56 protein-coding genes, 2 tRNA genes and 2 riboswitches (2 of these 60 only partly in view) are annotated in these 55,828 nt (G+C 71.0%); of the genes, 13 read left to right on the top strand and 45 right to left on the bottom strand.

The window, feature by feature from the left end:
* Both BJ959_RS11095 and BJ959_RS11090 read right to left on the bottom strand, forming a co-directional pair.
* Positions 1-204, bottom strand: partial view of an NAD(P)-dependent alcohol dehydrogenase gene (locus BJ959_RS11095; protein WP_153981897.1) — the start only. 804 nt of this gene lie to the left of the window's left edge; only the first 204 of its 1,008 coding nucleotides appear in the window; the start codon lies at positions 202-204; its stop codon lies off the left edge, out of view.
* A gap of 56 nt (positions 205-260) precedes the next feature.
* Entirely contained in the window at positions 261-686 is a 426-nt protein-coding gene (locus BJ959_RS11090; protein WP_153981896.1) for a hypothetical protein, read from the bottom strand.
* A gap of 299 nt (positions 687-985) precedes the next feature.
* Here BJ959_RS11090 and BJ959_RS11085 point away from each other — a divergent pair, with 299 nt between their 5' ends.
* Positions 986-1,255 (top strand): hypothetical protein, encoded by a 270-nt coding sequence (locus BJ959_RS11085; protein ID WP_153981895.1) that lies wholly within the window; start codon positions 986-988, stop codon positions 1,253-1,255.
* 33 nt (positions 1,256-1,288) lie between these two features.
* Here BJ959_RS11085 and BJ959_RS11080 read toward each other — a convergent pair whose 3' ends face one another.
* The 3 genes from BJ959_RS11080 to BJ959_RS11070 form a co-directional block, all read right to left on the bottom strand.
* On the bottom strand, positions 1,289-2,026 hold the full coding sequence (locus BJ959_RS11080) for a hypothetical protein (protein ID WP_153981894.1): 738 nt from the start codon (positions 2,024-2,026) through the stop codon (positions 1,289-1,291).
* A gap of 77 nt (positions 2,027-2,103) precedes the next feature.
* Positions 2,104-3,126 carry a glucose-6-phosphate dehydrogenase (coenzyme-F420) gene (fgd, locus tag BJ959_RS11075; protein WP_153981893.1) on the bottom strand — a complete coding sequence of 341 codons (1,023 nt, stop codon included), beginning with the start codon at positions 3,124-3,126 and terminating at the stop codon, positions 2,104-2,106.
* Between the two features lie 36 nt (positions 3,127-3,162).
* The gene (locus tag BJ959_RS11070; protein ID WP_153981892.1) at positions 3,163-3,570 is read right to left on the bottom strand and encodes a DUF4259 domain-containing protein; all 408 of its coding nucleotides are present in this window, start codon (positions 3,568-3,570) and stop codon (positions 3,163-3,165) included.
* Positions 3,571-3,670: 100 nt separating this feature from the next.
* Here BJ959_RS11070 and BJ959_RS11065 point away from each other — a divergent pair, with 100 nt between their 5' ends.
* A complete protein-coding gene (locus BJ959_RS11065; protein WP_153981891.1) occupies positions 3,671-4,360 on the top strand; it encodes a GAP family protein in 690 nt (229 codons plus the stop codon).
* 48 nt (positions 4,361-4,408) lie between these two features.
* Here BJ959_RS11065 and coaD read toward each other — a convergent pair whose 3' ends face one another.
* Genes coaD through BJ959_RS11050 form a run of 3 tightly spaced genes read right to left on the bottom strand, consistent with a single transcriptional unit; the run spans position 4,409 to position 7,830 of the window.
* Positions 4,409-4,900: a pantetheine-phosphate adenylyltransferase gene (coaD, locus tag BJ959_RS11060; RefSeq protein ID WP_153981890.1), complete on the bottom strand. Its 492-nt coding sequence runs from the start codon at positions 4,898-4,900 to the stop codon at positions 4,409-4,411.
* A gap of 23 nt (positions 4,901-4,923) precedes the next feature.
* Positions 4,924-5,616 carry an endonuclease/exonuclease/phosphatase family protein gene (locus tag BJ959_RS11055; protein WP_153981889.1) on the bottom strand — a complete coding sequence of 231 codons (693 nt, stop codon included), beginning with the start codon at positions 5,614-5,616 and terminating at the stop codon, positions 4,924-4,926.
* A 54-nt stretch (positions 5,617-5,670) separates the two neighbouring features.
* Complete coding sequence (locus BJ959_RS11050) at positions 5,671-7,830, bottom strand: ATP-dependent DNA helicase RecG (protein WP_424960741.1); 2,160 nt, start codon at positions 7,828-7,830, stop codon at positions 5,671-5,673.
* Between the two features lie 460 nt (positions 7,831-8,290).
* On the opposite strand from BJ959_RS11050, the gene rsmD reads away from it, so the two are divergent.
* Positions 8,291-8,884: a 16S rRNA (guanine(966)-N(2))-methyltransferase RsmD gene (gene rsmD, locus BJ959_RS11045; protein WP_153981887.1), complete on the top strand. Its 594-nt coding sequence runs from the start codon at positions 8,291-8,293 to the stop codon at positions 8,882-8,884.
* Here the strand turns inward: rsmD and thiL are convergent.
* On the bottom strand, positions 8,881-9,951 hold the full coding sequence (gene thiL, locus BJ959_RS11040) for a thiamine-phosphate kinase (protein ID WP_153981886.1): 1,071 nt from the start codon (positions 9,949-9,951) through the stop codon (positions 8,881-8,883). The genes rsmD and thiL overlap by 4 nt on opposite strands.
* A 45-nt stretch (positions 9,952-9,996) precedes the next feature.
* Between thiL and BJ959_RS11035 the strand changes: the two genes are divergently transcribed.
* Genes BJ959_RS11035 through BJ959_RS11025 form a run of 3 tightly spaced genes read left to right on the top strand, consistent with a single transcriptional unit; the run spans position 9,997 to position 11,585 of the window.
* Positions 9,997-10,506: a hypothetical protein gene (locus BJ959_RS11035; protein WP_153981885.1), complete on the top strand. Its 510-nt coding sequence runs from the start codon at positions 9,997-9,999 to the stop codon at positions 10,504-10,506.
* Positions 10,507-10,555: 49 nt separating this feature from the next.
* Complete coding sequence (locus BJ959_RS11030) at positions 10,556-11,005, top strand: hypothetical protein (protein WP_153981884.1); 450 nt, start codon at positions 10,556-10,558, stop codon at positions 11,003-11,005.
* 55 nt (positions 11,006-11,060) lie between these two features.
* Entirely contained in the window at positions 11,061-11,585 is a 525-nt protein-coding gene (locus BJ959_RS11025) for a DUF3515 family protein (RefSeq protein ID WP_153981883.1), read from the top strand.
* A gap of 80 nt (positions 11,586-11,665) precedes the next feature.
* Here the strand turns inward: BJ959_RS11025 and BJ959_RS11020 are convergent, their stop codons facing one another.
* From BJ959_RS11020 to BJ959_RS10955, 14 genes are all read right to left on the bottom strand, one after another.
* Positions 11,666-12,814 (bottom strand): D-alanine--D-alanine ligase family protein, encoded by a 1,149-nt coding sequence (locus BJ959_RS11020; RefSeq protein ID WP_153981882.1) that lies wholly within the window; start codon positions 12,812-12,814, stop codon positions 11,666-11,668.
* 32 nt (positions 12,815-12,846) lie between these two features.
* Complete coding sequence (locus tag BJ959_RS11015) at positions 12,847-14,421, bottom strand: Mur ligase family protein (protein WP_153981881.1); 1,575 nt, start codon at positions 14,419-14,421, stop codon at positions 12,847-12,849.
* On the bottom strand, positions 14,418-15,167 hold the full coding sequence (locus BJ959_RS11010; RefSeq protein WP_165878978.1) for an alpha/beta fold hydrolase: 750 nt from the start codon (positions 15,165-15,167) through the stop codon (positions 14,418-14,420). The genes BJ959_RS11015 and BJ959_RS11010 overlap by 4 nt, the downstream gene beginning before the upstream one ends.
* Positions 15,168-15,246: 79 nt before the next feature.
* Positions 15,247-16,275 (bottom strand): NAD(P)H-dependent glycerol-3-phosphate dehydrogenase, encoded by a 1,029-nt coding sequence (locus BJ959_RS11005; RefSeq protein WP_207949097.1) that lies wholly within the window; start codon positions 16,273-16,275, stop codon positions 15,247-15,249.
* Between the two features lie 32 nt (positions 16,276-16,307).
* Complete coding sequence (locus tag BJ959_RS11000; RefSeq protein WP_341799868.1) at positions 16,308-17,093, bottom strand: lysophospholipid acyltransferase family protein; 786 nt, start codon at positions 17,091-17,093, stop codon at positions 16,308-16,310.
* Between the two features lie 38 nt (positions 17,094-17,131).
* A complete protein-coding gene (gene murA / locus BJ959_RS10995) occupies positions 17,132-18,496 on the bottom strand; it encodes a UDP-N-acetylglucosamine 1-carboxyvinyltransferase (RefSeq protein WP_153981878.1) in 1,365 nt (454 codons plus the stop codon).
* A 35-nt stretch (positions 18,497-18,531) separates the two neighbouring features.
* Positions 18,532-19,128, bottom strand: coding sequence for a 3-isopropylmalate dehydratase small subunit (gene leuD / locus BJ959_RS10990; RefSeq protein ID WP_153981877.1), 597 nt, complete (start codon positions 19,126-19,128; stop codon positions 18,532-18,534).
* Positions 19,129-19,130: 2 nt separating this feature from the next.
* Complete coding sequence (gene leuC / locus BJ959_RS10985; RefSeq protein WP_153981876.1) at positions 19,131-20,615, bottom strand: 3-isopropylmalate dehydratase large subunit; 1,485 nt, start codon at positions 20,613-20,615, stop codon at positions 19,131-19,133.
* A 137-nt stretch (positions 20,616-20,752) separates the two neighbouring features.
* On the bottom strand, positions 20,753-21,454 hold the full coding sequence (locus BJ959_RS10980; RefSeq protein ID WP_153981875.1) for a TIGR00730 family Rossman fold protein: 702 nt from the start codon (positions 21,452-21,454) through the stop codon (positions 20,753-20,755).
* A complete protein-coding gene (locus BJ959_RS10975; protein WP_153981874.1) occupies positions 21,451-22,566 on the bottom strand; it encodes a TerC/Alx family metal homeostasis membrane protein in 1,116 nt (371 codons plus the stop codon). Before BJ959_RS10975 ends, BJ959_RS10980 begins: the two co-directional genes overlap by 4 nt.
* A gap of 63 nt (positions 22,567-22,629) precedes the next feature.
* The gene (locus tag BJ959_RS10970; protein WP_153981873.1) at positions 22,630-23,016 is read right to left on the bottom strand and encodes a hypothetical protein; all 387 of its coding nucleotides are present in this window, start codon (positions 23,014-23,016) and stop codon (positions 22,630-22,632) included.
* 145 nt (positions 23,017-23,161) lie between these two features.
* Positions 23,162-23,237, bottom strand: a tRNA-Glu gene (locus BJ959_RS10965).
* Positions 23,238-23,310: 73 nt separating this feature from the next.
* Entirely contained in the window at positions 23,311-24,258 is a 948-nt protein-coding gene (locus tag BJ959_RS10960; protein ID WP_153981872.1) for a diacylglycerol/lipid kinase family protein, read from the bottom strand.
* Positions 24,259-24,298: 40 nt separating this feature from the next.
* Positions 24,299-24,580: a metal-sensitive transcriptional regulator gene (locus BJ959_RS10955; RefSeq protein ID WP_153981871.1), complete on the bottom strand. Its 282-nt coding sequence runs from the start codon at positions 24,578-24,580 to the stop codon at positions 24,299-24,301.
* A gap of 81 nt (positions 24,581-24,661) precedes the next feature.
* Between BJ959_RS10955 and BJ959_RS10950 the strand changes: the two genes are divergently transcribed.
* Complete coding sequence (locus BJ959_RS10950) at positions 24,662-25,309, top strand: MBL fold metallo-hydrolase (protein ID WP_153981870.1); 648 nt, start codon at positions 24,662-24,664, stop codon at positions 25,307-25,309.
* On the opposite strand, the gene BJ959_RS10945 is transcribed toward BJ959_RS10950, so the two are convergent.
* Both BJ959_RS10945 and BJ959_RS10940 read right to left on the bottom strand, forming a co-directional pair.
* Entirely contained in the window at positions 25,306-26,304 is a 999-nt protein-coding gene (locus tag BJ959_RS10945) for a hypothetical protein (RefSeq protein WP_207949076.1), read from the bottom strand. The genes BJ959_RS10950 and BJ959_RS10945 overlap by 4 nt on opposite strands.
* The gene (locus BJ959_RS10940; protein ID WP_153981869.1) at positions 26,304-26,999 is read right to left on the bottom strand and encodes a MerR family transcriptional regulator; all 696 of its coding nucleotides are present in this window, start codon (positions 26,997-26,999) and stop codon (positions 26,304-26,306) included. The genes BJ959_RS10945 and BJ959_RS10940 overlap by 1 nt, the downstream gene beginning before the upstream one ends.
* 71 nt (positions 27,000-27,070) lie before the next feature.
* Between BJ959_RS10940 and BJ959_RS10935 the strand changes: the two genes are divergently transcribed.
* Complete coding sequence (locus tag BJ959_RS10935; protein WP_153981868.1) at positions 27,071-28,186, top strand: glycerate kinase; 1,116 nt, start codon at positions 27,071-27,073, stop codon at positions 28,184-28,186.
* 102 nt (positions 28,187-28,288) lie between these two features.
* Here BJ959_RS10935 and BJ959_RS10930 read toward each other — a convergent pair whose 3' ends face one another.
* The 3 genes from BJ959_RS10930 to BJ959_RS10920 form a co-directional block, all read right to left on the bottom strand.
* Positions 28,289-29,224 (bottom strand): Ppx/GppA phosphatase family protein, encoded by a 936-nt coding sequence (locus BJ959_RS10930; protein ID WP_153981867.1) that lies wholly within the window; start codon positions 29,222-29,224, stop codon positions 28,289-28,291.
* A 68-nt stretch (positions 29,225-29,292) separates the two neighbouring features.
* Positions 29,293-29,364 (bottom strand) — tRNA-Gln (locus BJ959_RS10925).
* Between the two features lie 65 nt (positions 29,365-29,429).
* Positions 29,430-30,101: a hypothetical protein gene (locus BJ959_RS10920; RefSeq protein ID WP_153981866.1), complete on the bottom strand. Its 672-nt coding sequence runs from the start codon at positions 30,099-30,101 to the stop codon at positions 29,430-29,432.
* Between the two features lie 17 nt (positions 30,102-30,118).
* On the opposite strand from BJ959_RS10920, the gene BJ959_RS10915 reads away from it, so the two are divergent.
* Complete coding sequence (locus tag BJ959_RS10915) at positions 30,119-31,072, top strand: cytochrome b/b6 domain-containing protein (RefSeq protein WP_153981865.1); 954 nt, start codon at positions 30,119-30,121, stop codon at positions 31,070-31,072.
* On the opposite strand, the gene gltX is transcribed toward BJ959_RS10915, so the two are convergent.
* The 7 genes from gltX to BJ959_RS10880 form a co-directional block, all read right to left on the bottom strand.
* Positions 31,069-32,568 carry a glutamate--tRNA ligase gene (gene gltX, locus BJ959_RS10910; protein WP_165878973.1) on the bottom strand — a complete coding sequence of 500 codons (1,500 nt, stop codon included), beginning with the start codon at positions 32,566-32,568 and terminating at the stop codon, positions 31,069-31,071. The two genes, BJ959_RS10915 and gltX, sit on opposite strands and share 4 nt — an antisense overlap.
* A gap of 113 nt (positions 32,569-32,681) precedes the next feature.
* Complete coding sequence (locus tag BJ959_RS10905) at positions 32,682-34,094, bottom strand: fibronectin type III domain-containing protein (RefSeq protein ID WP_153981863.1); 1,413 nt, start codon at positions 34,092-34,094, stop codon at positions 32,682-32,684.
* Between the two features lie 147 nt (positions 34,095-34,241).
* Entirely contained in the window at positions 34,242-35,531 is a 1,290-nt protein-coding gene (locus tag BJ959_RS10900; protein WP_153981862.1) for an MFS transporter, read from the bottom strand.
* Between the two features lie 26 nt (positions 35,532-35,557).
* Positions 35,558-36,337 (bottom strand): fumarylacetoacetate hydrolase family protein, encoded by a 780-nt coding sequence (locus BJ959_RS10895; protein ID WP_153981861.1) that lies wholly within the window; start codon positions 36,335-36,337, stop codon positions 35,558-35,560.
* Between the two features lie 63 nt (positions 36,338-36,400).
* Positions 36,401-36,904: a hypothetical protein gene (locus BJ959_RS10890; RefSeq protein WP_153981860.1), complete on the bottom strand. Its 504-nt coding sequence runs from the start codon at positions 36,902-36,904 to the stop codon at positions 36,401-36,403.
* Positions 36,905-36,968: 64 nt separating this feature from the next.
* Positions 36,969-38,876 carry a translational GTPase TypA gene (gene typA, locus BJ959_RS10885; protein WP_153981859.1) on the bottom strand — a complete coding sequence of 636 codons (1,908 nt, stop codon included), beginning with the start codon at positions 38,874-38,876 and terminating at the stop codon, positions 36,969-36,971.
* 3 nt (positions 38,877-38,879) lie between these two features.
* A complete protein-coding gene (locus tag BJ959_RS10880; protein WP_153981858.1) occupies positions 38,880-40,553 on the bottom strand; it encodes a dipeptide ABC transporter ATP-binding protein in 1,674 nt (557 codons plus the stop codon).
* A 110-nt stretch (positions 40,554-40,663) separates the two neighbouring features.
* Here BJ959_RS10880 and BJ959_RS10875 point away from each other — a divergent pair, with 110 nt between their 5' ends.
* The gene (locus BJ959_RS10875) at positions 40,664-41,269 is read left to right on the top strand and encodes a PH domain-containing protein (RefSeq protein WP_153981857.1); all 606 of its coding nucleotides are present in this window, start codon (positions 40,664-40,666) and stop codon (positions 41,267-41,269) included.
* A 15-nt stretch (positions 41,270-41,284) separates the two neighbouring features.
* On the opposite strand, the gene BJ959_RS10870 is transcribed toward BJ959_RS10875, so the two are convergent.
* The 3 genes from BJ959_RS10870 to BJ959_RS10860 all read right to left on the bottom strand — a co-directional run bounded on the left by BJ959_RS10870 (position 41,285) and on the right by BJ959_RS10860 (position 45,821).
* Entirely contained in the window at positions 41,285-42,346 is a 1,062-nt protein-coding gene (locus BJ959_RS10870) for an ABC transporter permease (RefSeq protein ID WP_153981856.1), read from the bottom strand.
* Positions 42,346-43,893 (bottom strand): ABC transporter permease, encoded by a 1,548-nt coding sequence (locus tag BJ959_RS10865; protein ID WP_153981855.1) that lies wholly within the window; start codon positions 43,891-43,893, stop codon positions 42,346-42,348. The genes BJ959_RS10870 and BJ959_RS10865 overlap by 1 nt, the downstream gene beginning before the upstream one ends.
* Positions 43,894-44,021: 128 nt before the next feature.
* On the bottom strand, positions 44,022-45,821 hold the full coding sequence (locus tag BJ959_RS10860) for an ABC transporter family substrate-binding protein (RefSeq protein ID WP_207949075.1): 1,800 nt from the start codon (positions 45,819-45,821) through the stop codon (positions 44,022-44,024).
* Between the two features lie 362 nt (positions 45,822-46,183).
* On the opposite strand from BJ959_RS10860, the gene BJ959_RS10855 reads away from it, so the two are divergent.
* Positions 46,184-46,981: a CPBP family intramembrane glutamic endopeptidase gene (locus BJ959_RS10855; RefSeq protein WP_341799866.1), complete on the top strand. Its 798-nt coding sequence runs from the start codon at positions 46,184-46,186 to the stop codon at positions 46,979-46,981.
* A gap of 192 nt (positions 46,982-47,173) precedes the next feature.
* On the opposite strand, the gene gcvP is transcribed toward BJ959_RS10855, so the two are convergent.
* The 5 genes from gcvP to BJ959_RS10830 form a co-directional block, all read right to left on the bottom strand.
* Entirely contained in the window at positions 47,174-50,074 is a 2,901-nt protein-coding gene (gene gcvP, locus BJ959_RS10850; protein ID WP_153981854.1) for an aminomethyl-transferring glycine dehydrogenase, read from the bottom strand.
* Positions 50,075-50,089: 15 nt separating this feature from the next.
* Positions 50,090-50,464, bottom strand: a complete 375-nt coding sequence (gene gcvH / locus BJ959_RS10845; protein ID WP_153981853.1) for a glycine cleavage system protein GcvH — start codon at positions 50,462-50,464, stop codon at positions 50,090-50,092.
* Between the two features lie 2 nt (positions 50,465-50,466).
* Entirely contained in the window at positions 50,467-51,621 is a 1,155-nt protein-coding gene (gene gcvT, locus BJ959_RS10840; protein WP_153981852.1) for a glycine cleavage system aminomethyltransferase GcvT, read from the bottom strand.
* Between the two features lie 29 nt (positions 51,622-51,650).
* Positions 51,651-51,778, bottom strand: a riboswitch (glycine riboswitch).
* Positions 51,779-51,874, bottom strand: a riboswitch (glycine riboswitch).
* Positions 51,875-51,963: 89 nt separating this feature from the next.
* Entirely contained in the window at positions 51,964-52,104 is a 141-nt protein-coding gene (locus BJ959_RS10835) for a hypothetical protein (protein WP_153981851.1), read from the bottom strand.
* 9 nt (positions 52,105-52,113) lie between these two features.
* Positions 52,114-52,773 (bottom strand): LON peptidase substrate-binding domain-containing protein, encoded by a 660-nt coding sequence (locus BJ959_RS10830; protein ID WP_153981850.1) that lies wholly within the window; start codon positions 52,771-52,773, stop codon positions 52,114-52,116.
* A 118-nt stretch (positions 52,774-52,891) separates the two neighbouring features.
* On the opposite strand from BJ959_RS10830, the gene BJ959_RS10825 reads away from it, so the two are divergent.
* Positions 52,892-53,719, top strand: a complete 828-nt coding sequence (locus tag BJ959_RS10825) for an SDR family NAD(P)-dependent oxidoreductase (protein ID WP_153981849.1) — start codon at positions 52,892-52,894, stop codon at positions 53,717-53,719.
* Positions 53,720-53,729: 10 nt separating this feature from the next.
* Here the strand turns inward: BJ959_RS10825 and BJ959_RS10820 are convergent, their stop codons facing one another.
* Both BJ959_RS10820 and BJ959_RS10815 read right to left on the bottom strand, forming a co-directional pair.
* Entirely contained in the window at positions 53,730-54,866 is a 1,137-nt protein-coding gene (locus tag BJ959_RS10820; protein ID WP_341799865.1) for a calcium/sodium antiporter, read from the bottom strand.
* Between the two features lie 35 nt (positions 54,867-54,901).
* The gene (locus tag BJ959_RS10815) at positions 54,902-55,426 is read right to left on the bottom strand and encodes a MarR family winged helix-turn-helix transcriptional regulator (RefSeq protein WP_153981848.1); all 525 of its coding nucleotides are present in this window, start codon (positions 55,424-55,426) and stop codon (positions 54,902-54,904) included.
* A 38-nt stretch (positions 55,427-55,464) separates the two neighbouring features.
* Between BJ959_RS10815 and BJ959_RS10810 the strand changes: the two genes are divergently transcribed.
* Positions 55,465-55,828 carry the 5' end (the start) of a DMT family transporter gene (locus tag BJ959_RS10810; protein WP_153981847.1) on the top strand. The gene runs 590 nt beyond the window's last position, so only the first 364 of its 954 coding nucleotides appear in the window; its start codon is at positions 55,465-55,467; the stop codon falls past the right edge of the window.

Below are 55,828 nucleotides of genomic sequence, written 5' to 3'. Positions count from 1 at the left end.
CCGGTTGGCCGGCTTCGGCCTCGGGAGACCGCGGACGATCCGCACCAGGTAGGGCCGGCCGGTGAGCTCGTGGGTGTCGAGCGGGTTGACCGAGCTGGCGGCGACGCGGACGAGCACCTGGCCCCCGGCGGGCAGCGGCGGCTCCGCATCCACGACCCGCAGCTTCTCGGGGCCGCCATAGGAGTCGGCGATGACGGATCTCATGGTGAGCTCGATTCTCGATCAGCGACGGAGGCGGAACGGCGAACCGCCGCGCGGGTTCAGCGTCGGCGGGCGAGCACGACCGGGAGCCAGAGCACGACGAGCAGGCCGATCGTCAGCACGAGGCTCATGATCGCCGCGATCACCACCGCCGCGACGCCCGTCTGCGAGAGCAGCACGAGCACCTGGCCGACGATCGACACCACACGGGCGACCGAGACCACGATCGTGAGGGTCAGCCCGGCGGCGAGCAGAGCTCGGGCGAACCCGAGCGTCAGAGCGCCCGCAATGCCGACCGCGAGGGCGGTGCCGAACCCGCCGAGCAGCGGTGGCGCTACGAGTCCGAGCCCGCTCGCGAGCGCGAGCAGCATCGAACCGCTCGCGAGGTCGACCACGCCGATCGGCAGGGCGAGCGCACGGGCCGTGCGGGCGAGGCGGCCGGGCGCCTGGGACACCGCTTCGGGGTCGGAAGGCTCTGCGGGCATCACCCCGCCACAGTAACGAATCGGTCACCATCTGCGACACGCCCGGGATGCACGGTTGCGCGACCGGTCCGTGGGCGGCTAGGTTTCTCGGGCGCCGAACAAGGAAAGGAGGCCGAGCGTGTTCACCATCACCCTGGGGATGATCCCCACCACCGCCGGCTTCGTCGGCGTCCTCACCGCCTGATCGGGTCGCAGCGCCGCTGACGCCACCCGCTCATCCGGTGGCGACGCTCTCGAAGCCCTGCTTCGACGCGCACATTCGTGCGCGCGCCCCCCGAATCACGCTGAGGAGTTCTGTCATGACCACCATCACCCGCGCGGTCACCACCGCGCAGCACCCGCCGAGTCCGGCGGGCGTCCCGCCGCGACCGCGGCCCGTCCCTGGACGGGTCGGGCTCGTCGACCGCATCGCGCTGCGCGTCGGCGTCGCGCTCGTCGCGTGGAGCCGGCGCCCGCGCCTGCTCGACGACCGGGCCGAACGGGAGCGTCGAGCACAGCTCAAGCGCTCGACCGCCCTGCGCGAGCGACAGTGGCAGCGCCGCGCGCTGCTGCTTCTCCCACCGCGCTGATGCGCGGCGGTCGCCCCGTCGGGCGTCGGAGGGCTATCGCCCCCAGGCGCTCGGCGGGGCCTTCACGACCGGCACCTCGGCGTAGGACCAGTGGGCGCCGTTGTTGTACATGCCCGTGGCCCAGCCCGAGAACCAGATGGCGCGCTCGAGCTGCGCCGTCGGCACCGACTTCTCCAGCGCCGCGACGATGCCGCTGTACCGCGGCAGGGTGCGCAGCGCCTCCGCGGCGTTCTCGGCCGCCGACACGAGGCTGACGTAGCGACCGGTGCCGCCGCCCCCGCCGGAGCCCCACCCGTTGTTGAGCGGGTTGTTGCGGTTCCACCAGGTGTTCACGTAGTTCTCCTGGCGCATCCAGCGCGTGAGCACGGTGACGTTGCTGTCGGTCATCGGGAACTCGCCCTTGAGCAGCACCAGCTTCGCCCAGTCGTAGTTCGTTCCGCCGGAGATCAGGGTCTCGTAGCCCGGAGTCGCCGAGTAGGTCGGGCGCTCGATGAGGGGCGCGACCGTCGCGACAGCGTCCGCGGCGGCATCCGACGCGCCCGCGGCGTCAGCGACGACAGAGGGGTCCGCAGTCGGGGCCGGGGCGACGACCAGCGGCTGCGCGTTCGCGGCCGTGTAGGCGGCGAGCAGATCGTCGTCGGAGGGGGTGCTGAAGCCCAGCGTGTTCATGATCAGCAGGCCCGCCACGATCGAGGCGAAGGCGGTGCGGACGGTCGACCACCCGTGTCGGCGGAAGGCCGGACGCGCGTCGGAATGCTGGTGCTTGGGCATGATCGTGGTCCCCCTGGTGGTTCGGCGACCGCCCGTTGTGCGGACGGCGGCGACCCTCCAGAGTACCAGCGGACCCCTCAGAGGGCGCGCAGGCGCGGCGCCAGGTCGCGCTCGAACAGCTCGAGGAACCGCCGCTGGTCGTGCCCGGGAGCGTGGAAGACGAGGTGGTTCATGCCCCAGTCGACGTACTTCTTCACCTCGGCGACCACCGCGTCCGGGTCGCTGCCGACGATCCAGCGCTTCGCGATCTGCTCGATCGGGAGGGCATCGGCGGCCTGCTCCATCTCGATGGGGTCGGTGATGTCGTGCTTCTGCTCCTTGCTGAGCGAGAGGGGCGACCAGAAGCGCGTGTTCTCGAGCGCCGCATCCGCATCGGTGTCGTACGAGATCTTGATCTCGATCATGCGGTCGATCTCATCGAACGCGCGCTCGGCCTTCTCGGCGCCCTCCTTCACGGCGGGGATCAGCTCGTCGACGTACAGCTCGGCACCCTTGCCCGAGGTGCAGATGAAGCCGTCGCCGGCGCGACCGGCGTAGCGGGCGACGAAGGGCCCGCCCGCGGCGATGTACACGGGGATCGGCTGCTCGGGGCGGTCGTAGATCGAGGCGTCGTGGGTCGAGTAGTACTCGCCGCGGAAGTTCACGCGGTCCTCGGTCCAGAGCTGCCGCATGAGGTCGACGCTCTCGCGCAGGCGCGCGAAGCGCTCCTTGAACTCGGGCCACTCCTGATCGCCCGCGCCCGCGAAGCCGGTCGCGATCTCGTTGAGGGCCTCGCCGGTGCCGACGCCGAGGAAGATGCGCCCCGGATACAGGACGCCCATGCTCGCGAACGCCTGGGCGAGCACGGCCGGGTTGTAGCGGAAGGTCGGGGTCATCACCGAGGTTCCGATGCGGATGCGCGACGTGCGCTCGCCGACGGCCGCCATCCACGTCAGCGAGAACGGGGCGTGCCCGCCGGTGTGGCGCCACGGCTGGAAGTGGTCGCTCACGGCGACGCTCTCCATGCCGTGCGCCTCCGCGGCGACGGCGATCTCGACGAGCTCGCGCGGGTCGAACTGCTCGGCCGAGGCCTTGTAGCCGAGGGTGAGGGGTCGCGTCATGAGGGGCCTCCGGTTCGGGATGACGGGCGGAACGGGTCAGTCGGTGAGGGCGGCGCGCAGCTGCTCGATCGAGGCGACGGCGTCCCGGCGCCACTCGGCGAGCTCCTCCTCGCCGGCCTCCTCCCACAGCTCGTACAGCTCGGAGCCGTCGGCACGGACCGCGCGGTCGGCGGCGCGGAGGATCACCTCGTAGGCCTCGTCGTCAAGCTGCGTCGAGAGCAGACGGATGTCGACCTCGTCGAGCGCGGCGGGCGGGTCGATGCGGCCGAGCGCGGCAAGAGCCACCTCGACGAGCGCCAGGGCGACCGAGCCTTCCGGAGCCTCGAGGTAGCCACCGTCGAGGGCCGCGCGCACGTCGTCCAGCTCGAAGGTTCCATCGACGAGCGCGTCGACGGCGTCGAGCGCATCGTCGTTCTCGAACGCTCCGCTGCCCCACGCTCCCATGTCGCCAGCCTAGCCACTGGTGCCGCACCCCAGACCGGTGTTCACTGTGCAGTGCCTGCGCATCGGCGCGGCTCCCGCCCCCTTTCCGAGAAGAGAACCCATGCTCGACGCTCTCACCGACGCCCTGCCCCTCGCCGCCGCGATCGCCCTCAGCCCGCTGGCCGTCGCCTCGGTGGTGCTGATGCTGCTGACGCCGAACGCGAAGGCGGCCACCCTGAGTTTTCTGCTCGGCTTCGCCGGAGCGGTTGCCGCAGTCGCCACGATCGCCTACGTGGTCGCGGCGCTGCTGCCGCACGATGCCGACGACCGGTCGCTGTCGGCACCGTTCGTTCTCATCGGCCTCGGCATCGTCGCGGTCGTGCTCGCGGTGCGGCAGTGGCGCGCACGCCCGACCACCGCGGATGACGGCGCGGCGGCCGTGCCGGAGGTGCCGGGCTGGATGGCCAAGATCGACGGCATGACCCCGGGCAAGGCGGCCGCGCTCGGGGCCTTCATCGGCGGTCTGAAGCCGAAGAACCTCCTGCTGAGCATCGGTGTTGGCGTGACCCTGGAAGCCGCCGACGCGACCGTCGGCGAGGCCGCCATCGCGCTCGCTCTTGTCGTGCTTCTCGGGGCGCTGCCGGTGATCATCCCCGTCATCGTGTCGTTCGTGGCCGGCGACCGCATTCGCGGGCCGCTCGACCGCCTTCGCGCCTGGCTCATCGCGCACAATGCCGCGATGGTCGGAGCGATTCTGCTCCTCATCGGCGTCGTGCTCATCAGCAAGGGGGCCGAGGGGCTCGGCGGGTAGCGGGCGGCGAGCCCGCATCCGACGTCGAATGCGGAGGCGAGCGCCGCGTCAGTCGGTGTTCTGGCTGACCAGGAACTCCGCGACCGCGCGCGGCACGTACGGCGCGACGTCGCCGCCGAGCGCCGCCACCTGCCGCACCAGCGAGCTCGAGACGTGCGCGTGCGCCGGGTCGGTCAGCATGAAGACGGTCTCGATGCCCGCGAGGTTGCGGTTGACGATCGCCATCGGGGTCTCGTATGCCACGTCGACCTGACTGCGCACGCCCTTCACCAGCACGGTCGCCCCCACGTCGGTGCAGTAGTCGACGAGGAGGCCGACGCTCCAGCTGGTGACCAGGATGCTCGAGGGCAGCGCGCGGTCGGCGATGGCCTGCTCGATCAGGGCGACACGCTGCGCGATCGGCAGCATGGCCTGCTTGCCGGGGTTGTGCACCACGACGACGTGCACGGCGTCGAAGACGCCCGCGGCGCGCTCGATGATGTCGAGGTGCCCCAGGGTGACGGGGTCGAACGACCCCGGAACGACAGCGATCCGGCTCATGCTCCCAGCCTACCGACGCGCGGTTACTGGAGTGTTTCGGAGCGGGATGCCGCGTAATCGGCGGTCACGAGGATCGGCAGATGGTCGGAGACCCCCTGCGGCAGCGTCGTGACGCGCGTGATCGACAGCCCGATCGAGGTGGCGAAGTCGAAGTGGCCGCGGAAGAACTTGTAGCGGGTGTAGGTGCGGGCATCGCTGAGGGTCACCTCATGCCCGGTCTCCTGCACGCTCGTGGAGAGGTGGTCCTTGAACACCGGGTAGTTGAAATCGCCCACCATGAGGGTCGGCAGGGTCGGGCCGAAGGTGTCGAGCGCCTCGTGCGCGGCCCGGATCTGCGTGCGCCGCAGCGAGTTCAGCGCGGTGAGCGGCGCGGCGTGGAAGCAGCCGATGACCAGCTCACGATCGTGCAACCGGTCGATGAAGTGCGTGCCCAGCAGGCGCTCGAGCGCGGGCTTGGCGATGATGTCGTGCAGCGACCGCTTGAGCTGGAACGCTCGCGTGCTGAGCGCGTCGAAGCGCTCGCGGTCGTAGTAGATCGCCAGCCCGAGGCGGTTGAGCTTCGTCGCGTCGGCGAGGTGCAGGGGGCCGAGCTCGCGCGGCAGGTCGTCAGTGTCGACCTCCTGCAGGCACAGCAGGTTGGGCGTGTGCGTGGCGACCAGCTGCTCGAGCTCGCCGCGCGCGGCATGCTTGCGCAGGTTGTACGAGATCACTCTCACCCGCACAGTCTCCCCCGAGCGATCGGCCGCCGACGAATCGGCGAGGCGGGTTCGCTAGTTCTTCGCGAGGAAGTCGCGGGCCGAGTCGTCGAGACGGCGCTCGATGGCGGCTTTCAGGGCCGGATGCCCGCTCAGCGCTGCATCCCCCTCGAGCACCCCGGCCGCGGCCGCGCGGGCCGTGCTGATGAGGTCGCCGTCGGTCGCCACCCGCAGCAGCTTGAGGCTCGAACGCCCGCCGCTCTGGGTCGCCCCGAGCACGTCGCCCTCGCGCCGCAGCTCGAGGTCGATCTGCGCGAGCGCGAAGCCGTCGAGCGTTCCCGCCACGGCCTCGACGCGCTCGCGCGCGAGGGTCTCGGGCAGCGCCGCGGTCACGAACAGGCACAGCCCAGGAACCCCGCCGCGACCGACGCGGCCGCGCAGCTGGTGCAGCTGGCTCACCCCGAAGCGGTCGGCGTCGACGACGACCATCGTCGAGGCGTTCGGCACGTCGACGCCGACCTCGATGACGGTCGTCGACACGAGCACGTCGATCTCGCCGCGGGCGAAGGCGCGCATCACCGCATCCTTTTCGTCAGACGACATGCGGCCGTGCAGCGGCTCGATGCGGCGCCCGGCGAGGGCGGGGTGCTGGCGCAGGAGGGGCGTCAGCTCGGCGACGGTGGCGGGCGGTCGGGCGATCGCGTCGACGCCGCTGCCGTCGGGCCCGTCGTCGACCGAGCCGTCGGCCGGACCATCCACCAGGGCGTCGAGGTCGTCCTCGCGCGTGGCCGGGTCGATGGCGGGCACGACGACGAAGCCCTGACGACCCTGCGCGAGCTCCTCGCCCATGCGCTCCCACACGCGGTTCCACCAGCCGGGCTTGTCCGCGAGCGGCACGACGTGGCTGACGATCGGGGTGCGCCCGGCGGGCAGGGTCGCGATGGTCGAGACGTCGAGGTCGCCGAACACCGTCATCGCGACCGTGCGGGGGATCGGCGTGGCGGTGAGCACGAGCACGTGCGGCGGCACCGCACCCTTGCGACGGAGGCTCTCGCGCTGCTCGACCCCGAAGCGGTGCTGCTCGTCGACGACGACGAGACCGAGGTCGGCGAACTGGACTCTGTCCCCCAGCAGGGCGTGGGTGCCGACGACGATGCGGGATGCTCCGCTCGCGATGCTCAGCAGCGCCGCCCGGCGCTCGGGCTGCGACAGCTGCCCGGTGAGCAGCACGGGTCGCAGCCGGGCCGCCCGGTCGGGGCCGAGGGTCGCGACGATCGAGCGCAGGTGCTGGGCGGCCAGCACCTCAGTGGGGGCGAGCAGGGCGCTCTGCCCGCCGCTCTCCGCGACGGTCAGCATGGCCCGCACCGCGACGAGGGTCTTGCCCGAGCCGACTTCCCCCTGCACGAGCCGGTTCATCGGCACGGGGGCGGCCAGGTCGCGCGCGATCTCGTCGCCGACGAGCCGCTGGTCGTCGGTCAGCGTGAAGGGCAGCTCGGCGTCGAAGCCGACGAGCTCGGCGCCGGGCAGGCGCGGAGTGGCGGGCTGCTCGCGCAGGGCGTGTCGCCGCTGCAGCAGTGCCGCCTGCAGCACGAAGGCCTCATGGAAGCGCAGGGTGTCGCGCGCGCGGCGCCACTGCCCGTCGTTCTCGGGCCGGTGGATGTACTGGTACGCCGTCGTGAGCTCGAGCAGGTCGGGGGCGTCGTCGTGCTCCGAGGCGTCGGGCGCCCGCAGCTCGGCCCGCACGCTCGCCGGAACCGGGTCGTCGAGCGCCGGCAGCGTGTCGAGCACCACCCCGATCGCCTTCGCGATCTGCCAGCTCGCCACCGTCGACGTCGCCGGGTAGATCGGAATCGGCTGCATCGCCCACTTCGTCGCCTCGGGGCCGGTGTCGCGCTCATCGCCCGCCTCGAAGAGCTCGTAGTCGGGGTGGGCGAGCTGCCGCGCGCCGCGGTACTCGCCGACTTTGCCGGCGAAGATGCCGCGCACGCCCTTCCTCAGGTCGTTGGCCCGCCACGCCTGGTTGAAGAACGTGAGGGTCAGGATGCCCTGCCCATCGGTGATGCGCACCTCGAGAATGCTTCCGCGCCGCTGGCGCATCGGCCGCTCGGTGACGTCGATGACCTCGGCGACGATCGTCACCGACTCGTCGACGCGCAGCTCGCTGAGCGCGGTCAGCTCGCCGCGGCGGGCGTAGCGCCGGGGATAGTGGGTCAGCAGGTCGCCGACGGTGAGCATCCCGAACGCCTTCTTCAGGGCGTTGGCGCTGCGGTCGCCCAACGCGCTGCTGAGCTTCGCGCTCAGCGGGTCAGGAGGGGCCAGGCTGCTCACGGCGTCAACGCTACTCGCGCCGCCTGACGGCCTCGCGCCGGGGCGCAACGGTGCCCTCTCAGCAGGGCCGACTCGCCGGACGGCGGCGACAGCGAGTGACGCCGCGCCTCTGGCCATCCATCGGTCACTCGTTGCGCACGTTCGCGGGACGGTCCGCAACGAGTGACCGATCGACGCCGTCGAGCGCACCGATCGGTCCCGAATCGCCGTCGAGCGCACGCCGCAGTCCCATTCAGGACCGATCGGGGTCAACCGTGGCACCGAAGCTTGCGGCCTGCGGTCCCGACTCAGTCACGTCGCGCGCGACACGCGCACTCCGGCTCGGCAGGCCGTGGAGTGCGCACGACGGCGCACTAGCGTTAGGGCCGTGACACGCATCATCGCCGGGTTCGCGGGCTCGCTGACGCTGAAGGTTCCGTCGGCGGGCACGCGGCCCACGAGCGACCGCGTGCGCGAGGCGATCTTCAGCGCCCTCGAGGCCCGTGACGCGATCGACGGGATGCGCGTGCTCGACCTCTACGCCGGTTCGGGCGCCCTCGCGCTCGAGGCGATCAGCCGCGGCGCCGCCTCGGCCGTGCTCGTCGAGAAGTCGCACGCGGCGGTGCAGGTGTGCAAGGCCAATGCCGCGCTCGTGCAGGGTCGGGCGGGGCGCGGCGCGAGGCCGAGCATCCAGGTCATCGGCAAGCCCGCGACGTCATACCTCTCGTCGGCGCTCGTCGAGTTCGACCTCGTCTTCATCGACCCGCCGTACGAGGTGGGCGGGCTCGAGCTCGACCACGTGCTCGAGGGGCTCGTGCCCCGTTTGGCTCCGGATGCGGTGGTCGCGCTCGAGCGCTCATCACGCTCCCCGGCTCCGGCCTGGCCGGCCGGGCTCGCGCTCGACAAGGTGTCGCGCTACGGCGAGACCGCGGTCTACTGGCTCGGCCCGGAACCCACTGATTCCGGCACGGCAACGGACTAGCCGGCCTGCCCGCTCCACTCGGCGAACGGGTCCCAGCCACCGCGCTCGTCGAAGACGCGGCCGTCGACGAGCAGCGCGGGCCCGTGGCGGTCGGCCGCGACGACACGGCCGATGATGCGGAAGCCGCCGGGAAGAGCATCCAGCGGCGGCGCCACGTCGGGCGGGAAGGTCGCCAGCAAGGAATGGTCTTCTCCTCCGGTCAGGGCCACCGACGCGGGCGCGGCCGGGTCGAGCCCGTGCGCGAGCGCGACCTCGCGCACCTGCGCGCTCGAGAGATCGATCGAGACACCGCTCGCGCGGGCGATGCGGCGCGCATCGAGCGCCAGGCCGTCGCTCAGGTCGAGCATGGCCGACGCTCCGCCGAGGGCGGCGGCGACGCCGTCCGCGATCGGCGGGTGCGGCGTGAGCTGGGCGGCGAGGGGCACGGGATGCTCGGCGCGCAGCCGAGCCGCGGCATCAGCATCCGGCGCCCCCGTCGCATCGACCGCGCGCTCGAACAGCAGCCGCAGCCCCTCCGCCGCGAGCCCCAGCGAGCCGGAGACGGCGACCCAGTCGCCCGGCCGCGCGCCCGATCGCGTCACCGGCTCGCGATCCTCGAGGTCGCCGAACGCCGTGATGGCGATGGTCAGCACGCTCGACACGCTCAGGTCGCCGCCCACGACCCCGCAGCCGGGCGCGAGCGCCTCGCACGCATCGCGCAGCCCCTCGGCCAGGGCTTCGAGCTTGGCGACGGGGGTCTCGGCGGGCGCGGCGAGCGCCACGACCAGCGCCGTGGGCCGCGCACCCATCGCGGCGACGTCGCTGAGGTTCGTCGCCGCGGCCTTGAAGCCGAGGTCGTGCATGGTCGACCAGGCTGTGCGGAAGTCGGGACCGTGGATCAACATGTCGGTTGTCACGACGTATCGCCCGTCGGGGGCGGCGAGCACCGCGGCATCGTCGCCGGGGCCGAGCACGGTCGCGTCGCTGCCGGGCAGCCGCGGGATGATGCGCGCGAGCGCGGCCAACTCGCCGACCGCGCCGAGGGTGTCGGCGGGCGCGGCAGGGCGAGGGTCGGGGTCGCGCGTCACGGCTCCACGCTAGTCCGGCGCCCGCGCCTGTCGTACTGTCGGGGCATGAGCGAGCCCGAACCCGAGACCCCGTCGAGCCCGTACGGCCCGGCCCCGGGCGGCAAGAGCGACACGAGCACGCCCGCCTCCGCGACGCCCGCCGATCCCACCCCCGCCGCGCCGGCCTGGGTCGAGCGCGGACGGCGGATCCTCCTCGTCGCGGCCGCGGCGGTCGGGGCGCTGGCCATCGCGCTGACGCTGGTCGTCATCGTGCTCGCCGTGCTCGGAATCCGCCCCGGGAACGGCGGCGGGGTCGTCGGCGACGTCGGCGTCGGCCCGCAGGCCTGGCTGAGCGACACGGCGACGATCGCCGCGCCGGTGCTCACGGTGATCGCCCTCAACCTGCTGGTCTGGCGGGCACTGCTGCGCGGGCTCGCGCGGCGCGGCCGCACGGAGGCGGTGGCCCTCGTGGTCATCATCGCGCTGAGCCTCGCCGTGGCCAGCTGGTTCGCCGTCGCCGTCCTGATCTTCTTGTGGTTCATCGCGTTCGGGGTGCTCGGCAACGGGATCGCCTGAGTCGCGCGCGCGGCCCGCTCGCCCGCCGCGCCGATGGTACGGTGTACGAATGACTGATGCTCAGCGGCCCGACGACGCTCCGGAACCGTCTCTCGCCTCGCCGTACGGCCCGGCCGACAGTGAGCGCATCACCCGCGCCCGCCGAACGCTGGGGCGCCTCGCAATCGTGCTGCCGGTCGCGGGCCTCGTGCTCAGCGTCGTCGCCCTCGCGGTGCAGGTCGCGACCGGCGGCGCCTTCGGCATCGATCCGCTCAGCGAGATCGCCGGCTTCACCCTGACCTTCCTCGGCCCGACGCTGCTCGTTCTCGGGCTGCACATGCTGGTCTGGCGCGCGATGGTGCGATCGCTGACGCAGATGGCGCCGACGAACCGCACGGTGACGATCATCGGCGTCGGCGGAATCCTGTCGCTCGCGAGCGTGGTGCTCGTGTTCTGCCTCGTGTTCATCGGGTTCATGCTGCTGTCGCTGCTGTTCTCCGCGACCGACCAGGCGATGTAGCCGGAGCGCCAACGCTCCCAGCCCGCGCCAGCGCGCGGCCCGCTAGCGTGGGAGCGTGACGACCCGATCGGCCTCCGCGCGCGTGCGCTCCGCATCCGCCGCCCTGATGGCGACCGCGGTCGTCGGGCTCGCCGGCTGCGCGGGCACGGTGCCGCTCGAGCCGGGGCCCGAGTCGAACGCCGTCGCCTGCGCCGAGACCATGGTGCGCCTGCCCGACACCGTCGGCGAACTCGACCGGCGCACGACGAACGCCCAGTCGACGGCGGCCTGGGGCGACCCGACGGCCGTCATCTACCGCTGCGGACTCCCCGAGCAGGGACCCAGCGACCTGCCCTGCTTCACCATCGAGGGCGTCGACTGGCTGCTCGACGAGAGCAACGCGCCGCGCTACGTCTTCACGACCTACGGCCGTGCACCGGTGACCGAGATCATCGTCGACGTCACCTACATCGCCGGCGCCGATGCCGTACGCGAGCTCAGCCCGCTGGTCGGGGTACGGGATGCGGCTGCCCGGTGCCTCGTGGCCACCGACGTGTTCGGCGGCGGCACGGTGAACCCGACGCCCACCCCCACTCCCTGACCCGGCTCCAGATCGGCCACCGACGGGCTGATCGCGGAACGGGTACGGCCCGTCCGCCCCAGATCTGGGCCACAGGGGCGCTACGCGCGGGGACCGTCGAGCCCGACGAGCTTGCCGGCGATGCCGCCCGCTGCCCGCAGCGCGGCACCGCCGCCGAAGCCGGCCTGCGGAAAGACCACGCGACGGTCGCGCGCCTCGGTGAGCGCATCGACCAGCACGGTCGCGGCCGGCTGCAGCGAGGCCCACAGGTACAGCGAGAGCGCCCCCGGGATCGAGTTGACCTCGTTGACGAACAGCTCGCCCGTCGACTCGTCGAGCAGCAGGTCGACCCGCACGATCCCCGTCAGGCGCGTCACCTCGGCGACGCGCTCGGCCAGCACGCGAGCGGTCGCCGCGACCGCGTCGGGCACCTGGGCGGGGAACTCGCGGGGGGCGCTCGTGAGCCCCGCATCCGTGCCCGCACCGCCGGCCAGGTACTTCTCGGCGTACGAGTAGAGGGCGCTGCCCGTGTCACCGCGCAACGGCTTCTCGAGGGGAGTGATCTCGAGGGTCGGGAAGGTGCGGAAGGCGATGTTGAGGTCGACCAGCTCCGGGCGGTAGGGCTCGAGCACGGCCCCGGTGCGCAGGTGGACGCTCGTCGCGGCGAGCGCGCGCGCGGCGTCGATGTCGTCGGTGATCTCGATGCCGATCGACGAGCCGCCGAACCGCGGCTTCACGATGTACGGGCCGGCGAAGCTCGGCTCGGCGAGCGTCGACACCGCCTCGCGCGGCAGGCTCGGGATGCCCGCGGCGTGCATGAGGCCGCCGAACGCGAGCTTGTCCATGCCCACAGCGCCCGCGAACAGGGTCGAGCCGGTGGCGGGGATGCCCAGCAGCGAGAACACCGCCGCCGCCCCGCCGCCCTCGCCGACACCGCCGTGCAGGCACAGCAGGGCCGCTTCGATCTCCAGTCGCTCGGCGCCGAAGGTCTTGCGCCGGTAGATGCCGGGCTCCCCCGACACCCGCACCTCGAGCACCGTCGAGCCGGAGGGCGCGCCCTCGAGGTAGTCCTTCGCCTCGGTCGCGGCCGGCACCCGGAACCAGTCGCCGGTGGGCGACCAGTAGATCGGCACCACGTCGTGCCCGGCTGCGGTCAGCACCCGCTCGGCCTGCAGGCCGGTGAGGATCGAGATCTCGTGCTCGGGGCTCGGGCCGCCGAAGACGACGGCCCAGGGGGCGGTGGAAGCCATGGTCACCTCAGGTCGATGGCCGCGGCGGCCGATCAGGGGTAGTGGTCGGGCAGGTCGTTCTCGTAGAGGATAACGCCCCGGTCTCCCGCGGCCTCGACCGCGCGGCGCACGGCCTGCTCGCGGGTAGCGACCGCGACCGCTCCGGGGGCCTCCGCCGTGGCGGTGCTGGCGTAGCCGGCGAGCAGTGCGGCGCGGTTGGTGCGGGCCACGGCCAGCAGCAGTCCGTTCGCCGCCCCGATCGCAGCGCCGAAAGCGCGGTTGCGCTCCACCTGCACGGGGCCGAGCTCGACCATGCCGGGCGTGACGACCACGAGCGGCCCTCCGCGTTCGGCGGCCAGGGATGCCGCACCCTCGAGGGCGCGGAGCGACCCGACCGGATTCGCGTTGTAGGTGTCGTCGATCACGAGCGCGCCACTGGGAGCCTGCTGCACCTCGGCGCGGTGCTGCGAGCCGGGCAGGTCACCGAGCCGCGCCGCGATGCCCGCCACGGGCACCCCCGCGGCGAAGGCGATGCCCGCCGCGACGGCGACGTTGACCGCGTGGCCAGTGCCCGAGACGGTGACCGGCACCGGGGCCGCACCGGGGCCGATCACGATCGTGCCGTCGACCGGGTCGAGCACCACGTCGGCCTCGGTGCCGGCGACGCAGCTGACTGTGATCACGCGCTTGCCCTGCGAGGCGCAGAGGGTGGCATGCCGGGCCAGGCGCGGGTCGTCGATCGGCAGCACGACGGTACCGGCGCGCTCGGTGATCTCGGTCTTGGCGCGCAGAATGACGTCCGTCGACCGCATCCGCTGCAGGTGCGCCTCGCCGATGACGGTGATGGCAGCGATGTCGGGCGGGAAGAACGTCGAGAGTTCGCGGATCTCACCCGGACCGAAGATGCCCATCTCCGCCACGAACACCTCGGTACCGGGAACGAGCTTGTCGTTCACCGCTCGCGAGAGCCCGAGGCGGTTGTTGAACGAGGCCGGGCTGGCGACGGTGGCGAAGGTGCCGCTGAGCAGGTGGGCGACGTAGTTCTTGGTGCTGGTCTTGCCGTACGAGCCGGTGATCGCGACGACGCGCGGGCGCACCTGCGCGAGCCGCTTCTGCGCCGCGGTGACGAAGCGCTGCGATGCGGCCTTCTCGATCGGCGCCATGATGGCGAGCGCCAGGTCGGTGAGCGGGGCGCTGAGCACCAGCACGAGCGCCGGGCCCGCAGTACCGAGCACGAACAGGGCCAGGATGCCCAGAGCCAGGTGCAGCACCGCCCACAGCACGGCCAGCCGCACCAGGCGCGGCGTGAACGCCAGCTTCTTCGACGTGCCGCGCACCGGCATGCCCCACGGCAGCAGTGCCGTCAGCACGATGGCGACGAGCGCCATCACCTGCAGCCACGAGTACGGCGACAGGGCGGCGGCGACCGTAGCCCCCGCCGCGACGAGCGCGAGCGGACCGGTGAGCGGCTCGCGCCGCACCCACAACCACGCCATCCAGCTGGTCGAGCCGGGCACGTAGTGCTCGCGCTGCGCGACCCGCAGCCAGCGCGCGCCGACCGGCACGGCCGCGATGATCGCCAGCAGCAGGGCCGGGAGGGCGAAAGGGATGACGTACACGGCGATCACGCGGGCTCCTCGGTCTCGGCGATCATGGCCAGCAGCTCCTCCCGCACGGCGAGCTCGAGGTCGCCGCTCAGCAGGTGCCCCGCACCGGGGATGACGCGGAAAGGGGCACCCGCACGCTCGGCGGCGATGCGTCCGGCCTCGGTCGGAGCGGCCGTGTCGTCGGCACCCCACACGAAGCGCAGCGGGAACGTGCTCGCGGCGAGCGCCGCCAGCTCGTCGTCGTAGGTCTCGTTGACGGCGCGCACCATGATGCCGCGCATCACGCCCTGCGCCGCCCGGTAGTCGGCGGAGCCGCGCTGGTCGCGGAGGGCATCCATGCGGGCATCGCTCAGCAGGCCGCGCCGGTTCGCCCAGCGCGCGAGGCGGAAGCCGAGCGGAGGCTGGCTCGCCGGAGCCAGCCGCACGAGCGGCACGCCCGTCAGCACCAGGCCCCGCACCAGCTCAGGACGTCGGAGAGCGAGACGGGCGGCGACACGGCCGCCGAACGAGTGTGCGACGATCACGACGGGGGCGAAAGCCGCGATGGCCTCCGCGACAAGATCGGCGTAGTCCTCGGTGCCCCAGACCGTCTCGGGGGCGGGCGCGGGGCCGAACCCGGGCAGGTGGATGCTCACCGCATCGAGCCCGGAGAGGATCGTGGCGAAGTCGCCGCCGTCACGACCCCAGCCATGCAGAGCGACAACCCGGGGTGGCGTCGCACCGTGCTTCTCGGCGAGCACGCGGCCGCCGGCAAGGGAGGTGATCACGGGTGCAAGCCTATCGAGAGCGGGCAGGCCGCCTCCGGCTCGCGACGCCGACTACTCTGCCTGCGGCTCGCGACGCCGACTACTCCGCCTGCGGCTCGTCGGAGTCGGTCGCGAGGTGCGGGGCGAGCTCGCGCGGGTCGAGCGTGCCCTCGAGCACCTTCCCGACCTGGGCGACGATGGGCATCGCGACGCCCTTCGACTCGGCCAGCTCGAGCACGGGGCCGACGGAGGCGAGCCCCTCGGCGGTCTGGTTCATCTGCGCGATGACCTGCTCGAAGCCGTAGCCCTGACCCAGCAGCCGGCCGGCCGTGTTGTTGCGCGAGAGCGGGGACTCGCAGGTGGCGATGAGGTCGCCGAGGCCGGCGAGTCCGATCATCGTCTCGGGGCGGGCGCCGAAGGCCACAGCGAAGGCGCTGAGCTCGACGAGCCCGCGCGTGATGATCGACGCCTTGGTGTTCTCGCCGTAGCCGACCCCGTCGGCGATGCCGACCGCGACGGCGATGAGGTTCTTGAGCACGCCGCCGAACTCGGTGCCGACCACGTCGGTGTTCACGAACGAGCGGAAGTAGTCGTTCGAGGCCACCGAGGCGACGGCCACCGCGGTGTCGCGGCTGGCGCTGGCGACGACGGCTGCGGTGGGCTCGCGCTTGGCGATCTCCAGCGCCAGGTTGGGGCCGCTGACGACGGCGATGCGCGCCGGATCGAGGCGGAGTTCTTGCTCGATGACCTCGCTCATGCGCAGGCCGGTGCCGCGCTCGACACCCTTCATGAGGCTGACGACGGGCACGTCGGCGGGCAGGATGTCGCGGATCGAGGCGAGATTGCTGCGCAGGCTCTGGCTCGGAACCGAGAGGTAGACCTGCTCGGCGCCGGCGAGCACGTGCTCGAGCGAGTCGTGGCCCCGCAGGTTGGCGGGAAGGTTGATGCCCGGCAGGTAGCCGGAGTTGCGGTGCGTCTCGGTGATCTCGTGGGCCACCTCGCGCCGGCGCGCCCAGATCACGACATCCGAACCGCCGTCGGCGAGCACCTTCGCGAAGGTCGTGCCCCAGGACCCGGCGCCGAGCACGGCGATGCGCTTCGCTCCGTCGCGGGCGGCGGCCGAGGGCAGGCGCACCGCCTCGGTCAGCGGCGGATGCTCGCTCACAGGCGCCCCGTCTCGCTCTGGCCGTGCTCCGACGGGTCCCACCGCTTGGCCGGCGGCGTCTCGCCGCGGAGGTCGCCGAGCAGTTCGGCGATGGCGTTCATGACGCGCTCGGTGCCGGCGGCGAGGGTCGCCTGGTCGAGCGGACGCCCGGCCAGGTCGCTGAGATCGACGGGGTCGCCGATCTTGCAGTAGAGGTCTTTCCGCGGGAAGAAGCTGATCTTCTTCGAGTATCGGGCCATGATCTGCTGCGTGCCCCAGTGGGCGGCCGGGATGATCGGCACGCCCGCCTGCAGGGCCATGCGCACGGCCCCGCTCTTGCCGCGCATCGGCCACAGGTCGGGGTCGCGGGTGAGACTGCCCTCGGGGTAGATGATGACCGCGAGCTCGCGATCGACGAGCTGCTGCGCCGCCTTGAGCGGAGCATCCGACCGTCCCCGCCCCTCGCGCTCGACCGGGATCTGCCCCGACCAGCGCAGCACGGCCCCGAGCACCGGAACCCGGAAGACGCTCGCCTTGGCGAGGAACCGCGGCACGCGGCCGAGCTTCCACATGTAGCGGCCCATGATGACCGGGTCGATCTCGCTGTAGTGGTTGGGCGCCAGGATGAACGCGCCCGTGCGCGGCAGCTTGTGCCCGTCGACCACGTGGTACCGCGCCATCACGGTCAGGGGCGGCAGCAGGATCGCGGCGATGGTGTGCCAGAGCAACGTCTTCTCTCGACGCCGACGGCGCGGGGCGGGAGTCGACACGGCGGACTGCTCGGCGGGGGTGGCGTCAGGCACGGAGACCAGGGTACTGCCCGGCTCCGCGGACGACCGCGCTAGACGAGCTCGAAGTCGGCGCCGAGCGTCTCGAGCTTGTCGATGAAGAGCTCGTAGCCGCGGCTGATGATGCCGACGTTGCTGATCGTCGAGGTGCCCGTCGCTGCGAGCCCCGCGATGAGGTGGCTGAAGCCGCCCCGCAGATCGGGCACGCGCACCGAGGCGCCGGTGAGCGGCGTGGGGCCCTGGATGACCGCCGCCTGCTCGAGCGGGCGGCGCGGCACCCGACGCGTGATCGAGGCGAGCCCAGACTGGTGCACGACGATGTCGGCGCCCATCTCGTTGAGTGCCTCGGTGAATCCGAAGCGGTTCTCGTACACGGTCTCGTGCACGACCGACTCGCCCTCGGCCTGGGTGAGCGCGACGATGAGGGGCTGCTGCCAGTCGGTCATGAAGCCCGGGTGCACGTCGGTCTCGATCATCACCGGCTTGAGCGGGGTGCCGGGGTGCCAGAAGCGGATGCCGTCCTCCAGCACCTCGAACTCGCCGCCGACCTTCCGGAAGACGTTGAGGAAGGTCATCATCTCCTGCTGGCGTGCACCGCCGACGGTGATGTCGCCCTTCGTGGCGAGTGCCGCAGCGGCCCAGCTCGCGACCTCGTTGCGGTCGAAGATCGCGGTGTGCTGGTAGCCGCGCAACGTCTCGACGCCCTCGATGACGATGACGCGGTTCGGCTCCACCGAGATGATGGCGCCCATCTTCTGCAGGATCGCGATGAGATCCATGATCTCGGGCTCGATCGCGGCGTTCTTGAGCTCGGTCGTGCCCTCGGCCCGAACGGCTGTGAGCAGCACCTGCTCGGTGGCGCCCACGCTCGGGAAGGGCAGCTCGATGAGGGCGCCCTTGAGCTTCTGGGGCGCGGTCAGGTGGATGCCCTCGTGCTTCTTGTCGACCGTGGCCCCGAACGCGCGCAGCGCGTTGAGGTGGAAGTCGATCGGGCGGTCGCCGATGCGGCAGCCGCCGAGGTCGGGGATGAACGCCTCGCCGAGCTGGTGCAGCAGCGGTCCGCAGAACAGGATCGGGATGCGGCTCGAGCCCGCGTGGGCATCAATCTCGGCGAAGTGCGCGCTCACCACGTTGCTCGGGTCGAGCTTGAGGACCCCCGGCTCGAGGGTGGTGATCTCGACACCGTGCGCCTTGAGCAGACCGCTGACCACGTGGACGTCGCTGATCTCGGGCACGCCCTTGAGGATGCTGGGGGTGTCAGCCAGGAGGGAGGCCACCATCGCCTTCGTCACGAGGTTCTTCGCACCCCGGACCTCGATGCGCCCGCGCAGCGGCTTGCCGCCGTGGATCACGATGGTGTCGGAGGTGAGGCCGACGCGAGCGGCGGCCTTCTGCGAGTCCTTGGTGAGCGAATTCATGGGTTGACCTCAGGTGGTGGTGTCGGTCTCGCCCCTCAGCGAGCGGGGAGGGTGGTGGGGCGCCAGGCCTCGCGGCGCGACTCGAAGTCGGTGATGGCCTGCTCGTCGCGCAGCGTCAGGCCGATGTCGTCGAGACCCTCGAGGAGGCGCCAGCGCGTGTAGTCATCAATCTCGAACGGCACCGAGACATTCCCGACGGTGACGGTGCGGGCCTCGAGGTCGACGGTCGCCTCCATGCCCGGGCTCGCCTCGAGCGCGGCCCACAGTCGCTCGACGGTGGGCTCGTCGACGACCCCGGTGAGCAGACCCTGCTTGCCGGCGTTGCCGCGGAAGATGTCGGCGAACTTCGGGCTGATCACGGCCCGGAAGCCGAAGTCGCGCAGGGCCCAGACCGCGTGCTCGCGGCTCGAGCCGGTGCCGAAGTCCGGCCCGGCGATGAGGATGCACGGGTTCGCGTAGGCGGGCTGGTTGAGGATGAACTCCGGGTCCTGCCGCCACGCCGAGAACAGCGCGTCGTCGTATCCGGTCTTCGTGACCCGCTTGAGGAAGACGGCGGGGATGATCTGGTCGGTGTCGACGTTGCTGCGGCGGAACGGCACCGCGACGCCCGTGATCGTGCTGACCTTCTCCATGGTTAGACCGTGGCCCCTTCGATCGAGACGTAGCGGGCATCCACCTCATGGCCATCGGCCACGAGATCGGCGACGCTCGACAGCGTGCCGCGCACAGCGGTGGCGGCGGCAACGAGCGGGCTGACGAGATGCGTGCGCCCGCCCTTGCCCTGCCGGCCCTCGAAGTTGCGGTTGCTCGTCGATGCCGAGCGCTGGCCCGGCTGCAGCTGGTCGGGGTTCATGCCGAGGCACATCGAGCAGCCGGCGAAGCGCCACTCGCCGCCGAACTCCTCGACCACCTTGTCGATGCCCTCGGCCTCGGCCTCGATGCGCACGCGCGCCGAGCCGGGGACCACGATGACGTCGACGCCCTCGGCTTTCTTCTTGCCCTTGATGATCGAGGCGAAGGCGCGCAGGTCGTCGAGCCGGCTGTTCGTGCACGAGCCCATGAAGACCACGTCGACCGGGATCTCCTTCATCGGGGTGCCCGGCGTGAGGTCCATGTACTCGAGCGCGCGCTCAGCCGCGGCCCGCTCGTTCGGGTCGACGATCGTCGCCGGGTCGGGCACCGTCTGGCTGAGCGAGATGCCCTGGCCCGGGTTGGTGCCCCAGGTGACGAAGGGCTCGAGCTCGTTCGCGTCGAGGAACACCTCGGCATCGAACACGGCGTCGTCATCGGTCGCGAGGGTGCGCCAGTATTCGACGGCGGCATCCCAGTCGGCGCCCTGCGGCGCGTGGGCGCGGCCCTTGAGGTACGCGAAGGTGGTCTCGTCGGGCGCGACCATGCCGGCGCGGGCGCCCGCCTCGATCGACATGTTGCAGATCGTCATGCGGCCGTCCATCGACAGCGAGCGGATGGCCGATCCGCGGTACTCGAGCACATAGCCCTGCCCGCCGCCGGTGCCGATCTTCGCGATGACCGCGAGGATGATGTCCTTCGCGGTGACCCCGGGCTTGAGCTCGCCCTCCACGGTGATGGCCATGGTCTTGAACGGCTTGAGCGGCAGGGTCTGCGTGGCGAGCACGTGCTCGACCTCGCTCGTGCCGATGCCGAAGGCCATCGCCCCGAAGGCGCCGTGCGTGCTCGTGTGCGAGTCGCCGCAGACGACCGTGATGCCCGGCATGGTGAGGCCCAGCTGCGGACCGACGACGTGCACGATGCCCTGCTCGATGTCGCCCAGCGAGTGCAGGCGCACCCCGAACTCGGCGCAGTTCGCGCGCAGGGTCTCGATCTGCTTGCGGCTGGTCGGCTCGGCGATCGGCTTGTCGATCGCCAGCGTGGGGGTGTTGTGGTCTTCGGTCGCGATGGTGAGGTCGGGGCGGCGCACGGGGCGGCCGGCCATCCGCAGACCGTCGAAGGCCTGCGGGCTCGTGACCTCGTGCACCAGGTGCAGGTCGATGTAGATGAGGTCGGGCTCGCCGTTCTGGCCCTTGGTCACCACGTGGGCGTCCCACACCTTCTCAGCGAGGGTGCGGGGGCGCGGGGCGGCGGAGGAGCTGTCTGTCATGGGGAAATCACCCTTCGTACGTTCACGTCGGAGCGGCCGCGTCGGAACACCGCGGCGAGGATGCGACCTGGGGTGATCAGGACTCGCCGCGGCGACGAAGGAGGTCCCGCCGCTCACGCTGCATGCGGTTCAGGCTATCACCGGGGCACGACGCCGCCAGGCGGCGGGGTGTGGCACTCGACGCACGCGCGGATCACCCGGAGCATCTCGTCGAGATCGTCGGTGACGGTGAGCAGGTCGAGGTCGTGCGGAGAGATCGTGCCCGCGTCGACCAGGGTCGTGCGCAGCCACTCGGCGACGGGGCCCCAGAACGCGGTGCCGACGAGGATCACGGGGAAGTCGTGCAGCTTGTCGGTCTGGATGAGGGTGAGCGCCTCGAACAGCTCGTCGAGAGTGCCGAAGCCGCCCGGGAGGGCGACGAACGCGCACGAGTACCGCACGAACACGGTCTTGCGCACGAAGAAGTGCTCGAACGGCACGACGGTGTCGGCGTAGGGGTTGGGCTCCTCCTCCCGCGGCAGCTCGATGGCGAGGCCGATCGAGCGTCCTCCGACGGATGCGGCGCCGCGGTTGGCCGCCTGCATCAGACCGGGCCCTCCCCCGGTGATGACCGGGTACCCGGCCTCGGCGATGCGCCGCCCCACCTCGACGCCCAGCGCGTACCACGGGTGGTCGGGCGCGATGCGCGCGGAGCCGAACACGGAGACCCCGGACCGCAGCCCGTTGAGCGTGGCGAAGGCGTGCTCGAACTCGTGCTCGACACTGTCGACCCACTCGCGGCTCTCGTCGGCCGAGGTGCGGCCGGCGAGGAACTGCTCCTCGGTCGGGTGCGGGATCACGGCCGGTCGCCGGTCTCCTGCTCGGCCGCACCGTCGGTGGCTGAGGTGGCGGTGGGTGCCGTAGCACCGGCGGCCACCGTCGCCGTCGTCTCGTCGTCGTCGGCGACCGGCGCGGTGAGCGCGGTCGGCACGTAGCGGTGCTCGATGCGCAGCTTGACGAGGCTCGCGACGACGGCCACGGTCATCGCGGCCACGATGACGAGCAGCGAGGTCACCGTATCGATGACCGGCACCCACTCGATGTACTCGCCGCCGTTGATGAAGGGCAGCTCGTTCTCGTGCATGGCGTGGAAGATCAGCTTCACGCCGATGAAGGCGAGGATGAACGCGATGCCGTACTTGAGGTACTCGAGCTTGTCGACGAGGTGGCCGAGCAGGAAATACAGCTGACGCAGGCCCATGAGGGCGAAGACGTTCGCGGTGAAGACGATGAACGGACTCTGCGTGATGCCGAAGATCGCCGGGATCGAGTCGAGGGCGAAGATCAGGTCGGTGGTGCCGATCGCGATGAGCACGATGAGCAGCGGAGTGAAGACCCGCGTGCCGTCGACGGTGGTGCGCAGCTTCATGCCGTTGTACTCGTCGGTGATCGCGATGCGCCGCCGCAGGAAGCGGATGAGGGCGTTCTCGCGCTCCTCGTCGTCCTCCCGACCGCTGAAGGCCTGCTGACCGGCGGTGATGAGGAGGAAGAGCCCGAAGATGTAGAAGATCCAGGAGAAGTTCTCGATGAGAGCGGCCCCGAGCAGGATGAAGATGCCGCGGAAGATCAGCGCCAGGATGATGCCGATCATCAGCACCTCCTGCTGCATCTTCTTGGGCACCGCGAACTGGGCCATGATGATGACGAAGACGAAGAGGTTGTCGATCGAGAGGCTGTACTCGGTCAGCCAGCCGGCGAGGAACTCACCGCCCGCCTGCGCCCCGACGATGGTGTACATGAGGCCGGCGAAGATGAGGGCGAGCGTCACGTAGAACGCGACCCAGAGTCCCGACTCCTTCGGGCTCGGCACGTGCGGACGACGCACGACCAGGAGCAGGTCGGCGATGAGGATGATGGTGAGGACGACCAGGGAGCCGATCTCGAACCAGGCGGGGATGACGAAGTCGCTCACGGAAGCCTTTCAGGAGGATGCCCGGCGAGTCTACCCTCGCGCCGCCCGACCCCCGTCGGAGAGCTAGTCCTTCTCGATGGTGAGCGTCCAGGTCACGTCGCCCTGCTCGCCCTCCAGCTCGATCACCGTGGTGTCGCGGAAGTAGGGGCCGGTGAGGGTGGCGACCCCGGTCTCGAAGGCGATGCCGATGGCGATCACGCCGTCCTCGACCTTCCAGACGTCGCTGTCGTCGTCGAACTCGTCGCCGTTGAAGGTCAGGGCGACCCCGCCGCCGCTCTGGAACTCGAAGCCCCACTCGTCGCCGTCGCTGTCGGTGCCCGACCAGCTGGTGCCGACGAGCTCCTCACCGGTCGACGGGTTGAGCACCTCGGCGACCTGCGCGCAGCCCGTGGTGCCGACCAGCAGCGTCAGGACGAGAGCGGCGGTGGTCAGGATGCGCAACCGGGTCATGCCCCCAGCGTAGTGGCGGCCGAAACCATGTCGTCGCGGCGGGAACGGCGACGTAACGGCGGGAATAGCGACCTATCAGCACAGACGAGGAAAGCCCCCGCGAGTGCGAGGGCTTCTCGTGCTGCCGTGCTCCAGTGTGGAGCGCTGGTGACCCCAGCGGGATTCGAACCCGCGTTACCGCCGTGAGAGGGCGGCGTACTAGGCCGCTATACGATGGGGCCGCGTTGGCAACCACACGAGTATGCCACAGCCGACACACGCCGACAAAACCGGCCGACGAGGGCGCGCACCGCCTCAGGCGACGACGCGCAGACCGCCCGCATCCATGCTGATGTCGACCGGCAGCGGGGCGATCCGCTCGCCGTCCGCGTAGGCGACGACGCCGTCGGCCTCGACCCGCACCGCGGCCGCGCGGTGCACGACGACGCGCGGGTCGGTCACGTGGGTGCCGGCGAACACGCGCGGGTAGATGCGCAGGAACGCGAGGCGGCCGAGCGGTCGCACGAGCACCACGTCGAAGAGGCCGTCGTCGAGCTGCGCGTCGGGGGCGACCTTCATGCCGCCGCCGAACGAGAGGTTGTTGGCGACGGCGACGAGCAGGGCCTTCTCGTGATGCACGACCCCGTCGAGGGTCAGCGTGTAGTCGATCGGGCGCAGCGTGGCGAGCTCGATGAGCAGCGCGATCGTGTACCGGCTGCGCCCGCGCGGGCGCGTCATGCGGTTGGCGCGCTCGTTGACAAGCGCGTCGAACCCCGCCGAGAGGATGCACGCGAAGCGCGAGCGACCGCGACCGCCGCGCCCGACCTCGACCGAGTCGGCGGGCACGTCGAGGAGGTCGAATCCGATCGACCCGGCGTCGATGACCCGGGGCGGCCGGTCGAGCGCGGCGACGAGGTGGGCGATCGCCGCCTCGGTGTCGCCGACGGGGATGCCCAGCCCGCGCGCCATGTCGTTGCCGGTGCCGCTCGGCACAAGGCCGAGGGGCACGCGGGACCCCTCGAGCGCGAGCACACCGAGGTTGACCATGCCGTCGCCGCCGACCACGACGAGCGCGTCGGGCTTCGTGCGCACGGCCTCGCGGGCGGCCTCGAGCAACTGCAGGAAGTCGGGCTCGATGAGGCTCGTCACGTCGTGGCCGAGGGCCCGGAGCGTGGTGACGACGGCCGGGCCGACCTCGCGTCCGCGACCGAAGGAGGCATGGGGGTTGATGGCCACGACGATGCGCTTCGACGACGATGTCATGCGCTGATTATCGCGCCCCGGAGGGTCGCGAGCGTGCGGGTCAGCTGCCGCGGTTCTGCTGCAGCTCGTAGACGGCCATGAGCTCGGCCATCGCCTTCTCGCGCTCGTCGCCGCCGGCCTCGAACATGTCGCTGACGTGGGTGCGCAGGTGGTTCTCGACGAGCAGCTTGTTGAGGCTGCGGAGGCTCTTCTGCACGGCGAGCGACTGGGTGATGATGTCGACGCAGTACTCGTCGTTCTCGATCATCTTCTCGATGCCGCGCAGCTGGCCCTGCAGGATGCGCGAGCGGTGCAGCGCGCGCTTCTTGATGTCGTCGATCATGCGGCCATAATACCCCCGGGGGGTATTCAGGTCAAGGATGCTCGCGCCGATCCTCCAGGGACCGCTGAGTACAGTGTGCCCATGATCGTCACCAAGCGCGAGCACGCCTGCCTCGTCATCGAGCACGAGGGCAGCGCCCTGGTCGTCGACCCCGGCAGCTTCACCGCCCCGTTCGCGGTCGAGAACCTGGCCGCCATCGTGGTCACGCACGAACATGGCGACCATGTCACCCCCGAGCACCTCGATCGCCTGCTCGCCGATCAGACCGTGCCGCTGTTCGCGCCGGCCGGGGTCGCCGCCGCCCACCCGAGCTACCCGTGGCAGGTCGTCGAGGCGGGCGACCGGCGCACCGCCGGGCCGTTCACCCTCGATTTCTCGGGCGGGCAGCACGCCGTCATCCACCGCACGATCCCGGTCATCGACAACGTCGGCGTCATGGTCAACGGCGCGCTGTACTACCCGGGCGACTCGTTCACCGTCCCCCCGCGCACCGCCGAGGAGGGCCCCGTGCCCGTGCTCGCGGTGCCGGCCAGCGCGCCCTGGCTGAAGGTCGCGGAGGTCATGGACTACGTCGAGGCCGTCGCGCCCCTGCGCACGTTCCCGACGCACGAGCGCGTGAACTCCGATGCGGGCAACGCGATGGCGAACGCGCGCATCCGCCTGGTGACGGAGCAGCACGGCGGGGAGTTCGTGCCCCTCGTCGCGGGCGACACGCTCACGATCGACTAGCCGGCCGCGAGCAGCGCGCGGCCGCGCCGCGCTCCCGCGGCGAGCACCGCGAGCGTGGCGGCCGCAGCGGCCGCGGCGATGGCGGCACCGAGCGACAGAGTGAGGGCATCCGGCGCCACGATCGACTGACCGCGCAGGGCCTGCATGGTCACGAGTCCGACAACGGCGAGATACGCGCCGGCGCCGGTCAGCACGAGCCCGCGCCGCACGAGCGCATCGCGCAGCGGCATGATGCCCCGGCGAGCGCCCCACTCGAGCAGCAGCGCGAGCAGCGGCAGAGCCTGCAGAGCGTGCATGCCGATGAAGTGCGGGATGCGCAGGTCGCCGCCGAGGGTGCTCCAGCCGAGCAGGGGCAGGCCCGGCCCGCCATCGGCGACGCCGACCGCATGGGCGCCCGCGATGCCCTGGAAGTCGTTGAGCTGCTCGGCGGTCGGCCCGGTCATGAGGAAGGCGAGTCCCATGCCGAGCAGCGAGATCGCGACGCCCGTGCGGATCGCCGCCTGCCGCGCCGGATCGGCGCCGGGGTTGCGCCACAGGGCGACGCCGGCGACGAAGGTCGCGACCCACAGCGTCGTGATGGCCGCGGCCATGATCGACCAGAGCGTGGTCGACAGCGGGGTGGAGACGTTGAAGTGGCTGGTGATGCCCGCCACGGAAGCGCCGACGATGACGACGAGCTCGATCGCGAGGGTCACGGCGATGACCGTGCCGGCCCACCAGGCGGCGCGCTGCCAGCGCGTGAAATGACCGATGATCCAGGCCCAGGTGATGGCGTAGATCGTTCCCGAGATCGCGAATTTGAGCGGCTTCTCCCACAGATTCACGCCGAGGAGCTCGCGGTCGTCGACGAGGCGGCCGACGAGCGTCACGACCGTGAGCACCGCCAGCAGGATGCCCAGCGCGAGCAGCGGTCGGTGCCAGCGGCTCGGCGGCAGGTCGAGGCGCCAGTCGGCGGGGGCCGCGGTGGTGGGCGCGGTGGCAGGCGTGGTGGTCATCAGCAGTCCTCGGTCGTGGTGGCGGCGGGCGCGGACGCGCCCTCGGGGAGCGGGAAGCGGCGGAACGACTCCGCCTCTTGAGCGATGCGGCGCAGGCCGGCGAAGAGGGCGTCCCCGAGCACGATCCCGGCGGCGACGGTGCGGGTCATCTCGGCGGGCTCACCGACCGCGCCGACGGCCGCGAGGTCGGCGGCGGCGACGAGGTCGGCGGCCTGCGCATAGCCCTCGAGCACGGTGTCGGGGATGTGGTCGAGCCCGAGCGCGGCATAGGTGTCGAGCACGCGCGCCGCGAGCGGCAGGCCCGGATTACTGGGGTACACGCGCCAGCCGCGGCTCTCGCACAGGGCGGCGATGCGGGTCTGGCCGGTGGTCGGCGCGGGCTCCGCATCCGCCGCGGTGCCGTCGCTGTCGCCGAGCGCCGCGGGGATGCTCACCGCGCGCTGCGCGATGCCGAACACGCTCGACAGCGGGAGGTCGGCGTCGAGCGCAGCGACGACCCGCGCGGCCTGCGCGACGCTGAGCCCGCCGACCTCGAGCAGCGCGCGCACGAGGCGCACACGCTCGATGTGGCTGGCGTCGTACTGCGCCTGGTTGGGGCTCGTGCGCTCACCGGCGTGCAGCAGCTGCTCGCGCAGGTAGAACTTGAGCGTGGGCACGGCGACCCCGGTCGCGGTGCTGAGCTCGGACATCCTCATGAACAGATAGTAACACTATCGATAGTTCCACTGTCTATTCCTGTTCGGGGCTCCGCTGGCATCATCGAGGCGTGCGCCGCATCGTCATCGCCCCCGACTCGTTCAAGGGCTCGATCGCGGCGCGGGAGGCGGCACGCGCGATCGCCGACGGCTGGCAGCGCATCCGTCCCGATGACGCCCTGCTGCTCGTGCCGCAGGCCGACGGGGGCGAGGGCACCCTCGACGCGATCGCCGCCGCGCGGCCCGACGCGCGCTGGAGGACCGCCGAGGTCGCCGGGCCGACCGGCGAGCCCCACACGGCCCGCTGGCTGCTGCTGCCCGGCGGGCAGGCCGTGGTCGAGGTCGCCGAGAGCTGCGGCATCACCCTGCTGCCGCGCGACGCATCCGGCAACCCGCGGCTCGCGGCTCTCACCGCCTCGACGCGCGGGCTCGGCGAGACCCTCGTCGCGGCGCTCGACGCGGGCGCGGAGGGGGTGACGATCGCGCTCGGCAGCTCGGCCTCCACCGACGGCGGGCTCGGCGCGCTCGCCGCGCTCGGCCTGCAGCTGCGGGATGCCGCCGGTGCGACGCTGCCCGACGGCGGCGGCGCGCTCGGCGCACTCGCGGCGATCGACGACACGGGGCTGCGCGCCGCTCCCCCGCGGGGTGTGACGCTGCTCACCGACACGACCGCGCGGCTCACCGGGCTGGAGGGCGCGGCCGTGGTGTTCGGACCGCAGAAGGGTGCCGGCCCGGCCGACGTCGCCCTGCTCGACGCCGGCCTCGCCCGGGCCGCGACGCTGGCTGGCGGCAGCGAGCACGTGCGGCCGGGCGCGGGCGCGGCGGGCGGCACCGCCTGGGGGTTCCTGCGCTACTGGGGCGCGAGCATCCGTTCGGGGGCGGAGACGGTGGCCGCGATCACCGGGCTCGATCAGGCGCTCGAGGGCGCCGACCTCGTCATCACCGGCGAGGGCCGCTTCGACGCGACGAGTCTCCGCGGCAAGGTCGTCGGCTCGGCCATCGAGCGGGCCGGGGCTGCCGGGGTCGACGTCGCCATCGTCGCGGGGCAGGCCGACCCCGCCGCCGCCGCCGAGCGCCGGGTGATCACGCTGACCGCGCTCGCCGGGTCGTCGGAGGCGGCGATCGCCGACCCGACGGTGTGGCTGCGGGATGCGGGCGCCGAGCTCGCCCGCGCGCTCGAGCCCTGAAGCTCGGACGGGCCCTGACGCGCAGGCGGGCCCTGACGCGCAGGCGGGCCCTGGCGCGCTGGCGAGCTCTGACGCGCAGGCGATCGTGCCCGCGCTCGCGCGTCAGCCGCGCGCGTCCAGCGCGTCCATGTAGCGCATGACGATGCCCTCGCGCAGCGCCCAGGGCGACACGGTGAGGGTCGAGACCTCGAAAACCTTCATCGCCGTGCGCAGCACGATCGCGCCGGCGAGGATCTGGTAGCCGCGCTCGGGGGTGATGCCCGGCAGGTACTGCCGCACCTCCGAAGGCATCTCGCGCAGCGTCGGCTCCCACTCGCGCAGTCCCGTGTAGTGGATCGGCGCGAGCTGCCCGGTGACGGGATCGGCGGGCCCGCCCACCAGTCGGGCGAGCGAGCGGATCGTCTTCGACGTGCCGACGACGCGCGTCGGGGTGGGGCGATCGGCGAACAGCCGCTCGCGCACGGCCGTGAACTCGGCACGGGCGTGCGCGCGCAGTGCGGAGACCGCCTCGCGGGCAGGCGGGTCGTCGCGCAGGTAGGTGATGGTCGTGCGTCCGGCGCCGAGCGGCAGCGAGACCTGCACGTCGGGGTACTCGTCGGCCCCCTGGGCGATCTCGAACGAGCCGCCGCCGATGTCGAAGAGCAGGATCTCCCCCGCCGACCAGCCGAACCAGCGGCGCACGGCGAGCATGGTGATCCGGGCCTCATCGTCTCCGGTCAGTACCTGCAGCTCGATGCCCGCGTCAGCGGCGATGCGGGCGAGCACCTGCTCGCCGTTCGCCGCCTCGCGGATCGCCGAGGTGGCCGTGCCGATGAGATCGTCGACCCCGATCGCGGCGACCGCCTCGACCGCCTCGCGGATGGCGTCGACGAGCAGCCGCTGCCCCTCCTCGGTGATCGCGCCCTCGGCATCGAGGTAGCGCATGAGCCGCAAGGTCGACCGCTGCGAGTGGAACGGCACCGGGCTGGCGCCGGGATGCGCGTCAACGATCAAGAGATGGACGGTGTTCGAGCCGACGTCGATGACTCCGAGGCGCATGGCTCGAGGGTACGCGGACGCACGGGCACCCGCGTACGCGACGAGTCGCCGCCGAGAGGAGATCAGAGCTGGGGTGCCTGGACTCGAACCAAGAACAACTGAACCAGAATCAGCCGTGTTGCCAATTACACCACACCCCATCAGCGGCGCATCCGGAGACCGGATCTCGCGCTGACACGGCCCGTGACCGGGCCGAGTAGCGAGTTTACCCTAAGCCCGGAGTCACGATGTACGACACCGTGCAGACGCCCGCGCCGAAGCAGGTGATCTCGGCCATGATGCCCATGCCCGCACTCGTGCCGCGGTCGGACCGCACCGTGACGGGGGTTCCCGCATTGCGCGCCTCGCTGATCGCCTCCGCCAGCCGGGCCGAGGCGGGCGGGGTGAAGCCGTAGTCGGCCGAGCGCTCCGCGACGAGGAGGTAGGTCTGCCGGAAGTCGCGGCCCCCGCGCTCCTCGATGCGCAGCGACACGAGGCGGCCGTCGCGGGTCGAGAGCGTGAAGCCCGGGGTGACGAAGAGCGCCCCGTTGGCCTGGTCCTCCGAGGCGATGAGCACCAGCCGGTAGTCGAGCAGCGTGCGATGCGGGCCGACGGTCAGATCGCCGCTCGCGGGCAGCCCCAGCGGGGCGGCCGCGATGGGCGGGTCGCTGAGGTCGATGCGCGGGGTGCGGGCGTCCTCGATGTACGCCAGACCCTCCTCGGTGAAGACGGACCAGTTGAGGTCGGTGACCTGATCGGTGGCGGCCGGGCCGGGGTCGGCGGTGAGACGCGGCACGGCGACCACACCGAAGATCGCGACCCCCAGGATGATCACGCCGAGGATCATCGCGGGGAGCCAGCGCACCCACTCGGGTCGGTGCGGATGTCGATCGCTCACGCGACTAGCGTAGAGGGGTGCCTCCCGCGAGCCCCCGACCCCGTGCACGGGCGCGCACGATCGCCGTCGCCGCAGGCCTCGCTCTCGTCCTGCTCGTCACCGCGGTGCTGCTCGCGCGCTGGTGGCGCGGCACGGAGGCCGGCATCGCCTTCCTCGCCGACCACCCCGGCACCGTCGCCCCCCTCCCGGGCACGCCCGAGGGATTCCCCGCCTGGCTCAGCTGGACGCACTTCCTCAACGGCTTCTTCCTGCTCTTCATCGTCAGCTCGGCCCTGCACCTGCGCGCCAAAGCCCGCCCGCCCGCGTTCGTGACGCGGCGCGCGACCGCACTGTGGCGCCTCAACCCGGCCCGCCCTCCGAAGCGCCTCGGCCTGCACACGTGGTGGCATCTCGTGGTCGTCACGCTGTGGGTCGCCACCGGGGTCGTCTACCTCGTGCTGCTCGTCGTCAGCGGGCACTGGGCGCGCCTCCTGCCCACCGAGTGGGCGGCGGTGCCGAACGCGGTCTCCGCGGGCATCCAGTACCTCTCCCTCGACTGGCCCGAGCACGACAGCTGGATCACCTACAACGCCCTGCAGGAGATCGTCTACAGCGCCACCGTGCTGATCGCCGCGCCGCTCGCCCTCGCCACCGGGCTGCGCCTCTCCCCCGTCTGGCCCGAGCGGTGGATGCGCGAGCGCGGGCCGCTCAGTGACACCTGGGCCCGTCGCACCCACGCACTGGTGCTCTGGTACTACCTGGCGTTCACGGCCGTGCACGTCGGGCTCGTGCTGCTGACCGGCGCGCGCACGAACCTCAACGCGATGTACGTCGGCGTCGAGGACGCCGAGAGCTGGGTGGGCGCGATCGTGTTCGGAGCATCCGTCGTCGTCATGGCCGTGGCGTGGGTGCTGCTGCGCCCTCCCGCGCAGACGGCGATCGCCGAGCGCGTCGCCGACGTGCGGCGCGTCCCTGCGCCTCCCGCGCGCTAGAGGGCGGCGCGCAGGGCCCGCAGCCGAGCGAGCGTCGAGTCGCGGCCGAGCAGCTCCATCGACTCGAACAGCGGCGGGCTGACCCGGCGGCCCGACACCGCGACCCGCAGCGGGCCGAAAGCGGTGCGGGGCTTCAGGCCGAGCCCGTCGATGAGGGCCGCACGCAGGGCCTCCTCGATGGCGGCGGGCGTGAAGTCGGCGAGCGCCTCGAGCGCGGCGACCCCGGCGTCGAGCACGGCGGCCGCGTCGGCGTCGAGCGACGCGCGAGCATCCGCCTCGATCTCGAGGTCGTCGTCGGCGGTGAACAGGAAGCCGACCATGCCGGGCACCTCGCCGAGCAGGTTCACCCGCTCCTGCACGAGCGGCGCGACGGCCGCCAGCAGGGCCCGCTCGCTGGGGCGGGGCACGTCGTTGAACAGGCCGGCACCCGAGCAGTACGGGATGCTGCGCTCGACGAACTCGTCGAGCGGCAGCCGCCGCACGTGGTCGCCGTTGATGGCCTCGGCCTTCTTCACGTCGAACCGCGCGGGGTTGGGGTTGACGTTCGCGACGTCGAACGCGGCAGTCATCTCGCTCATGCTGAAGACGTCGCGATCGGGCGCGAGCGACCAGCCCAGCAGCGAGAGGTAGTTGAGCAGCCCCTCGGGGATGAACCCGCGGTCGCGGTGGTGGAACAGGTTCGACTCGGGGTCGCGCTTGCTGAGCTTCTTGTTGCCCTCGCCCATGACGTAGGGCAGGTGCCCGAACTGCGGAATGTGGGTGGCCACGCCGATCTCGATGAGCGCATGGTAGAGCGCGATCTGCCGGGGCGTCGACGACAGTAGGTCCTCCCCGCGCAGCACGTGCGTGATGCCCATGAGGGCGTCATCGACCGGGTTGACGAAGGTGTACAGCGGCTGGCCGTTGGGCCGAACGACGACGAAGTCGACGAAGCTGCCGGCCGGGAAGGTGATCTCGCCGCGCACCAGGTCGGTGAAGCTGAGGTCGCTGTCGGGCACACGGAGGCGGAGCGCGGGCTCGCGGCCCTCCGCACGGTAGGCAGCCCTCTGCTCGTCGGTGAGCTCGCGCTCCCAGTTGTCGTAGCCCTGCTTCGGGTCGCGGCCGAGCTCGAGGTTCTTCGCCTCGATCTCCTCTGGGGTGAGGAAGCTCTCGTAGAGGTGCCCGCTGGCGCGCAGGCGCTCGATGATGTCGGCGTAGATCGGCCCACGCTGCGACTGGCGGTAGGGCGGGTGCGGGCCGCCGGTCTCGACGCCCTCGTCCCACGTGATGCCGAGCCAGCGCAGCGCGTCGAGCAGTTGGTGGTAGCTCTCCTCGCTGTCGCGCGCCTGATCGGTGTCCTCGATGCGGAAGACCATGGTGCCGCCGGTGTGCCTGGCGTACGCCCAGTTGAACAGGGCGGTGCGGATCAGCCCGACGTGCGGGGTACCGGTCGGCGAGGGGCAGAACCGCACGCGCACGTCGGCGCCGGTCGCGGTCGAGAAAGCGGGGCTCGTCACAACGTTCGAGTCTAGGCGGTGCCCGTCGGCAGGGAGCCGCGAGCGAGGTTCTGCCGCACCGGATGTCCCCCCACGGTCGGCCTGCCCCTCGTGCGGCTCCGCCGGGTCGGCTCTTACGTCTCGGTCGGGATGCGCACCGTCAGGACGCTCGACAGCAGCCCGGCCCAGCTCCCGTTCCGCGCCTGCACACGAACGTTGTACGTTACTCCCGCAGTGGTGTTCGTGAAGGTGTGGGACAGGTTCGTGCTCACCCCATCCGACACGGTGGACCATGTCGACGATGTCGATCGCTTGATCTGGATGACGTAGTCGGTGACCGGACCGGAGCCAGAGTTCGCCGGAGCCGCCCAGGACACCGTCAACGAGGTCCCGTCATTGACGGGTGCGGCCAATGCCGTCGGCGCTGTCGGGGCACCCGCCTTCACCGTCAACACGGTCGACAATGCCCCCGCGCCGGCGGCGTTCACGGCTCGCACCCGGACGTCGTACGTCACTCCGGGTGTGGTTCTCGTGAACGTGTGCGACGGATTCGTGCTGACGCCGTCCGACACCGTGGTCCACGTCGTCGATGTCGAGCGCTTGATCTGAATCGTGTAGTCCGTCACCGGACCCGCGCCGACATTCGTCGGGGGATTCCACGCGACGGTCAACCGAGAGCCCTCGTTCGTCGGAACAACCATCGACGTCGGCGCCGCCGGGGCTCCCGCCCTGACGGTCAGCACGCTCGAGTACGCGCCCGCTCCGTAGATGTTCTTCGCGCGAACGCGGATGTTGTAGACCACGCCGGTCGTTGGTCTCGTGAACGTGTGCGACGGAGTCAGGCTGACACCGTCTGCCACCGTCGTCCACGTGGTCGACGTCGAGCGCTTGATCTGCACCACGTAGTCGACAAGTGCCCCCGCCCCGCTGTTCGACGGAGCCTCCCACGTCACGGTCAGGCTCGACCCATCATTGACCGGTGCGGACACCGCTCGCGGCGCCGAAGGCGCCCAGTTGAAGGGAACGTTGTAGCGAGCGAAATTCTGCGTGAAGTAGTACCGACCTCGGGAGTCTGTCGCGACCCCGATGCCGATATCGGTAGCGGACGACAACATGTTGGCGCGGTGCCCGGGGGAAGCCGCCCATGCCGTCACGACCGACCCGGGACTGTATCCGGCCGCGACGTTCTCAGCCGCATACGTCCAGCCCGACGGGTAGAGACTCGTGAAGTTCGGCCGGTGCGACATGGTCGAGACTCGCGCCTGCTGCGTCGACCAGTCTTGCGCGATCGAGTGGAGCGCGCTGTTGAGCCGCAGCGGCGGCAGACCGTTTCTCGCCCGCAGCTCGTTCGTCTGCTGGAGGATGAGCAAGCGCTCGGCCTCGACGTCGCCGCTCGTCGCCAGGAGCGTGGTCGGGGCCACCGCGCTGGATGCGGCCGACCCGGCTAGGGACGGCACGAGGCCGTCAGCGGTAGCCGCCGCGGCGCTCAGAGGTGTCAGCGCCAAGGCGGCACCCAGCACGACGGCAAGACCACGGTCGATCTTCACGGTTCCCCCGAACCCCCCATGTTGTGCCCTGTCCACAATCCCATCGATGGTGATCGGTGCTGAGGAGGGCACTTTCAGTGTAGGTGGGCCGCGCGCTGCTGTCTCTGCCTAATTTCCCGAGGGTTTCCGGGCGGCGGGGACGTGGCGTCAGCGGCGCGGAGTGATCGCCGCGGCGACGGCGACAAGGGCGACCAGCGCGAGCGTCACGAACGACAGCCCGCCGTACCCCAGCGCCGCCAGCACCACTCCTGCCAGGGCTCCGCCGACGGCACCCGCGGCGCTCATCACCAGGTCACTGCGACCCTGGACGATCGGGCGGCGTTCGGGCGCTGCGGAGTCGGTGAGCAGAGCCGAGCCTGCGACGGTGGAGGCGCTCCAGCCCAGGCCGAGGAAGATGAGCCCGGCGACCACCCAGCCCTCGCTCTCGGCGCCGAGGCCGGTCATGAGGAGGCTCGCCGCGAGCATTCCCTGCCCGATCAGGATCGTCGGGCGCCGGCCGAGGCGGTCGGCGAGGATGCCGAAGACGGGCGACAGGGCGTACATGCCGGCGATGTGCAGGCTGATCGTGAACCCGACGATGACGAGGCTCGCGCCGTGCGCGGTCAGGTGCACGGGCGTCATCGCCATGACCGACACCATCGTGGCGTGGCTGAGCGCGATCGAGAGCACCGCCAGACGGATGCTCGGCTGGTGCTCGACCGCGGCGACGACCGCCTCCGCTCCCCCGCCGCGCTCCTCCTGCAGGCGCTGCTCGGCGCGCCAGGCCTCGGCCAGCCGCAGCGGGTCGGGACGCAGCCCCACGAGGTAGAGCGCGGCCGCGAGCGACTGCGCGACGACCGTGAACAGGAAGGGCCCGCTGAGGTCGGGCAGGCCGAGCGCGGCGCCGAGGCTCTCGCCGGGCCCGATGAGGTTCGGACCGGAGACCGCCCCGACCGTCGTCGCCCAGACGACGAGCGAGAGGTCGCGCCCGCGGGTCGCGGGCGCCGCGAGGTCGGCGGCGGCGAAACGCGACTGCAGGTTCACCGCGGTCCCCGATCCGATGAGCAGGATGCCCAGGAGCAGCAGCGGGAAGCTCGCCAGCGCCGCCGCGAGCATCGCGACGACGGCGCCGGCGGCGGCGGCGAGCGCGCCGGTGGCGAGCGCGGGGGCCCGCCCCGCCCGGCGCGCGAGCCGCGCGAGCGGGATCGCCGCGAGCGCGGCGCCCAGCGTCACCGAGGTAGCCGCCATGCCGCTGAACGCCGGTGAACCCGAGATCTCGGCCGCGAGGATCGCCCCGATGGAGAGGGTCGCTCCCATGCCGAGGCCGGCGAGCACCTGACCCGCCATCAGCACACCGCGGGTCCGGCGCTGCACGGCGGCCACCGCCTCCGCGGTCAGCGGAGCGATCGCGGCGTCGGCGCCCGGCGGACGAACGGGGGCGGCGGGGGTGGAGCTCATGGCTCCATCATCCACCCGCTCGACCGCTAGTCGACGCGGTCGTCGCGGTTCTTGGCCGGGTTGCGCAGCGTACCGAGACCCTCGATGCGGATCTCGACGGTCTGGCCGTCGTGGAAGCCGCCGAGCCCGTCGGGCGTGCCCGTCATGATGATGTCACCCGGCAGGAGCGTCCAGGCATCGCTGACGAACGCGATGATCTCGGGAACCCCGGTGATCATGTCGCGCGTATTGCCCTTGCGGCGAGGCTCGCCGTCGACGAAGGTCTCGATCTCGAGGGCGCTGGGGTCGAGATCGGTCTCGATGAACGGACCGATCGGGGCGAAGGTGTCGAAGCCCTTGGCGCGCGCCCACTGGCCGTCGGCGAACATGACGTCGCGGGCCGAGACGTCGTTGCCGATCGTGAAGCCGAAGACGTAGTCGCGCCAGTCCTCCTTCTTCACCCGCTTCGCGACCTTGCCGATCACGATGACGAGCTCGCCCTCATGCGTGATGCGGCCGTCGACCGGGGGGATGATGATCGGCTCGTCCGGGCCGATGACGGCCGTGTTCGGCTTCAGGAAGATGAGGGGGTTCTCGGGCACCTCGTACTGCATGGTCGCGACGTGCGCCGCATAGTTCATGCCGATGCACACGACCTTCGAGCGCGGGATCACCGGTGCGAGCAGGCGCACATCGGCGAGCTTCACCCGCTCGCCGGTGGTGTCGTACCCGTGGAACATCGGGTCGCCCGCGAGCACGACGAGCTCGTCGTCGTCGACGATGCCGAACTGCGGATCACCGCCGGCACTGAATCGCGCGATCTTCACCCGACAAGCCTAACGGCCACGTTCACTGCTACTGCACTGGGGTGGTGCATGCTCAGCCGACGATCAGCGCGGGGTGACGACGTACGTGGCGGTCATGACCCCGTCGGCGTCGGTCGCGACCGAGAGGTCGACCCGGTACGCGACGCTCGAGAAGGCGCCGTAGCCACTGGTCGCATCGCTCGAGACCCCGGCGGGGGCGAACCCGGCACCCTCGAGCGCGGCAGCCGCATCCGTGAACGCGACGCCGCCGTCGAGACGCGTGCGCACCACCCAGCCGGCACCCTGCGGGCCGGCACCGCCGCCGAGCACCTCGCCGGTGAGCGGGATCTCGGCCGGGAAGCTCGAGGGAACCGTGCCGTCGGCCGTGAGCTCGACACCGCCGAGCACGTCGTCGACGAGGCCGCGGATCTGCTCATCGATGCCGCCGACCAGCTGGTCGACACCCTGCTGCACGAGGCCCTCGACGATGTTGTCGAGCGGAGTGCCCGTGCTGCACGCCGAGGTCCCGGTGGCGAGAACGAGGGCCAGCGCGGCGGCGGCGAGCGTGCGGGGGCGGCGTGCGGTCATCGGATGCTCCTCTCGGGTCACCCCGCAGCCCGCGCCGCACAGGCGCCGGCGCGGGGCTCGGTCGTCAGGCGTTCTGCTTCTTCAGGCGCGAGGTGGCGCGGGCGCGCAAGGTCTGATCGAGCTCGACCTTGCGGATGCGCACCGTCTCGGGCGTCACCTCGACGCACTCATCCTCGCGGGCGAACTCGAGGCACTCCTCGAGGGTCAGCTGACGGGGAGGCGTGAGGCGCTCGAGCTCCTCAGCCGTCGACGACCGGATGTTGTTGAGCTTCTTCTCCTTGGTGATGTTGACGTCCATGTCGTCGGCGCGCGAGTTCTCGCCCACCACCATGCCCTCGTAGACCTCCTCCGTGGGCTTCACGAAGAACGTCATGCGCTCCTGCAGCGCCATCATGGCGTTGCTCGTGACCACGCCGGCCCGGTCGGCCACGATCGAGCCGTTGTTGCGGGCGACGATGCTGCCGGCCCAGGGCTCGTAGCCGTGGGCGATCGCGTTCGCGATGCCCGTGCCGCGGGTGGTCGTCAAGAACTCGGTGCGGAAGCCGATGAGGCCGCGGCTCGGCACGATGAACTCCATGCGCACCCAGCCGGTGCCGTGGTTCGTCATGCCCTCCATGCGGCCGCGACGGGCGGCGAGCAGCTGGGTGATCGCACCCAGGTACTCCTCCGGCGCATCGATCGTGAGGTGCTCGAACGGCTCGTGCAGCTTGCCGTCGATGGTCTTGGTGACCACCTGCGGCTTGCCGACGGTGAGCTCGAAGCCCTCGCGACGCATGTTCTCGACGAGGATCGCGAGGGCGAGCTCGCCGCGGCCCTGCACCTCCCAGGCGTCAGGGCGGCCGATGTCGACGACGCGGATCGACACGTTGCCGATGAGCTCGCGGTCGAGGCGGTCCTTCACCATGCGGGCCGTCAGCTTGTGGCCCTTGACCTTGCCGACCAGCGGGCTCGTATTGGTGCCGATCGTCATCGAGATCGCCGGCTCGTCGACCGTGATGGCGGGCAGCGGGCGGATGTCGTCGAGGTCGGCGATCGTCTCGCCGATCGTGATGTCCTCGATGCCCGCGATGGCGACGATGTCGCCGGCCATCGCCGACTCGGCCGGGTAGCGCTCGAGGGCGCGCGTCTTCAGCAGCTCGGTGATGCGCATCTGGCTGTGCGTGCCGTCGTGACGCACCCAGGCGACCTGCTGGCCCTTCCTGAGAGTGCCGTTGAAGATGCGCAGCAGCGCGATGCGGCCGAGGAAGGGGCTCGCGTCGAGGTTGGTGACGTGCGCCTGCAGGGGGTGCTCGTCGTCGTAGGTCGGGGCGGGGATGTGCGACAGGATCGCCTCGAACAGCGGCTCGAGGTCGTCGTTGTCGGGCAGCTGGCCGTCGGCCGGACGGGTGCGGCTCGCGGCACCGGCACGTCCCGAGGCGTAGATCACGGGGAGGTCGAGGATCGCGTCGACATCGAGGTCGGGCACCTCGTCCTGCAGGTCGCTCGCCAGCCCGAGCAGGAGATCGTGGGTCTCCTCCTCGACGGCCTCGATGCGGGCATCCGGTCGATCGGTCTTGTTCACGAGCAGGATCACCGGGAGCTTCGCCGCGAGCGCCTTGCGGAGCACGAACCGGGTCTGCGGCAGCGGGCCCTCGCTCGCGTCGACGAGCAGCACGACGCCGTCGACCATGCTCAGACCGCGCTCGACCTCGCCGCCGAAGTCGGCGTGACCGGGGGTGTCGATCACGTTGATCGTGATCTCCTGGCCGCCGGCGTGCTTGCCGGTGTACGTCACCGCCGTGTTCTTGGCGAGGATCGTGATGCCCTTCTCGCGCTCGAGGTCGTTCGAGTCCATCGCACGCTCCTCGACGTGAGCGTGCGCGGCGAACGACCCCGTCTGGCGGAGCATGGCGTCGACCAGGGTCGTCTTGCCGTGGTCGACGTGGGCGACGATCGCCACGTTGCGCAGGTCGGTGCGGGTGGCGAGGGCCATGAGTTATTCCTTGCTGGCTGCGCGCTGCTCTCGGCGCTCCCGCTGCGCCACGGGATCGGGCAGGGGAACAGCGGCGATGAGGCGCTGAGTGTAGGGGTCTTGGGGGTTGCGCAGAATCTGATCACGCGAACCCTGCTCGACCAGTCTACCCCGGTGCATCACCGCGATCCGGTGTGCGAGCATGTCGACCACCGCGAGGTCGTGGCTGATGAAGAGGCAGGCGAACTGCAGCTTGCTCTGCAGCTCTTGCAGGAGGTCGAGGAACCGGGCCTGCACCGAGACGTCGAGCGCGCTCGTCGGCTCGTCCGCGACCAGCAGTTCCGGAGCGAGCGCGAGGGCGCGCGCGATGCCGACGCGCTGACGCTGGCCGCCCGAGAGCTCGTGCGGGTAGCGGTTGCGGTAGCTAGCCGGCAGCTCGACCTGGCTCAGCAGCTCCTCGACGCGCTTGTCGAGCTCCTTGCCCTGCGCCTCCTTGGCGAGCAGCAGCGGCTCGCCGATGCTCTCGCCGATCGGCATGCGCGGGTTGAGGCTCGAACCCGGGTCCTGGAAGACGATGCCGGCCTTGCGGCGCAGCGGCCGGAGATCCTTCATCGAGGCCTGCGAGATGTCGATGCCGGCGGAGATCAGGCGGCCGTACTTGATCGGCAGGAGGCCGACGGCGGCGCGCCCGAGGGTGGTCTTGCCCGAGCCCGACTCGCCGACGAGGCCGACGATCTCACCCGGGTAGACATCGAGGGTGATGTCGTCGGCGGCGAGGAAGGCCGGCACGCGACCGCGCTTCGGGTACTCGATCGACACGTCCTGGAAAGACAGCACCGGTTCGACCGTGCGCTTCTCCGCCACGGCGGGAGCCGCCTCGGTGATGTCGAGTCCGAGGTGGGGCACGGCGGCGAGGAGCGACTGCGTGTAGGGATGCTGCGGACGCTGGAAGATGTCGAGGGCGGAACCCTGCTCGACAGCCACGCCGTCCTTCATCACCATGATCGAATCGGCCAGGTCGGCGACGACCCCCATGTCGTGCGTGATGAGCACGATCGCGGAGTCGAGCCGGCTGCGGAGGCTGCGGAGAAGGTCGAGGATCTCGGCCTGGACGGTGACGTCGAGGGCGGTCGTGGGCTCGTCCGCGATAAGGAGGACCGGGTCGCACGAGATCGCCTGCGCGATCATCGCGCGTTGGCGCTGGCCGCCCGAGAGCTGGTGCGGGTACTTGTGGAAGGCGAGCGCCGGGTCGGGCATGTCGACCTTCTCGAGCAGCTCGATCGCACGCTCCTTCGCCTGAGCGGGCGTGAGGTCGTAATGCGTGCGCAGGGTCTCGACGATCTGGAAGCCGACCGTGTACACGGGGTTCAGAGCCGTCATCGGCTCCTGGAAGATCACGGCGATCTGCTGGCCGCGCACCGCGCGCAACTCGCGCTTGTCGAGGTTGCCGATCTCGCGACCGAGCAGCTTGATCGAGCCGGAGACGCGGGCGGTCGACGGGAGCAGGCCGAGTAGCGCCATCGAGCTGGACGACTTGCCCGAGCCGGACTCGCCCACGATCGCGAGCACCTCGCCGCGCTTGACGCTGTAGTCGAGGCCGATGGCCGCCGGGTAGAACTCGCCGTCGACCCAGAAGTCGACGCCGAGGCCGGAGACCTCCAGAACGGTCTCGACGGCGGTGGAGGTGGTGCTGCTCACGGGAGGTCCTTCCGTGCGGTGGTGAGGCGGGAGTCTGTCGGGCGCAGGTCTGTCGGGCGCAGGTCTGTCGGGCGCAGGGCGGAGCGGCGCTGGTCTGCGAAGCTGGAGGCATGCGCTTCCAGCCCGCGAGCTTCCGCCCCGCGTTCGGTCGAGTTCTGACGATCATCATCGCCGTGATCGGGGCGGGCGCCCTGATCGGCTACATCGCGGCCGGCGACCTGGTCGCGCTGCTCCGATCCGGCTGGTGGCTGGTGCTCATGGTCGCGGTCGTGTGGGCCCTGTACTGGATGCCCCGGGTCGAGGTGCTCGAGCACGCGGTCGTCGTGCGCAACCCGCTGACCACCTGGCACGTTCCGTGGGCCGCGATCCAGCGCATCGATACCAAGTGGGCGCTGACCCTCTACACCGAGAAACGGCGCGTCGAGGCTTGGGCGGCTCCCGCCTCGGGTCGCTACACGGTGTTCCGGCTGGGACCGGACGACGTGAAAGTCACCGAGTCGGCGCGCGTCGCCGGCGCGATCCGCCCCGGCGACACCCTCTCGAGCGAGAGCGGTGCCGCGGCGAACCACATCCGTCGTCACTGGGAGCAGCTGCGCGATGACGGGCTGCTCGACGCGGGCGTCGAGCCGGGCTCGCTGCGGCGCACGCTGAACACGCGCACGGTCGTGCTGCTCGGCGCGCTGGTCGCGCTGAGCCTTCTCGGGCAGCTGCTGTAGGAGCATCCGTCAGCCTCAGCCCGCCGTCGGAGCGGCGGCCTTCGGCTTCGCGAGGGCCCGGGCGGTGGGCATGCGCTTCTGCCGCGGGTCGAACGCGTCGCGCAGACCATCGCCGATGAAGTTGATGCAGAGGGCGATCGCGATGATGAACGCGCCGGGCCACCAGAACAGCCAGGGGCGGGTCGCGAAGGCGGCCTGGTTCTGGCTGATGATCACGCCGAGGGAGGTGTCGGGAGGCTGCACGCCGAAGCCGAGGAAGCTCAGACCGGTCTCGAGCAGGATCGCCGCGGCCATCAGCAGTGTCGTGTTGACGATGATGACGCCGATCGCGTTCGGCAGGATGTGCTTGAAGATGATCCGCCGGTCGCTCGCACCCGCGACGCGGGCGGCGTCGACGAACTCGCGCTCACGCAGGCTCAGCACCTCCGCGCGCACCAGTCGGGCGAGGCCCGTCCAGGTGAACAAGCCGATGATGACGGCGAGGAAGGCGGCCCCCAGTCCGCCGACGGCACGGCCGAGAACGGCACCGATGACGATGAGCGGGATGACGATGACCATGTCGGTCAGGCGCATGAGCACCGCGTCGACCCAGCCGCGGTAGTAGCCCGAGACCGCGCCGATGACGGTGCCGATCGCGGTGGCGATCACGCCGACGATCAGCATGATGACGATCGACTGCTGGGTTCCGCGCATGACGACCGCGAAGGTGTCGCGGCCGATCTCGTCCTGCCCGAAGGGGTGCAGGCCGAGGGTCACGCCGGCGCCGCCGAGCCACTCGGGCACGAGGCTCAGGGTGGGCTGCCCCCCGTTCTGCACCGGCGGGATGTCCGTCCAGGTCCACAGCCACCATCCGGGCGTCTTCACCTGGATGCCGAAGAACGAGAAGTCGAACCCGACGGCGGTGAAGGCCAGCACGATGATGAAGGCCAGCGAGATCATCGAGATGACCGCGCCCTTGTGCCGGAAGAACCGGCGGCGCACGATCTGGCCCTGCGAGAGGCCCTCGACCTCCTTGTTGGCGATGTTGTTCTCGGCGTCGGTGACGCCGGCGACGGGGGCAGTGCTCTTCTTGCTCATCAGCTGACTCGGATTCGGGGGTCGAGGGACGCGTAGACGAGGTCGGCGATCAGGTTGAACAGGATCGCGAGACCGCCGACGACGACGAAGAAGGCCATGACCGGGTTCGGGTCGACGGCCCGCAGACCGTTGATGAAGAGCTGGCCCATGCCGGTCCAGCCGAACACCGTCTCGGTGATGACGGCGCCGCCGACGATGCCGCCGATGTCGAAGGCGACGATGGTGGCGATCGGGATCAGGGCGTTGCGGAAGGCGTGACGCACGACCACGGTGCGCTCGGCGAGGCCCTTCGCCCGCGCGGTGCGGATGTAGTCCTGGTTCATCACCTCGAGCAGGCTCGCCCGCGAGTACCGGGTGTAGGTGGCGAACGAGATCAGGATGATCGCCATCGTCGGCAGCAGCAGGTGCGTGTAGATGTCGACACCCTGCACCCAGAGGGAGCCCTCGAGGTTCGGGGTCGACGAGCCGATCGTCGCGATCGGGCGTCCGCGGATGCGTCCCGAACTCGCGTAGTCGTCCCAGACCATCATGAACCGGTCGAGCGCGATGGCGCCCGCGGTGATGAAGCCCGTGAAGGCCGCGACACGCATGACGGGGCCCTTGTCGACGCCGCCCATGAACCAGCCGATGCCCATGCTCACGACGATGGTGAGGGCGGCGAGTGCCGCGAGCATCCACCACTCGGTGATCGAGTACGAGATGCCGTACTGGAACGGGAAGTAGAGCACGATGCCGAGGCCGGCGACGGCGAGCGAGGCGTACAGTGCCCGACGGTTCTTCAGGCCCGTGATGAGGGCCGTGAAGCCGACCGCCGCACCCAGACCGATGATCGCGACGCCGACGACCGACAAGCCCGGGTAGGTGAACCAGTCGATCAGGTTCATGATCACGAGCATCGACGCCGTCGCACCCGCCGCCACCGTGAAGGTGATCGCCTTGCGGCGCAGGGTGCCGGGGATGATCGAGGCCCAGAGCAGACCGCCGACGAGCGTCAGGACGGCGATGAGCCAGACCGGCAGCTGCGGGTCGTCCTCGAGGAAGTCATTGAAGCCGATGGCGATGAACTGCTTGAGCAGAACGGCGACCCAGAAGACCGGCAGCGAGAAGAAGAGGAAGGAGATGAAGGTGACGCTGTAGTCGTACCCGGAGTACTGACGGAGCGCCGTCGTGATGCCGACGATGAGGCCGAGGATGATCGCGACGATGGTCGCGATGGTGACGAGCTGGATCGTCGATCCGAGGGCCTGCTCGAGCAGGACGTTCACGTCGCGGCCCTGAACCGTGACTCCGAAGTTGCCGCCGAGCACACCGCGCTCGCCCGCAGCCGGATCACCGAAGAGCCAGATGAAGTACCGCAGCGGCGGGATCACGTCGAGGCGCAGCAGCTTGATGCGGGCCTCGATGAGCTGCTCCTTGTTCGGAGCGTTGCTCAGCCGGAGGTCTTCGAGGGGGTCGTCGGAGAAGGCGACCAGGTTGTACATGAGGAACGTGGCCGCGAGGAGCACGAACACGGAGGCGATGAGTCGCCGGATCACGAATGATGCCATGGGGGTGGCGCCCTACCTATCTGCGTAACGGGGGTGCGCTCAGTGGTGGGCGCTGGGGCCGCAGATGCGACCCCAGCGCCCGTTCACTGTGCTAGCTGACCGGAGTCAGTCGGGAGCGGGGCTCTCGACTAGTTCGACTCGGTCGGCTCCCAGTCCCACGCGTTCCAGAAGATGGTCGGCGACAGGGGGCCCGGGTTCACGTTGGTCACGCGGTCGGAGAACGCGGTGACGGCCGGGAACTGGAAGATGGTGACTCCGTAGAAGTCGTCCATCAGCAGCTTGTCGATCTCCAGCTGGATCTCGATCTGGCGCTCGGGGTCGAGCGTCACGTCGAGCTCGTCGAGGAGAGCGTCAACCTGAGGGTTGCTGTAGTAGTTCAGGTTGTTGATGCCGCCCGTGCGGAAGGTCGACGAGCTGTTCGTCACACCGAGGCTCGTCGACTGCCAGCCGAAGAACACCGCGTCGTAGGCGCCGGGCGTGCCGAGCAGGCCACCCCACTCGGGGCTGCCGCAGTCCTCGACCACGAAGCCCGCCTCCTGAGCCGACGCCTGGATGAGCGCGAACTCGTTGACACGACGCGGGTTGTTCGACGCGTAGAGGATGCAGACGGCCGGGTCGGTGACGCCAGCCTCGGCGATGAGCGCCTTGGCGCCCTCGATGTCGACCTCGCCGAACTTCTCGGCCATGCCGTTGTTCGCAACGGTCTCGTCGTAGCCGGCGGCACCCGGGAGGAAGAGCTGCGAGTTGCGCACCTCGGCCTCGGGGTTCAGCGGCTTGATGAGGGTGTCGACGATCTGCTGACGCGGGATGGTCTTCAGGAAGGCCTCGCGGAGCAGCGGGTTGTCGAACGTGCCGTTCTTCGAGTTCTCGAAGGTGAGGTCGAAGTGCTCGTAGACGGCCTCCTCGCCACCGAGAACGGTCACGCCGTCGAGCGCCGCGAGGGCGTCGGCGACGTCGGCCGTGGCCTGGGGGCTGATGATGTCGACCTCGCCGTTGGCGAGCGCCTGAACGGCCGCCAGCGGGTCGGAGATGAACCGAATGGTGATCTCCTCGATGTTCGGGAGGTTCTCACCGCGGTAGTTCTCGTTGGCGGTCAGCGTGATCGACTGGTCAGCGACGAAGTCGGTGATCTTGTAGGGGCCGTTCACGACGAGGAGGTTGGCGTCCTCCTCCGCCGGGAGCTCGGTGAAGTTCCAGTCCGAGTTCCAGACGCTCGAGATCGGGGCCAGCGCCGCGGCGTCCGCGTTCTGCACGGCCTCGACGAGCGCGTCCTTGGCCTCCTGGGCGTCCTCGATGCCGAGGGCGCGCTGCGCGACGACGTGCGCCGGCAGGCCCACACCGAAGACGAGCTCCCAGTCGACGAAGAACTCGTCGTAGACGAGGGTGATCGACTTGCCGTCGATCTCCGGGGTCTCGGTCACGAGCTGCAGGCCCGCACCGATCGCGCCGTCGAAGTACACGACGTCGGTCGGGTAGTCGTCGGTGAACTCACCGGTCTCGGGGTCGGTGAACTCGCCCGGGTCGAAGTCGGGGGTGTTCAGAACGCCCGAGTTCGCGGCCCACGCGAGCAGCATGTCCGCGGCGTCGACGGGGGTGCCGTCCGACCACTGGACGTCGTCCGCGATCGTGTACTTGACGGTCAGCGGGTCCTCCGAGACGAGCTCGTAGGTACCGAACGACTCGTCCTTCACGAGGGCGGGCTCGTTGTTGTAGTAGTTGAAGCCGCCGCTCGTCAGGTACACGATGTTGGCGTTGGCCGTGGCGTTACCGAACGACGTGTTGCTGTTGTACGAGTAGAACGGCTGGTTCCACGCGACCGTGATGGAGCTACCCTCGACGACCTCGGACTGCGGCGCTGCGCAAGCCGAGAGAACGAGAGCGCTCGCCGCGATCGTGGCCGTGGCGGCCGCGAATCTGCTGATACGCAATTTTCCTCCTGTGCAAGATGGACACGTGTCGGCACGTTTTCCGAGCGCACCGTCACGCCTGTTGGGTCCGACCCTAGAAGCCCAGAGACACCCCCGCCAAACTGTAGGCCCATTCGTTACACACCGGTAACGCTTGCGCGGTGGCGGTGCGGGAAACGCGCGATCCTTGCGCCAAAGTCGCGCTTTTGTGCACGGATGCGCGCTCAGGGTGCGGACTGTTGCGAGAACGGGCGGCTCGGGCCTCGAATGCCCTGCCCACGCCGGGTGGAGCGGCTGTGGAAGCGCGCCAAAGAGCGGCCCGCATCCGCGACGAGGATTGAGGACTCGGCACAATCGCGGCCGGAGCGACCGAGAATGTGGGGGTGACGACCCGCCCGCACGCCCTCCCCGATCTGCCCGAGCCGAGCGATCGGCGGATCCGCATCGAGATCCTTCTTGTGCTGGGGCTGTCGCTCGGCGCGAGCGCCGTGTACTCCGTGGTCGCGATCGCCAACCGTCTCACTCGCGACGTGCCGCTGGGCGAGCAGACGGCGACGATCAACCCCCCGCGCGATGAGCGGCCGATCTTCGACCTGATCTACCAGCTGCTCGGCGTGCTGTTCGACCTGGTGCCGGTCGCCCTGGTGGCCTTCCTGCTGTGGAGCGGGACGCGCCCGCACCTCGGCCGCCTCGGCATCGACGGCACCCGGCCGTGGCGGGATGCCCGCGACGGGCTCGGCCTGGCGGCGCTCATCGGCGTTCCGGGCCTCGCTCTGTACCTCGGGGCGCGCGAGCTGGGACTCGCGGTGACCGTGGTGCCGACCGCGCTCGACGAGCACTGGTGGACCGTTCCGGTGCTGCTGCTGGCGGCAGCCCGCGCGGGCATCGTCGAGGAGGTCATCGTCGTCGGCTACCTGTTCGCGCGGCTGCGCGACCTGCGCTGGGGGCCGTGGGCGATCATCCTGACCAGCGCGCTGCTGCGCGCCACGTATCACCTCTACCAGGGCTTCGGCGGCTTCGTCGGCAACTTCGCCATGGGCCTCCTGTTCGGCTGGCTGTACACGCGCTACGGGCGGCTGCTGCCGCTCGTCATCGCGCACACGATCCTCGACGCCGTCATCTTCATCGGCTACCCGTGGGCGGCCGCGACCTTCCCCACGCTGCTCGCCCCGCCCGCCTGACAGCTGCGCGCGTCGCACGCTCCGCGACACTTCGCACTCCTTCTTCTGTGTGAGGTGTCGCAAACCGTGAGAGGCGCGGCAGGGCGGCACGGCGGGCACGCCGACTCAGTCGGTCGCCGTCAGGCGAACGCTTCGCCCGCGCCGGAGGCGCGGCAGACAAGCGCAGCCGGACTCCGATCAGTGAGTTCGCCGTCAGGCGAACTCACTGATCGGCGGACACGCGCAGACGAGGTTGCGGTCGCCGTAGGCCTGGTCGACGCGGCGCACCGGCGGCCAGTACTTGTCGACGCGCGCGCCCGCGAACGGGTACACGGCGAGCTCGCGCGAGTACGGGTGCTCCCACTCGCCGGCGATGACGCTCTCGGCCGTGTGCGGCGCGTTGACGAGCGGGTTGTCGTCCGCCGGCCACTCCCCCGCCGCGACGCGGTCGGCCTCGTGGCGGATGGCGATCATGGCCTGGATGAACCGCTCGAGCTCGGCGAGGTCCTCCGACTCGGTCGGCTCGACCATGAGCGTGCCCGCGACGGGGAACGACATGGTCGGCGCGTGGAAGCCGTAGTCCATGAGCCGCTTGGCGACGTCGTCGTTGCCGATGCCGGTCGCCTCCTTGAGCGGGCGCAGGTCGAGGATGCACTCGTGCGCGACGAGCCCGTTCTCGCCCGCGTACAGCACCGGGTAGTGCTCGCGCAGGCGGAGGGCGACGTAGTTCGCCGCGAGCACGGCGTTGGCGGTCGCATCCGTGAGCCCTTCGGCGCCCATCATGCGCGCGTAGGCCCACGAGATCGGCAGGATGCTCGCCGAGCCGTAGGGTGCCGCCGAGACGGGCGCGCCGCGGTGCTCGACGGTTCCGGCCGCACCGGTCGCCATGTCGAACGGCGGGTGCTGGTGCATCTGCGCCAGCGGGTGGCCCGGCAGGAAGGGCGCGAGGTGCGCCTTCGCCGCGACCGGCCCGACGCCGGGCCCGCCGCCGCCGTGCGGGATGCAGAACGTCTTGTGCAGGTTGAGGTGGCTGACGTCGCCGCCGAGGTCGCCGTAGCGGGCGTAGCCGAGCAGCGCGTTGAGGTTGGCGCCGTCGATGTACACCTGCCCGCCGGCCTCGTGCACCGCGGCCGTGACCTGCATGACCTCGTGCTCGTACACGCCGTGCGTCGACGGGTAGGTGATCATGAGCGCCGCGAGCTCGTCTCGGTGCTCGGCGATCTTGGCGCGCAGGTCGGCGAGGTCGACATCGCCGGTCTCGGTCGTGCCGACGACGACGACGCGCATGCCGGCGAGCACCGCGCTCGCCGCGTTCGTGCCGTGCGCGCTCGACGGGATCAGGCACACCGTGCGGTGCAGGTCGCCGCGCGAGCGGTGGTAGCCGCGGATCGCGAGGAGGCCCGCGAGCTCGCCCTGCGAGCCGGCGTTGGGCTGCAGCGAGACCGCGTCGTAGCCGGTGAGCTCGGCGAGCCAGGTCTCGAGCATGCCGATGAGGATGAGCGATCCCTGGACGTCCTCGACGGGGGCGAAGGGGTGCAGGCCACTGAACTCGGGCCACGTGACGGCCGCCATCTCGGTGGCCGCGTTGAGCTTCATCGTGCACGAGCCCAGGGGGATCATCCCGCGATCGAGCGCGTAGTCGCGGTCGGCGAGGCGCTTGAGGTAGCGCATCATCGACGTCTCGCTGCGGTGCGTGTGGAACACCGGGTGCGTCATGTACTCGGATGCTCGGCGCAGGTCGGCAGGGAATGCGGGCTCGAACGCCGTGGCCCAACCGGCTCCGAGACCGAAGACCTCCGCGAGCGCCGGACCGATGTCGGCGGCGGTACCGGTGTTCGCTGCCGCCGAGGTCACCTCGTCGACGCTGAGCCGCAGCGTGTCGGCGTCGACCTGCCACAGCAGGAGGTCGTGCTCGCGCGCGGCGGCGGCGAGTGCGGCCGCCCGGCCGGGAGCGCTGATCTCGAGCGTGTCGAAGAAGGCGTCGTGGGCGACGGCGTAGCCGGCGCCGCGGAGGTGCGTGGCGAGCGCGACCGCCTGACGGTGGATGCGCTCGGCGATGCGGCGCAGGCCGTCGGGGCCGTGGTAGACCCCGTACATCGACGCCATCACGGCGAGCAGCACCTGCGCGGTGCAGATGTTGCTGGTCGCCTTGTCGCGACGGATGTGCTGCTCGCGCGTCTGCAGGGTGAGCCGGTAGGCGGGGCGGCCGTCGGCATCCTTCGAGACCCCGACGAGGCGGCCGGGCATCTGCCGCTCGAGGCCCTCGCGCACGGCCAGGTAGCCGGCGTGCGGTCCGCCGAAGCCCATCGGCACGCCGAACCGCTGGGTCGTGCCGACGGCGACGTCGGCACCGAGCTCGCCCGGGCTCGTGATGAGCGTCAGCGCGAGCAGGTCGGCCGCGACGATCGCCAGCCCGCCCTGCTCCTTGACCCGGGCGATGACCGCCGAGGGGTCCCAGATGCGTCCCGAGGCGGCGGGGTACTGCACGAAGACGCCGAAGGCCTCGGGCAGCTCGGCCGGGTCGGTGTCAGCGAGCGGCAGGTACGCCAGCTCGAGGCCGAGCGCCTCGGCCCGTCCGTCGAGCACGGCGCGCGTCTGGGCGAACAGGTCGCTGTCGACGAGGAAGACGTTCGACGCCGAGCCCGAGGCGCGGCGGGCGAGCAGCATGCCCTCAACGACCGCGGTCGCCTCGTCGAGCATCGACGCGTTCGCCGTGTGCAGCCCGGTGAGGTCGCTCACCATGGTCTGGAAGTTCAGCAGCGCCTCCAGGCGGCCCTGCGAGATCTCGGGCTGGTAGGGCGTGTAGGCCGTGTACCAGCTCGGGTTCTCGAGCACGTTGCGCTGGATGACCGCGGGCGTGACCGTGCCGTAGTAGCCCTGGCCGATGAGGCTCGTACGCACGCGGTTCTCGGCCGCGATGGCGCGCAGCTCGGCAAGAGCCTGCGCCTCGGTCGCCGGAACCGGCAGGGTGCGGAGGGGGGCGGTCTGGCGGATCGCGGCGGGAACGGCCGCATCCATCAGCGCATCGAGCGAGGCGTAGCCGAGCGCGTCGAGCATGAGCTGACGGGCGTCGCCGTCGATGCCGATGTGGCGGTTGCTGAAGTCGAGAGACATGACGGGGGGATGCTCCTACTCGCCGATGAGGGCGCGGTACTCGTCGGCGCTCAGCAGGGCGGGGGTGCTCGCAACGCGCACCTTCACCAGCCAGCCGTCGCCGTAGGGGTCGCTGTTGATGGTCTCGGGGGCGTCGACGACGGCCTGGTTGGCCTCGACGACCTCGCCGTCGAGCGGCGCGTAGAGCTCGCCGACCGACTTGGTCGACTCGACCTCGCCGACGATCGAGCCGGCGGCGAGCGCCGCCCCGACCTTGGGCAGGTCAACGTAGACGACGTCACCGAGGGCGTCGGCCGCGTACTGGGTGATGCCGACGGTGGCGACGTCGCCGTCGAGGCGCACCCACTCGTGCTCGGCGGTGTACTGCAGATCGGTGGGGATCGCGCTCATGGTCAGGCCTCTTTCTTGTAGAAGGGGAGCGGAACGACGGTGGCCGGGATGCGGGTGCCGCGAACATCGAGCTCGAGCGCCGTGCCCGGCTCGGCGGCGGCGGGGTCGACGAAGGCCATCGCGATCGGGTGGCCGAGGGTCGGCGACAGGGCACCGGAGGTGACCTCGCCGACGAGCTGCTCGCCGCGATAGACGGGGTACTCGGCGCGGGCGGCGCGGCGGCCCTCGGCGGCGAGGCCGACGAGCACGGGTGCGCCCGCGGGCGGGCCGGCGAGGATCGCATCGCGACCGACGAAGGCGGGCTTGTCGGTCACGACGACGCGGCCGAGCCCGGCCTGCACCGGCAGGATGCTGGTGCCCAGCTCGTGCCCGTAGAGCGGCATGCCCGCCTCGAGCCGCAGGGTGTCGCGGGCGGCGAGCCCGCAGGGCACGAGGCCGAGCGGCTCGCCGGCGGCGGCGAGCGCGGCCCACAGCGCAGCCGCGTGCTCGACCGGCGCGTACAACTCGAAGCCGTCCTCGCCGGTGTAGCCGGTGCGCGCGACCATGAGGTCGGAGCCGCCGAAGCTGCCCGAGCCCCAGGCGTAGTACTTCAGGTCGGCGAGGCCGTCGATCGCGAGCCCCGCGGTCGCGGCGAGCACCGCCTCCGAGACGGGACCCTGCACGGCGATGAGGGCGATCTGCTCGGTGCGGTCGTCGAGCTCGACGGCGAAGGCCGGGCCGCCCACCCCGGCGACGCGCGCGCGGAGGGCATCCACCACGGCGAAGCGGTTGGACGCGTTCGCGACGACCAAGAAGGAGGTGTCGGCCATGCGGTAGACGATGAGGTCGTCGACGATGCCGCCCTGCTCATTGAGGATCAGCGAGTACTTGGCCTTGCCGACCGCCATCGCCGAGAGCCGGCCGGCGAGCGCGGCGTCGAGGAAGGCCGCGGCATCGGGGCCATCGACGGCGATCTCGGCCATGTGCGAGATGTCGAAGATGCCGGCGGCGGTGCGCACGGCGTGGTGCTCGGCGAGGTCGGAGCTGTACCGCACCGGCATCTGCCAGCCGGCGAAGTCCGTGAACGCCGCCCCCAGGGCGACGTGCACATCATGCAGCGGGGAGTAGCGGGGGGCGGGTTCGGACTGCGGTGACTCAGACTGCGGTGCTTCAGACACGGAGTTCTCCTGACGCGGACGGCCGGTGGAACTCCCCCTCTGTCATCGTGCCTGAGAGTTTCGCCGCGTCCGCGCTGCTCGTGGCAGGAGGTCGGGGTTTTCACCGTGGGCGAGGGCCGAGCCGACGCGCGGTCGGTGCCCTGCTTTTCAGAGTGGCCTGGCTGATGCGGTACGTGTGACCTGAGAGATTGGCGGGGAGGCTTGCTCCTTCGGTGCCGGGGCCCGAGGCCCGCGGCTCTCCCGCATCGCGGAAACGGCCGGATATTCAGTTAAGGGCGGTGCTGCGGCTCACTCTACTCCCCCGCCTGCCGCCGTGGCTGTCGGAGTGGGCGGCCTTGTTCGCTACCGGTTCTCGCGGAAGTACTTCACCGCCTGCCCGATGAGCACGACGAGACCGGTGAGCGCCATGATGGCGAACACGGGCCCGGCCCAGGCGGCGGTGGCGGCATCGACGGGAACCGGGAAGGCGAGCAGCTCGGTCATGGTCGCAGGCTAATCGTCGCCGCGGTCGTCGTCGAGCAGGGCGCTGAGACCGTCATCATCGAAGCCGGGCATGGCGAGCATCTCGGCCGCGCCCTCGGTGGCCTCGATGAGGCCGCTCAGCAGCTCGACGACGCTCGCCGACCGCAGCAGCCGCACCTGGTCGAGCGGCCCGAGCGGGGCGATGCCGGCGAGCTGCCAGCACGCGCGCACCGGGTCGTCGTCGAGCGCAATGTCGGCGGGCCACTGCTGCTCGACGAACTCGCTGGCCCGGGCGATGGTGCGGCGCACCAGCTGCTCGGCACGGTCAAGCAGCGGGCGGTGCTCCTCGCTCCACCCGAGCTCGACGACCGGACGCACCTCGGCGACCGGGTAGGGGTCGTCGGGCAGCCAGTCGACCACCTCGATGCGGCGGTCGCCGACGGCGACGAGGCCGATGAAGCCTTCGCTCGTCTCGACGCGGGTGATCTGAGCCACCGTGCCGATGGCGAAGCGCTGCTCGCCCCCGCCGACCTCGCTGCCGCGCTCGATGAGCACGATGCCGAACTCGGGGGGCTCGTCGCCGAGGATCGTCGAGAGCATGACGATGTAGCGCTCCTCGAACACGCGCAGCGCGGTCGGCATCGCCGGGAACAGCACCGAGCCCAGCGGGAACATCGGCAGGACCGTCATGCGGCCAGCCTGGCAGGGCTTCCTGCGGATGTGCAGGACGTTCGACCCTGACCGATCGGTAAGGCGCGGGTTAGTGTGAGAGCGCGCGAGGACGCGCATCCGTCATCGAAGGAGCATCATGCAGATCAGCGGGAAGGTCTTCGCCGTCACCGGCGGCGGCAACGGCATCGGGCGCGAGGTCGTACTCGGTCTCGTGGCGAAGGGCGCGCGCGTCGCCGCCCTCGACCTCAACGAGGAGGGTCTGGCCGAGACGGTGAAGCTGGCCGGCGCGAACGGCGACCGAATCTCGACCCACGTCGTCAACGTCACCGACCGCAAGGCGGTCGAGAAGCTGCCCGCCGCGATCATCAAGCAGCACGGCCAGGTCGACGGCCTGCTGAACATCGCCGGCATCATCCAGAAGTTCGTGCCGGTCATGCACCTCGACTGGGATCAGATCGAGCGCGTCATCGACGTCAACCTCTACGGCGTTCTCAACACCTGCAAGGCGTTCCTGCCCGAGCTCGTGAAGCGGCCCGAGGCGGCGCTCGTCAACGTCGCGAGCATGGGCGCCTACGCGCCGGTGCCCGGTCAGGGCGTGTACGGCGCCACCAAGGCGGCCGTCGCCCAGTTGAGCCGCGCGCTGCACTCGGAGCTCATGGAGACCGGCGTGCAGGTCACGGGCGTGTTCCCGGGCGCGATCGGCACCAACATCAGCATCAACTCGGGCATCATGACCGAGGAGCAGGCGAAGCAGATGGCGGCGAACGCTGGCGACCAGGCGCGCAAGACCACCGCCCCCGCAGAGGCCGGACGGCAGATCATCGAGGCGATCGAGAAGGGCTCGTACGAGATCTTCATCGGTGGCGACGCGAAGGCCATGTCGCGCCTTTCACGCCTGAACCCGAAGAACGCCGCGGGCCTCATCTACAAGAACATGAAGGACCTGCTCGCGTCGATGAACTGACGCTCGTGGCTCAGGCGGCCGGCTGCGCGGGGGGCGCGCTGCCGGCCGCTTCGTCGTTCGGGCCCGCCGCCGCGAGACGACGACCGCGCACGACTCCGACCTCGTAGGCCGTCACCGCGACGAGGGTGACCGCGAGGAGCGGCAGGACGAACCACAGCATCACGTCGGTGAAGCCCTCGAGTGCGTCGTGGGCCGTCGAGGCGAGCACGAGGTACACCGTGTAGGCGAGGTAGAGCAGCACGAACAGCACCCCCTCCCATCGCGCGACGGCGAATCCGGTGAACGCGATCGGCAGCAGGGCGACCGCGGTCGCGAGCATGAGGGGCAGGTCGAGCGCGATCGCGGCGGGCGAGACCGGGATGCCCTGGCCGAACAGCACCGCCGGCAGGCCGAGCACCATGCCGATGTTGAAGATGTTGCTGCCGACGATGTTGCCGACCGCCATGTCGCGCTCGCCCCGGCGGACGGCGATGATCGACGCCGCGAGCTCGGGCAGCGAGGTGCCGACGGCGACGACCGTCAAGCCGATGACGAGGCTGCTGATGCCCAGGGCGGTGGCGATGCCGACCGCGCCGTCGACGAGCAGCCGCGCCCCGAGCACGAGCAGGCCGATGCCGGCGATCAGCAGCAGCAGCGCGAGCCACAGCGGCGCCGGCTTGCTGTTCAGAGCGGGCTCGACGGTCTCGGCGCCCGAGCCCTCGCGCCGCCCGATCACGATGCTCATGACCGTGTGGAGGGCGAGGCCCGCGAGAAGCAGGAGGCCGTCGACCAGGGTGATGCTGCCGTCGAGGCTCACGGCGACGAGCAGCACTGAGATGCCGACCATGACGGGGATGTCGAAGCGCACGAGCTGCCGCTTGATGATGAGCGGCATGACGAGCGCCGAGATCCCCAGGATGAAGAGGATGTTGACGATGTTGCTGCCGACGACGTTGCCGACCGCGAGGTCGGGCTCGCCCCGGAGCACGGCGTCCAGCGTGACCGCGAGCTCGGGTGCCGAGGTCGCCGCCGAGACCACCACCAGCCCGATGACGAGCGGGGAGATGCCGGCCTTCGCCGCGAGCGTGGAGGCCCCGCGGACCAGCGCCTCGCCGCCGGCCACGAGCACGACGAGACCGACGACGATGAAGACGATGTCCAGCAGCACGTGCCCAGCCTAGGGCGAGAAACCTGACATCTGGGTCAGGTTTCCGGCCGGAGCCAGGTGAGCCAGGAGCGCAGCAGGCGCTCGAGGGCGGCGCGGTCGCCGGCGTCGAGCGGCTCGAGCAGTCGATGCTCGTTGGCGAGGTGCGCCTCGAAGGCGCGCTCGACGAGCGCGAGGCCCGCATCCGTCAGCGCGACAACGCGCCCGCGACCGTCATCGGGCGAGCGACGGCGGGTGACGAGCCCGGCCGCCTCCAGCCGGTCGACCCGCTTGGTCAGGCCGCCCGCGGTGACCATGGTGCTGTCGGCGAGCGCCGAGGGGGTGCGCTCGTAAGGGTCGCCGGCGCGACGGAGGGCGGCGAGCACGTCGAACTCGCCGGCGGTCAGCCCGTGCTGAGCGAAGACCCGCTCGAGCTCGACGTCGATCGCGGCCGCCAACCGGGCGAGCCGGCCGAACACGCCCTGGGGCGAGACGTCGAGCTCCGGGCGCTCCCGCCGCCACTCGGCCTGGATGCGGGCGACGCGGTCGGGAGCGCTCGCACCGTCGAGAACGTTCTCGCTCATGCGGGAATAATACTTTCCCGGGAAAGATTCTGCCCGTCATGACATCCACCTGGCGCTGGCTCCTCGTCGCCGCGATCGCCCCCCTCGCCTGGGGCTCGACCTACGTCGTCACCTCTCAGCTGCTGCCCGCCGACTCTCCGGTCTGGGGTGCAGCGATGCGCGCGCTGCCCGCCGGGCTCGTGCTGCTCCTCCTCGCCCGCCGCCTGCCGCGTGGGCGGTGGTGGTGGCGCTCCGCCGTGCTCGGCGTGCTCAACGTCGGCGCGTTCTTCGTGCTCGTCTACCTCGCCGCACAGCTGCTGCCGTCCGGCGTCGCGGCGATGCTCATGGCCACCTCCCCCGCCGTGATCCTGCTGCTGGCCTGGCCCATCGCTCGGGAGAAGCCCGCCGCGCTCTCGCTCGTGG

The organism is Microcella frigidaquae (assembly GCF_014200395.1).
Taxonomy (GTDB): Bacteria; Actinomycetota; Actinomycetes; order Actinomycetales; family Microbacteriaceae; genus Microcella; species Microcella frigidaquae.
The sequence above is the reverse complement of the archived record's forward strand: the minus strand, read 5'-3'. Positions and strand labels throughout refer to the sequence as shown.

Coding starts and splice junctions, on each gene's coding strand:
- BJ959_RS11090 (WP_153981896.1), bottom strand. CDS start 686: ATGCCCGCAGAGCCTTCCGACCCCGAAGCGGTGTCCCAGGCGCCCGGC.
- BJ959_RS11085 (WP_153981895.1), top strand. CDS start 986: ATGACCACCATCACCCGCGCGGTCACCACCGCGCAGCACCCGCCGAGT.
- BJ959_RS11080 (WP_153981894.1), bottom strand. CDS start 2,026: ATGCCCAAGCACCAGCATTCCGACGCGCGTCCGGCCTTCCGCCGACAC.
- fgd (WP_153981893.1), bottom strand. CDS start 3,126: ATGACGCGACCCCTCACCCTCGGCTACAAGGCCTCGGCCGAGCAGTTC.
- BJ959_RS11070 (WP_153981892.1), bottom strand. CDS start 3,570: ATGGGAGCGTGGGGCAGCGGAGCGTTCGAGAACGACGATGCGCTCGAC.
- BJ959_RS11065 (WP_153981891.1), top strand. CDS start 3,671: ATGCTCGACGCTCTCACCGACGCCCTGCCCCTCGCCGCCGCGATCGCC.
- coaD (WP_153981890.1), bottom strand. CDS start 4,900: ATGAGCCGGATCGCTGTCGTTCCGGGGTCGTTCGACCCCGTCACCCTG.
- BJ959_RS11050 (WP_424960741.1), bottom strand. CDS start 7,830: ATGCTCACCGTCGGCGACCTGCTGACCCACTATCCCCGGCGCTACGCC.
- BJ959_RS11035 (WP_153981885.1), top strand. CDS start 9,997: ATGAGCGAGCCCGAACCCGAGACCCCGTCGAGCCCGTACGGCCCGGCC.
- BJ959_RS11030 (WP_153981884.1), top strand. CDS start 10,556: ATGACTGATGCTCAGCGGCCCGACGACGCTCCGGAACCGTCTCTCGCC.
- BJ959_RS11020 (WP_153981882.1), bottom strand. CDS start 12,814: ATGGCTTCCACCGCCCCCTGGGCCGTCGTCTTCGGCGGCCCGAGCCCC.
- murA (WP_153981878.1), bottom strand. CDS start 18,496: ATGAATTCGCTCACCAAGGACTCGCAGAAGGCCGCCGCTCGCGTCGGC.
- leuD (WP_153981877.1), bottom strand. CDS start 19,128: ATGGAGAAGGTCAGCACGATCACGGGCGTCGCGGTGCCGTTCCGCCGC.
- leuC (WP_153981876.1), bottom strand. CDS start 20,615: ATGACAGACAGCTCCTCCGCCGCCCCGCGCCCCCGCACCCTCGCTGAG.
- BJ959_RS10970 (WP_153981873.1), bottom strand. CDS start 23,016: ATGACCCGGTTGCGCATCCTGACCACCGCCGCTCTCGTCCTGACGCTG.
- BJ959_RS10960 (WP_153981872.1), bottom strand. CDS start 24,258: ATGACATCGTCGTCGAAGCGCATCGTCGTGGCCATCAACCCCCATGCC.
- BJ959_RS10955 (WP_153981871.1), bottom strand. CDS start 24,580: ATGATCGACGACATCAAGAAGCGCGCGCTGCACCGCTCGCGCATCCTG.
- BJ959_RS10950 (WP_153981870.1), top strand. CDS start 24,662: ATGATCGTCACCAAGCGCGAGCACGCCTGCCTCGTCATCGAGCACGAG.
- BJ959_RS10945 (WP_207949076.1), bottom strand. CDS start 26,304: ATGACCACCACGCCTGCCACCGCGCCCACCACCGCGGCCCCCGCCGAC.
- BJ959_RS10940 (WP_153981869.1), bottom strand. CDS start 26,999: ATGAGGATGTCCGAGCTCAGCACCGCGACCGGGGTCGCCGTGCCCACG.
- BJ959_RS10930 (WP_153981867.1), bottom strand. CDS start 29,224: ATGCGCCTCGGAGTCATCGACGTCGGCTCGAACACCGTCCATCTCTTG.
- BJ959_RS10900 (WP_153981862.1), bottom strand. CDS start 35,531: ATGAGCTCCACCCCCGCCGCCCCCGTTCGTCCGCCGGGCGCCGACGCC.
- BJ959_RS10890 (WP_153981860.1), bottom strand. CDS start 36,904: ATGACCGCACGCCGCCCCCGCACGCTCGCCGCCGCCGCGCTGGCCCTC.
- typA (WP_153981859.1), bottom strand. CDS start 38,876: ATGGCCCTCGCCACCCGCACCGACCTGCGCAACGTGGCGATCGTCGCC.
- BJ959_RS10875 (WP_153981857.1), top strand. CDS start 40,664: ATGCGCTTCCAGCCCGCGAGCTTCCGCCCCGCGTTCGGTCGAGTTCTG.
- BJ959_RS10870 (WP_153981856.1), bottom strand. CDS start 42,346: ATGAGCAAGAAGAGCACTGCCCCCGTCGCCGGCGTCACCGACGCCGAG.
- BJ959_RS10865 (WP_153981855.1), bottom strand. CDS start 43,893: ATGGCATCATTCGTGATCCGGCGACTCATCGCCTCCGTGTTCGTGCTC.
- gcvP (WP_153981854.1), bottom strand. CDS start 50,074: ATGTCTCTCGACTTCAGCAACCGCCACATCGGCATCGACGGCGACGCC.
- gcvH (WP_153981853.1), bottom strand. CDS start 50,464: ATGAGCGCGATCCCCACCGATCTGCAGTACACCGCCGAGCACGAGTGG.
- BJ959_RS10835 (WP_153981851.1), bottom strand. CDS start 52,104: ATGACCGAGCTGCTCGCCTTCCCGGTTCCCGTCGATGCCGCCACCGCC.
- BJ959_RS10830 (WP_153981850.1), bottom strand. CDS start 52,773: ATGACGGTCCTGCCGATGTTCCCGCTGGGCTCGGTGCTGTTCCCGGCG.
- BJ959_RS10825 (WP_153981849.1), top strand. CDS start 52,892: ATGCAGATCAGCGGGAAGGTCTTCGCCGTCACCGGCGGCGGCAACGGC.
- BJ959_RS10815 (WP_153981848.1), bottom strand. CDS start 55,426: ATGAGCGAGAACGTTCTCGACGGTGCGAGCGCTCCCGACCGCGTCGCC.